Source organism: Priestia sp. SB1 (genome assembly GCF_038898415.1).
In genome coordinates this window covers 1-49245 of the sequence record NZ_JBBJSS010000018.1, presented here as the reverse complement: position 1 = coordinate 49245, position 49245 = coordinate 1, and the positions used below count along the sequence as shown (strand labels likewise).

Below are 49245 nucleotides of genomic sequence, written 5' to 3'. Positions count from 1 at the left end.
GAACACGGAAGTTAAGCTCTTTAGCGCCAATGGTAGTTGGGACTTTGTCCCTGTGAGAGTAGGACGTTGCCAGGCACTTGAAAAAAGACTAGCTATTTTAGCTAGTCTTTTTTTATTATTCACAAAGTATAAGCTATCTACATAAAATGGGGTAAATGAACTGCATAAAGAAGTTACATCTTGTCGATACTTATTTAGTGGAGGTGGAGAGTAATGGAAAAACAAATTAAAACATGTTCCGTTTGTCATGAACAGCATACAAAGGGTATTGAAGTGTTTTCCAGCTTTATATGCCAACACTGCGAGGTAGAGATTGTAGAGGTGGATTCATCTCATTTTCGTTATCAATTGTTAGTAAATCAATTAAAGAGAATATCAGGAGCGTTTTCTTACTAAAAGCCCTTTTTTATAAGGGCTTCTTTATATGGCTCAAAAAAATCATCTAAGTTTGTTATAATGAAAGAAAAATGAATTTTGATAGGAAAAATGCTTACATATTCTTTTATCAAGTTAACAATGTTATATTTACAAAAAGTAAGGAATGGATGTATGGATACATATTTACCTTTATATAACCGTTTAGTAAGGCATAGCGAAAAGAGGTCACTCTCTTACCACGTGCCCGGCCATAAAAATGGTCAAATTCTACCTTCACATATTCAGTCTTCTTACGCAGATTTTTTGCAATACGATCTAACGGAAATTAGCGGATTAGATGATTTACATGAAGCAGAATCTGTTATTAAAGAAGCACAAGAGTTAACGGCAAAGTTGTATGGAGTAGATGAAAGCTTTTTTTTAGTTAATGGTTCTACTGTAGGCAACCTCTCAGCAATTTTATCTCTTTGTCAAGAAGGAGATAAAATTGCTGTTCAAAGAGATTCTCATAAATCTATTTTTAATGCTATTACTTTATCAAAGGCATCACCTATTTTTTTAGCTCCTGAAATAGATTCAAAAACACATCTTAGTACAGGTGTATCCATTAAAACAATTAAAGCGGCTTTAGAGCGTTCTGAGGATATAAAAGCATTTGTATTAACAAATCCTACTTACTACGGGGTAGCACGAGATTTAAAGGAGACCATTGACTTTATTCATAGCTACAATATTCCTATAGTTATTGATGAAGCTCATGGAGCCCATTTTATTTTAGGCAATCCTTTTCCGTCGTCAGCTGTTACGTATGGAGCTGACCTTGTCGTTCAGTCAGCACATAAAACGCTACCAGCTATGACAATGGGTTCTTATTTACATATGCAGGGAACATTAGTGAATAAGCAAGCGGTGCGCCATTACCTACAAGTACTTCAGTCAAGCAGTCCTTCATACCCTATTATGGCTTCTCTCGATTTGGCACGGTATTATCTGCAGCAGTTTACACAGCATGATATCGATAGAATGACTGACAATATTCATTCGTTTGTTGAAAAGATTAATAAGATTGATACACTTTCAACTATTAATGTGGAAACAGATCAAACTGCTACCGACCTTTTGAAAATGACATTGACTTGTTCGGCGGCAACAGGATATGATTTGCAAAAGGAACTGGAAAAACAAGATATTTATACAGAACTAGCTGACGTTAACTATGTATTGTTTGTTCTACCGTTAAGCAGCAGTTGGGACTTTAATGATACAATTAAGCGGGTTAGACAAGCAGTAGCAAATATACAGCGTAAGTCGTATGAAAAACCACTAATCAAACCATTTCGTTTTTCAAGGGCAACGGTTCTCCTGTCTATGGAAGAAAGAAAATTAAGGACAAAGCATATGTGTTCGTTTGAAGAAGCGATTGGGTGTGTAAGCGCACAATCTATTATTCCATATCCTCCTGGAATTCCTATTTTAATGGAGGGAGAAACGATTACGAGCAATCATATTGACTATATTTTGCATATTCAAAGGTTAAATGGTCATATTCAAGGCGGCTCTTGTATGGAAGAAGGAAAGATAGAAGTATTTAAATAGAGAAAGGAATTTATACATGTCAGGAACGTTTATTACATTCGAAGGGCCAGAGGGTGCTGGTAAGACGACCATCATCCATATGGTTCAACAAAAATTAATACAAGATGGCTATAACATTGTATTAACAAGAGAGCCTGGAGGCATACGAATTGCTGAACAAATTCGTGAAATCATCTTAAATCCATCTAACACGGAAATGGATGCCAGAACAGAAGCACTTCTTTACGCTGCGGCTAGGAGACAACATCTTGTAGAAAAAGTGATTCCTGAGCTAAATAAAGGGAATATAGTATTATGTGACCGTTTTATTGATAGCTCACTTGCTTATCAAGGAAATGCGCGGGGGATAGGTGTAGAAGATATTTTTGCTATCAATCAATTTGCTATTGAGCAAACGATGCCACAGGCCACTTTATATTTTGATATTGAGCCTGAGGTAGGATTAGAAAGAATTAATAAAGGTCGAAAAGATGAGATTAATCGATTAGATTTAGAATCCTTAGACTTTCATTACAAAGTACGAGATGGATATCTATCTCTTTTGAGTCAATTTCCAGAGCGTATTCGCCGAATTGATGCAAATCAATCCATTGAAAAGGTCTGTGAAGAAGCTTATAAACAGATACAATTGATTTTAAAATAAATACAGATGATTGTTATTCTTGCTATACTATTCTTAACAATAAAGTAAAATGAGGTGTTATTCATGAAATTAGTAATGGCCGTTATTCAAGATTCAGATAGCTCAAAGCTTTTAAATGCACTTGTAGAAAGAGGATTTCGTTCAACCAAATTATCAAGTACGGGCGGATTTTTAAAATCAGGGAATACAACAATTATGATTGGTACAGATGATCATAAAGTAGATGAAGTACTTGATATTATTAAGGGCCAATGTGAAAACCGCAGACAGATGATTTCTCCTGTGGCACCGATGGGTGGTAATGCAGATTCATACATTCCGTATCCTGTTGAAGTTGAAGTGGGCGGAGCTACAGTATTCGTACTACCAGTAGATCAATTTCATCAATTTTAAGAGAGAAGATTTTAAATAGAAAGTGATGATTGAATGGGAAATACATGGGAACAGCTTGAAGCTCTTCAGCCGAACGTATTAAAGATTTTGCAAAACAGCTTACTTAAAGAGCGAGTTGCTCATGCTTATTTATTTGAAGGAAGCAAAGGAACAGGTAAAAAACAAATTAGTTTTTTGTTTGCTAAAGCACTGTTTTGCCAAAATCCAGTTAATCATAGGCCATGCCATGAGTGCAGTAACTGCCGGCGAATTGATTCAGGTAATCATCCAGATATTCACTTGATTGAGCCAGCTGGTTTATCGATTAAAAAAGAGCAAATTCAATTCTTGCAATCAGAATTCACAAAAACCGGTGTTGAATCTAATAAAAAGTTATATATTGTGAATCATGTTGATAAAATGACAGTAAGCGCAGCAAATAGTTTACTGAAATTTTTAGAAGAGCCTGGCAACGGAACTTATGCAATTTTATTAACAGAAAATATACAGCGCTTATTAGATACGATTATCTCACGTTGCCAAGTAATATCATTTCGATCTCTTACACCAGAACAGTTAGCTGAAAAACTAGTAGAAAATGGCCTTTCCGCAGTAGATGCGTCCATCTTGTCTAATTTAACAAACAGCATTGATGAAGCAATTGAATTAAGTAAAGATGAATGGTTTGGACTTGCAATAAAGTTAGTGATACAATTATATGAAGTGTTAACAACGAGACCTCAACAAGCTCTGCTTTTTATTCATGAAAAGTGGGTAACACATTTTAAAGAAAAAGAACAAGCTCATATTGGTTTAACTTTATTGATGCTTCTTTACCGTGATTTGTTGACGCTGCAAGTTGGACAAGAGTCTAAAATCGTCTATCGTCATAAAATAGAAGAATTAAAACAGCAAGCTCTTCAGACAACGCAGGAAAAAGCGATTTATCGCTTAGAGGTTATCTTGAAGGCCAAAAATAAATTAAATTCAAATATGAATCTACAGTTATTAATGGAACAGCTGGTGTTGGATTTGCAGGAGGGATAAAAGCTTGTATGATGTAGTAGGCGTTCGCTTTAAAAAAGCGGGAAAAATATATTATTTTGACCCTGGAGAACTTACAATTCCAGATGGTGAGTTTGTTATTGTAGAAACAGTTCGTGGTGTTGAATTTGGCAGAGTGGTTATTAACAAAAAGCAAGTAAGTGAACATGATGTCGTGCTTCCTTTGAAAAAAGTAATCCGCATTGCTGAACAAAAAGACAGGCTGATTGTGGATGAAAATAAACAAGCTGCTAGAGAAGCGTATGACGTATGCGTGCAAAAAATTCAATCACACGATTTAGATATGAAGTTAGTAGATGTAGAATATACGTTTGATCGTAATAAAGTCATTTTTTATTTTACAGCAGACGGCCGTATTGATTTTAGAGAGCTAGTTAAAGATTTAGCTGCTATTTTCCGTACGCGAATTGAGCTTCGTCAAATTGGTGTACGAGACGAGGCAAAACTGTTGGGTGGGATAGGTCCTTGTGGACGTATGCTATGTTGCTCAACGTTTTTAGGTGATTTTGAGCCGGTTTCTATTAAGATGGCCAAAGACCAAAACCTATCGCTTAATCCAACGAAAATTTCTGGTTTATGCGGACGTTTGATGTGTTGTTTAAAATATGAAAATGATGAGTATGAAACGGCAAAAGAACAGCTTCCTGATATAGGCTCAACAATTAAAACTTCAGATGGTTCAGGACGTGTAGTAGGTTTGAATATTTTGGAAAGAATTATTCAAGTGGAACTGTCAGATCACGAACAAATTTTAGAGTATACTCTGGATGAGATCAATAATGAAGGTGCTGTTTCGTTTCAAGCCACAGATTAACGAGGTGGGCAAAGGTGGATAAAAAAGAGATTTTTGATTCGGTGACAAACATGGAGGAACAAATTGGTCATTTATATAAGCAGTTAGGTGAGTTGAAAGAGCATCTTGCTGAGCTAATTGAAGAAAATCATCATCTGCAAATAGAAAATGATCATTTGCGCCGTCGCCTTGACCAGACAAACTTCGAAACGAAGCTGAAAAATAGACATTCAAAAGCAAGCGCTCAAACAAAAGAGCAAAAACAAATTGATATCGGAGAAGGATATGACAATTTGGCTCGCCTTTACCAAGAGGGTTTTCATATTTGTAACATTCATTATGGAAGTGTGCGTAAAGATGGAGACTGTTTGTTTTGCTTGTCATTTTTAAATAAAAAGTAACAACACCTCTCCCTTTTGGAGAGGTTCTTTTTATGAGTAAAAGATGTAAATAATAGATGTACAAGGAGAAGAACGATTATGGTTGAGTTATATGGAGATGAACGTTTAGATTATCTATTAGCCGATGAGGAAATGCGCATTATTCAAAGTCCATCTGTCTTTTCCTTTTCATTGGATGCTGTGCTTTTATCTCACTTTGCTTATGTCCCAATTCGTAAAGGCAACTTGGTTGATTTATGTTCAGGAAACGGTGTAATCCCACTGTTTTTATCTAAACGAACAAAGGGAAAAATCATTGGTGTAGAAATTCAAGAGCGGCTACATAGTATGGCACAAAGAAGTATTGCGTATAATCAGCTGGAGGGGCAGATTAAAATGATACATGGTGATTTAAAAAATGCACCTCAAGAACTGGGTTATGGAAAATATGATGTTGTAACATGTAATCCTCCTTATTTCACCACATCCAATAAAGAAGAAATAAATGAAAACGAACACTTTGCAATCGCTCGCCACGAAATTCATTGTTCGTTGGAAGATGTGATTAGAGCCAGTAGTCAACTAGTTAAGCAAGGCGGAAAAGTAGCATTGGTTCACCGTCCAGGGAGACTATTAGATATCGTTACGTTAATGAGGCAATACCGTTTAGAGCCAAAGAGACTTCAGTTTGTCTATCCTAAAGATGGGAAAGAAGCAAATACACTTTTAATTGAAGGTACGAAGGATGGAAGTCCAGATTTAAAGATTCTTCCTCCGCTGGTGGTCTACCAAGATAATGATGAATACACGGACGAATTAAAAAGGATTTTATATGGAACAGAATAATCATTATTTTTATGTAGTTGAATGCAAGGACTGTACGTATTACGCTGGTTACACGAATAATTTGCAAAAACGTATTTCTGTCCATAATGAAGGGAAAGGGGCAAAATATACGAGAGCAAGAAGGCCTGTTTCATTAATTTGGCATGAGGTGTTTACTTCTAAAACAGAAGCTATGCAAAAAGAGTATTGGTTCAAACAGTTAAGCAGAGTGCAAAAACAGGCTTACATTCGAAGGGAGCAAGAAAAGCAGAATGAAATCACAAAAAAGTTATGATGTATCGAATGAACGAGGCGTTTTATATTTAGTTCCCACGCCTATTGGAAACTTAGAGGATATGACATTTCGTGCGATTCGAATTTTAAAAGAAGTTGATTATATTGCCGCAGAAGATACGAGACAAACGAAAAAACTATGTAACCACTTTGAAATCGATACGCCTATTACAAGTTATCATGAACATAATAAACATACAAAAAGTGAACAGCTGTTAAGCGACTTGGACAGTGAAAAAAATATTGCTTTAGTAAGCGACGCGGGTATGCCCTGTATTTCAGATCCTGGTTATGAGTTAGTGGTAGCTGCCGTTAAAGAAGGATATACGGTTGTTCCGCTGCCGGGGCCTAACGCAGCATTAACGGCTTTAATTGCTTCTGGTCTACCTACAGGGCAGTTTTATTTCTATGGATTTTTAAACAGAAATAAAAAACAGCGTAAAGAACAGCTTCAAGAGCTTCAGTATATTAAAGAAAGCATGATATTTTATGAAGCCCCTCATCGGTTAAAAGAAACGCTAAAGAGTATAGAAGAAATTTTAGGGAACCGATCTATTGTGTTATGTAGAGAGTTAACCAAACGCTATGAAGAATTTTTAAGAGGAAGCGTATTAGAAGCAATTGAATGGACAAATGCCACAGATATTAGAGGGGAATTCTGCTTAATTCTTGAAGGGACAAATGAAGAAGCGCCAGATGAAAGTAATCTATGGTGGGAACAGCTCACCATTATCGAGCACGTTGATCACTATGTAGAAGAAGGACTTTCAAACAAAGAAGCGATTAAGCAAGTGGCAAAAGACCGAGATGTATCAAAACGAGACATTTATAGTGAATATCACGTACATTAAAAAAAGCTGTCTATCATAGACAGCTTTTCGTTTTATTTAGAAGCTTGTAAAGAATCTTGAAGTTCTTTCATGATTTGTTCTGCACCTTCACGGCTTAGAATTAATTTGCCGCTAGCAAGTTGAATGTTATCATCAGATACTTCACCTGTTACTTGGCAAGTCATGTTTGGTTTATATTTTTTTAAGATGATGCGCTCTTCATCTACATAGATTTCTAGAGCATCTTTCTCTGCAATTCCTAATGTACGACGTAATTCAATTGGAATTACTACGCGTCCTAATTCATCAACTTTACGAACAATACCTGTAGATTTCATGTTAATCGTTCTCCTCTCAATGATCATTTTTCTATGTTATTACTTTCGTCATTATTCGACAATTTCAACGTACTTTCATAATACCAGCGTTTCCAAAACTAGTCAATCATTTTATATGTAAAAAAATGTAGCTGGGAAAAAATTTTTTCCCCGACTCGTTTAGAAGCTAATTGTGACCGTCAGTCAAGGAATGACAAGGGGTTTCATTGGAAAAAAGATTAATCGCCTAAATAGCTTGATATTAACTATTTTGAAGATAGGGTAAATATAATTCGACATAAAACGACAAAATTAGACCTATTTGTCGTTTTTATCAAAGTGACTTTTTGAATGGGGGTATATTTTTTATAAAAATAGGGCGAAGCTGATACAATTAACAGGATTATTTTTTGGGAAAATAACGATTATTTAAAAATGAAGTGAATCCGTCATATTCCCGTGTATATAGGAAGAGAATGTTTTGAAATTATCATGTAAAATAGTATGATAGATAGTAGAATAAGAAGACAGGGTTTATATGATTACATCCATATAAATCAAAATGTTGAAATGGAATGTTGGAGGTTATGAACATGGCAGATGGAAATAATACATTTTACATTACTACGCCGATTTATTATCCGAGTGGTAAATTACATATAGGGCACGCATACACGACGGTAGCGGGAGATGCAATGGCTCGTTATAAACGTTTGAGAGGGTTTGACGTACGTTATTTAACAGGTACGGATGAACATGGTCAAAAAATTCAGCGAAAAGCAGAAGAGAAAAACGTGACACCTCAGCAATACGTAGATGATATTGTCTCTGGAATCAAAGAGCTGTGGGATAAGATGGATATTTCGTATGACGATTTTATCCGTACAACAGAACCAAGACATAAAGAAATCGTGGAAAAGATTTTCGCGCGCCTTTTAGAACAAGGTGATATTTATCTTGATGAGTATGAAGGTTGGTATTCAGTTCCCGATGAGACGTACTATACAGAGCATCAACTAGTAGATCCAATCGTTGAAAATGGAAAAGTTGTAGGTGGGAAAAGCCCGGATAGCGGACACCCTGTAGAGCTCGTTCGAGAAGAGTCCTATTTCTTTAAAATGGGGAAATACGTAGATCGTTTACTAGCTTTTTATGAAGAGAACCCTTCATTTATTCAACCGGAGTCTCGTAAAAACGAAATGATCAATAATTTTATTAAGCCGGGTCTTGAAGACTTAGCTGTTTCTCGTACGACGTTTGATTGGGGGGTAAAAGTTCCAGGTAACCCAAAACACGTTATTTACGTATGGATTGATGCGCTTTCTAACTATATCACCTCTCTTGGGTATGATACTGAGAATGATGAAAACTATCGAAAATACTGGCCGGCTAACGTACATTTAGTAGGAAAAGAAATCGTACGTTTCCATACCATTTATTGGCCAATCATGTTGATGGCACTTGATTTGCCACTTCCTAAGAAAGTATTTGCTCACGGCTGGTTATTAATGAAAGATGGAAAGATGTCGAAGTCAAAAGGGAATGTAGTAGACCCAGTGACATTGATTGACCGCTATGGGTTAGATGCCCTTCGTTACTACTTGCTTCGTGAAGTTCCATTCGGTTCAGACGGTGTATTCACACCAGAAGCGTTTGTTGAACGTATTAACTTTGACTTAGCAAATGATCTTGGCAACCTAGTTAACCGTACAGTGGCGATGATTAATAAGTATTTTGATGGTGTTATTCCGACTTATGAAGGAAATGTAACAGAGTTTGATGCACTTATCGTACAAGCTCAAAAAGATACAGTGAATAAATATGAAGAAGCGATGGAGGATATGGAATTTTCAGTGGCTCTTGCTTCTATCTGGCAATATGTAAGCCGCACGAATAAATACATTGATGAAACGCAGCCTTGGGCGTTAGCAAAAGATGAGAATAAGCGTGCAGAACTTGCTTCCGTTATGACACATCTAGCTGAATCAATTCGTCACATTGCGGTATTACTACAGCCATTCTTAACACGTACACCTGAGAAAATTTTTGCTCAGATCGGTGTAAAAGAAGATGTGTTAAAAACGTGGGAAAGCACGACGCGCTTTAATATGCTTAAAGAAGGCACAAAAGTAGAAAAAGGTGAGCCAATGTTCCCTCGTCTAGATCGAGAAGAAGAGGTAGCGTTTATTAAAGAGCAGATGCAAGGAAGTGCTCCGAAGGAAGAAAAACCTGTTGTGAAGGAAGAGCCTTCTGAAGAGATTACGATTGATGATTTCATGAAAGTAGAGCTTCGTGTAGCGCAAGTTACGCAAGTAGAACCAGTTAAGAAGGCAGATAAACTATTAAAGCTGCAGCTTGATCTTGGCTATGAAAAACGCCAAGTTGTATCAGGTATTGCCAAGTTTTATAAGCCTGAAGAATTAGTAGGTCGCAAAGTAATTTGTGTAACCAACTTAAAACCTGTAAAATTGCGCGGCGAACTATCACAAGGAATGATTTTAGCCGGTGAAGATGAGAATGGTCTTTCACTAGCAAGCGTAGATCAAAACTTAGCAAACGGCACGAAGATAAAATAAGTATAGGTAAAAGGGGTGTTTCACGTGTAACATGCGAGGACCCCCTTTTATTCATGGAAAGGATCGATTAGATGTTATTTGATACACATGTTCATTTAAACGCAGAACAGTATGAAGACGATTTGCAAGAAGTAATTAATCGCGCGTTAGAAAAAGGTGTTCAAAACATGGTGGTTGTTGGATTTGATGAACCTACCATTAAAAAAGCTATTCAAATAGCTGAAACGTACGACTTTATCTATGCTAGTGTAGGCTGGCATCCAGTAGATGCAATTGATATGACGGATGAGCATTTAGCTTGGATTGAAGAGTTAGCTCAGCATCCGAAAGTTGTGGCTTTAGGAGAGATGGGATTAGACTATCATTGGGATAAATCACCTAAAGAGGTTCAAAAGGACGTATTTCGCCGTCAAATTCGCTTAGCGCGCAAAGTGAATTTACCTATCATTATTCATAATCGTGATGCAACAGAAGACGTGGTAACCATTTTAAAAGAAGAGCACGTAGAGGAAGTAGGCGGGATTATGCATTGCTTCACGGGCAGTATTGAAGTAGCAAAGCAGTGTATGGATATGAATATGTATATTTCTTTTGGTGGACCTGTTACTTTTAAAAATGCAAAAAAACCAAAAGAAGTTGCTGCAGAACTTCCTTTAGATAAACTATTAATTGAAACAGACTGTCCTTATCTAACTCCTCATCCATTCCGCGGCAAGCGCAATGAACCTGGTTATGTGTCATACGTAGCGGAGCAAATTGCAGAGTTAAAAGGCATAACGTATGAAGAGTTGGCTGATATTACAACAGCTAACGCTAAAAAGCTATTTGGCATTAATGATTAAAACTTTTTCTCATATAACAATCATTTTCGTGTTAAAGTAAAGATAGGCGCAGAGGAGAATGTTATCCTCTGCCTTTTTCAGTTAAAATAACAGATAGATGCTTTTTAATTTAGTTGATAATAAGATAAAACGTTGATTTCATAGAAGAAAAATGATGTGAGTAACGAGCATTTCATTTTTACTGAAAAGCAAATGAACAAAACTGAATGTTTTGGAGGAAGAAATGAAGATTAAAGAAATTATTGTAGTAGAAGGTCGGGACGATACCGTAGCGATTAAACGTGCAGTGGATGCGGATACTATCGAGACAAATGGATCAGCTGTAAATGAAGAAACCATTGAAAAAGTAAAATTAGCTCAAAAAACAAGAGGCGTAATTATTTTTACAGATCCAGATTATCCAGGACAGCGAATTCGAAATATTGTTTCAGAACGTGTTCCAGGATGTAAACATGCATTTTTAGATAAAGAAGAGGCTCGCCCTAAAAACGGAAAAGGTATTGGAGTTGAACATGCTTCTATTGCGTCTATTCAAAAAGCACTAAAAGATGTAAAGCAAGAGTGGGTAGAAGCAGATATGGAGATTTCTCAAGAGGATTTAATCGTAGCTCGTTTGGTAGGAGATAGTAAAGCCAAGTCTCGACGTGAAAGAATAGGAAAGTTATTAAAAATAGGCTATGCCAATGGAAAGCAGCTTCATAAACGATTACAGATGTTCCAAATTTCAAAAGAGGAGTTTATCAAAGCTGTTGAGCAGATAAATAAGGAGGAAAAGGAATCGTGTTAAAAGATATTGCAACGCCTAATCGAACCAAGGAAATTTTAAAGAAATACGGTTTTACATTTAAAAAGAGTTTGGGACAAAATTTTTTAATTGATACGAACATTTTACATCGCATTGTTGATCATGCAGAAATAACAGAAGAAACGGGAGCAATTGAAATTGGACCCGGTATCGGAGCGTTAACTGAACAGCTAGCAAAGCGCGCAAAAAAAGTACTGGCATTTGAAATCGACCAGCGTCTGCTTCCGATTTTAGCCGACACTCTTTCTCCTTACCCAAATGCAAAAGTTATTCATCAAGATGTGTTAAAAGCAGATTTAAAAGAGACGCTCGAACAAGAATTCGAAAACATAGAAGATTTAATGGTCGTTGCGAATTTACCGTATTACGTGACGACACCCATTTTGATGAAATTATTAGAAGAGCAAATTCCGGTACGGGGAATCGTTGTTATGCTTCAAAAAGAAGTTGCCGACCGTATAGCAGCTAAACCGGGAACAAAGGAGTACGGTTCACTTTCTATTGCGATTCAATACTATACAGAGGCTGAGACGGTTATGATTGTGCCTAAAACAGTATTTAATCCGCAGCCTAATGTAGATTCAGCTGTTATTCGGCTGCTGAGAAGACCGAAGCCAGCGGTAGAAGTACAAGATGAAGCATTCTTCTTCCAAGTTGTACGAGCAAGTTTTGGACAGCGCCGAAAAACCATTTTAAACAATCTAGTGAACAACTTGCCAAATGGGAAACAGAAAAAAGCGGACATTGAGCAAGCACTTGCAACTGCTGAAATTGATCCGAAACGAAGAGGCGAAACGTTATCTATTCAAGAATTCGGATCGTTAAGTGACCAACTTTTAAAATCATTTCGCTAAATCATCACATTTTTATCATGAAGTCATAGGCTATGAAGAGAATTTATTTTTGAAGTAGCAAAGACGGAGTGAAGCATATGAACATCAAAATTGGTGATATAGTTACACGACCTTCTTATCAAAGAGATTTGCTTTTTCGTGTTATAGCTATTAATGACAGCGAAGCGGGGAAATATGCGACTTTAATAGGAGAAGACGTTCGGTTGATTGCCGACGCTCCTTGTACAGATTTAGAGGTTGTGGATGCTAAAGAACAGGATCAAAGAAAAAAACAAGAAGAAGAACTTTTAGAAAGATCCTTGGAGCTTATTCAACAGGATTATCGGCTCGTTCGAGAGAAAACTGAATATAGCATGACTAATGGATACAGCCATTCACATCGCTTGTTTCAAATTCCTGGAAAGGTCCTGCACGTAGACGGAGACCCTAATTATTTACGTAAATGTTTGTTGGTTTACGAAAAAATTGGTGTTCCTGTTTATGGTGTTCATTGCGTAGAGTCAGAGATGCCGGAGAAAGTTGGAAAGTTAATTGAGGATGTAAGGCCTGATATTCTGGTGCTGACAGGGCATGATGCTTATTCCAAAGGAAAAGGAAATAAGGATGATCTTCTTGCTTATAGACATTCCAAACACTATATTCGAACAGTCCAAGAAGCAAGAAAAAGAGTTGGTAATTTAGATCAGCTGGTGATTTTTGCAGGTGCCTGTCAATCGCATTTTGAATTATTGATTCAAGCTGGAGCAAACTTTGCTAGTTCACCTTCGCGTGTAAATATTCATGCGCTTGACCCCGTGTATGTAGTAGCAAAACTAAGTTTTACTCCTTTCACGGATCGTATTAATGTATGGGACGTCTTACGTAATACATTAACGGGTGCTAAAGGTTTAGGAGGAGTAGAAACAAAAGGGCTGCTTCGCACGGGCATGCCTTATGAAAGCGATGAGTAGAAAAAAAAACAACTGGTTACAGCATGTACACGCATGATGTGCAACCAGTTGTTTTTTTGTATGAAGCCAAAGTATACGCTGAATTTCACAAAATCATTTTCAATATTTGCTAAAGATATACATATTTCGTTAAAAAACGAGCATACTAACAGCGAAATGTAGATTCATGTTGAAAATTATTTATTGACACAATTAGAGATAGATTGTTATAATTTTATGTTTTTGACTATTTTTCTAACATGTGTTACACTATACATAGTGAGGTGGACCAATATGGCGAAAACTTTGTCTGATATTAAGCAAGCGCTGGATTTGCACCTAGGCCAACGATTAACTTTAAAAGCAAACGGTGGTCGTAGAAAAACAGTAGAACGTTCAGGTGTATTAACAGAAACGTACCCATCTGTTTTTATCGTTGAATTAGATCAAGAGGAAAACTCTTTGGAGCGCGTTTCGTATAGTTACGCAGATGTGTTAACGGAAACAGTGCAACTAAAATTTTTCTAAGAATGACATAGGCAATATAGTAAGTGGTGATGAGCAGTGGACATTGGTTTACTGCTTTTTTATTGGTCTTTTTTTCAAATTATATATACATTATTTTTTATACATACTATACATATCGTCCTCGCATTTTCATGTATAAAGAGCGAGGAGGTTCAGGTTGAAATTTCATTTTATACGTAAAGGAGCCATGTGCAATGTCAAGGCGTAGAGGGATTATGTCATCGAAGCTGAAAGAAGAACTGGCTAAAGAACTTGGTTTTTACGATACTGTACAAGCAGAAGGTTGGGGCGCTATTCGGGCAAAAGACGCAGGCAATATGGTGAAGCGAGCAGTGGAGCTTGCACAGCAGCAGCTAAGGCAATAGTGAAAATCAATGCTTATGCGATTATTTAAAGTGAAATGAGGAAAACCGAAGTGTATAACCGCTTCGGTTTTTTTGTCCCAAAATGAAAGATAAAACAGAGGATTAAACAAAGATGTTTAAATGAACAGCTATATCTTGTTCATTTTATGATAAAATAGCGTTAAACTCGATAAGATGAAGTAGGTGAAGTAAGTTGAAATTAATGGTGAAAGCACCGGCTAAAATAAATTTGTCACTTGATGTGTTACATAAACGCCCAGATGGTTACCATGAAGTTAAGATGATTATGACAACAATTGATTTAGCGGACAGAATTGAACTTTCTGATCGTGAAGATGGACGAATTGTTATTTATTCTCATAATCGCTTTGTTCCAGATGACCAGCGAAATCTCGCTTATCAGGCAGCGCAGATTTTGAAGCGACGTTATAACATTTCAAAAGGTGTAAATATATTAATTGATAAACATATTCCAGTAGCTGCTGGATTAGCTGGAGGCAGCAGTGACGCGGCTGCTACATTACGCGGTTTAAATACGTTATGGGAATTAGGGTTATCATTAGACACACTTGCAGAAATAGGGGCTGAGATTGGCTCTGACGTATCTTTTTGCGTGTACGGAGGGACAGCTCTTGCTACAGGGCGCGGAGAGATTGTAGAGCATATTGAGGCACCTCCAAGCTGCTGGGTGATTTTGGCTAAGCCTGAAATAGGTGTTTCTACAGCAGATGTATATCGAAACTTAAAAATTGAGGAAATGGATCATCCTAAAGTAGATGAGATGGTTCACGCCATACAATCAGGAAATTATGATCAAATGTGTAGCCTTGTCGGAAATGTATTGGAAGCAGTAACGCTGAAAATGCATCCGGAAGTAGCTCTCATTAAAGAACAAATAAAGCGTTTTGGCGCCGATGCTGTACTCATGAGTGGCAGTGGGCCAACTGTATTTGGACTTGTACAGCATGATTCACGTATGCATCGCATTTATAATGGATTACGTGGCTTTTGTGATAAAGTTTATGCAGTTAGGTTACTAGGTGAACGAATAACGCTTGAATAAATCCGTATGTTAATGTTATATTTACATTACAATATTCGGATTTTCAGGAGGATGTTATGAAGTTTCGACGTAGTGGACGATTAATTGATATGACCAACTATTTCATTCAAAACCCTCAGCGCCTTATCCCTCTTACGTATTTTGCAGATAAATATGATTCCGCAAAATCATCTATTAGCGAAGATATGGCGATTATTAAACAAACTTTTGAACAGCAGGGTATCGGAACTTTGGTTACGCTACCAGGGGCTGCCGGCGGAGTTAAATTCATTCCAAAGATGACGAATGAAGAAGCCGGTCAGCTTGTTCAAGAATTATGTGGGTTGATTGAAAAACCTGAGCGTTTATTGCCAGGTGGATATTTATATTTAACTGATATTTTAGGGAACCCCCGCGTTGTGAATAAAATCGGTCGCTTGTATGCATCGCTTTTTGCTAACCGCAAAATCGATGTGGTGATGACTGTAGCAACAAAAGGTATTCCTATTGCGTATGCGGTTGCTCAGTATTTAGACGTGCCCGTTGTTATTGTGCGCAGAGACAGTAAAGTAACTGAAGGATCGACCGTTAGTATTAACTACGTGTCAGGTTCATCTAAGCGCATTCAAACGATGCTGTTAGCTAAGAGAAGTTTAGCGGTGGGGTCAAATGTACTCATCATTGATGACTTCATGAAAGCCGGCGGTACGGTAAATGGAATGGTTAGTTTGCTTGAAGAGTTTGATGCAACTGTTGCTGGTATTGGAGTTTTAGTAGAATCAGAAGATATTGAAGAACGTTTAGTGGATGAGTATGTGTCTCTTGTACAATTAACAGATGTAAATATTAAAGATAAACAAATTCGTGTACAGGAAGGCAATTACTTAAAATATATTTGATCAAGTAAGGGAGAGGAACATATGTTACAGGTTCAAACAAAAAATGCACCGCAAGCTATTGGTCCATATTCACAGGGAATTGTTGTGAATAACTTGTTTTACAGTTCAGGTCAAATTCCACTTCGTCCAGATGGTACGTTGGTCGAAGGCGATGTTCAAGTACAAGCTACTCAAGTATTTGAAAATCTAAAAGCAGTTCTTGAAGAAGCAGGAGCTTCTCTAAATACAGTTGTAAAGGCAACCGTGTTCATTAAAGATATGAACGACTTCGCAGCATTAAATGAAGTCTATGGTGACTACTTCGGCGACCATAAGCCGGCACGTTCATGTGTAGAAGTAGCGAGACTACCTAAAGATGTACTTGTTGAAATTGAAGTTATTGCGCTTGTTAAAGGGTAATTAAATTAACAAATTTCTAACAAAAAGCAAGTAACTTCCAATTGTTCACTTTTTTTGCGAAAATTTTCTAAAAATTTTTTCTGAATAGCAGGAAAACACAAAATTCTGTGGAATTAAGTATGTAAAGCTTCGCATAGAAAAAGGTGGTGAACAAGATGGAAGTAACTGACGTAAGATTACGCCGCGTGAACACTGAAGGACGTATGAGAGCGATTGCTTCAATCACATTAGATGGTGAATTTGTTGTTCATGATATTCGTGTGATTGATGGTAATAATGGCTTATTTGTAGCCATGCCAAGTAAACGTACACCGGATGGTGAGTTCCGTGATATTGCACATCCAATCAATTCAAATACTCGCGGAAAGATTCAAGATGCTGTTTTAGCAGAATATCATCGTTTAGGTGAGGTAGAAGTTGAATTCGAAGAAGCGGGTGCTTCGTAAACATATGATACATTAAGAGTCTACTGAAAAGTAGGCTCTTTTCTTTTTGATTACCGCTTATATAATTTCACACCTTTGTAAAACTTTAGCATTACCAAAAAATAAAATTCATGACTTATAAATGATTCCTTGAAATGCTGTCATTTTTGATATAATATTCTTAATGGATAAAAAGGTAAAATTGGAGGCCTGTTATGTCAAAAAGATATGCAGTCATATTGGCAGCTGGTCAGGGTACACGTATGAAGTCATCTTTATATAAAGTGTTACACCCTGTGTGTGGCAAACCGATGGTGCAACACGTAATTGATCAGTTATCACGCTTAGATTTAACAAATTTAATTACAGTTGTAGGTCACGGTGCCGAAAAAGTGAAATCACATGTTGGAGATAAAAGCTTATTTGCTTTACAAGAAGAGCAGTTAGGAACAGCTCATGCAGTAATGCAAGCAGAATCTTTACTTGCACATGAAAAAGGTACGACAATTGTTGTATGTGGAGATACTCCGCTTATTACAGCTGAAACAATTGAATCTTTATTAAAGCATCATGAAGCAACAAATGCAATGGCAACTATTTTAACGGCTCATGCAGAAGATCCAACAGGATATGGACGCATCATTCGAAATGAACAAGGCTCTGTTGAAAAGATTGTTGAGCATAAAGATGCCACAGAACAAGAGCGTCTTGTACAGGAAATTAATACTGGTACGTACTGTTTTGATAATGAGAAATTATTTGAGACACTTTCAAAAGTTTCAAATGATAATGTACAGGGAGAGTACTATTTACCTGATGTTATCGAAATTCTAAAAAATGAAGGTCAAATTATTTCTGCATATCAAACATCCGATTTTGCTGAAACATTGGGCGTTAATGATCGATTTGCTCTGTCTCAAGCAGAAGAAACAATGAAAAAGCGTATCAACAAGCAGCATATGTTAAATGGAGTGACGATTGTGGATCCTTCTAACACGTACATTTCAGCAGATGCTGTCATTGGCAGAGATACGGTTATTTATCCTGGTACGGTTATTCAAGGAACAGTTGTAATTGGAGAGAACTGTGAAGTAGGACCTAACAGTGAAATTAAAGACTGCAAAATAGGTAATAATACTTCTATTCGCCATTCTGTTGCTCACGATAGTGAAATTGGTCACGAAGTCACAATTGGCCCATTTGCACATATTCGTCCTCAATCATTAATTGGAGATGAAGTGCGCGTAGGAAACTTTGTAGAAATTAAAAAAGCATCTTTTGGCAAAGGTAGCAAAGCTTCTCATTTAAGTTATATTGGAGACGCAGAGGTCGGAAAAGGTGTAAACTTAGGGTGCGGATCTATTACAGTTAACTACGATGGGAAAAATAAATTTTTAACAAAGATTGAAGATGGGGCATTCGTAGGATGTAACTCAAACTTAATTGCACCTGTAACAATTGGTGAAGGCGCCTATGTTGCAGCTGGTTCAACCGTAACGGATGATGTGCCAGGAAAAGCATTATCAATTGCTCGTGCGAAACAAGTAAATAAAGAAAACTATGCTGAAAAGCTTGATATTAATAAAAAATCCTGACGGAGGTTTCACAATAAAATGTCAAATGTATATGCTGATGAAAATTTAAAGTTATTTACGCTAAATTCAAACAAGGCTTTAGCTGAAGAGATCGCAAAAGTAATTGGTGTGGAATTAGGTAAATGTTCGGTTGATCGTTTCAGTGACGGTGAAATTCAAATTAACATTGAAGAAAGTATCCGTGGTTGTGATGTATTTATCATTCAATCAACAAGTGCTCCAGTTAACGAACACTTAATGGAATTATTAATTATGATTGATGCATTAAAACGTGCATCAGCTAAAACAATTAACATCGTTATGCCTTACTATGGCTATGCTCGTCAGGATCGTAAAGCTCGTGCACGTGAACCAATCACTGCCAAATTAGCAGCAAATATCATTGAAAAAGCGGGAGCTACTCGTATTATCACATTAGATTTACATGCTCCTCAAATTCAAGGTTTCTTCGATATTCCAATTGACCATTTAGTAGGTGTTCCAATTTTAGGTGAATACTTCAAGAGTAAAAACCTTGATGACGTTGTTGTTGTATCTCCGGACCACGGTGGCGTAACGCGTGCTCGCCGTTTAGCGGAACGTCTAAAAGCGCCGATCGCTATCATTGACAAACGTCGCCCACGTCCAAACGTAGCAGAAGTTATGAACATTGTTGGACAAGTGGAAGGGAAAACAGCAATCTTGATTGATGACATGATTGATACAGCTGGTACAATTACAATTGGTGCAAGTGCATTAATTGAAGCAGGTGCAAAAGAAGTATATGCTTGTTGTACACACCCAGTTCTTTCAGGCCCTGCGATTGAGCGTATTCAAAACTCTACAATCAAAGAGCTAGCTGTAACAAACTCTATTGCTTTAACAGAAGATAAGAAAATTGGTAAAGTAACAGAACTTTCAGTAGCTCCGTTAATTGGTGAAGCGATTATTCGTGTTCACGAAGAGCAATCAGTTAGTACGTTATTTGATTGATAAACAGAACCTCTTTCCATTTGGAAAGAGGTTTTTTTGAAAAAAATTAAATGGGCTAATCCTTGGTTTTAAAGGGATTTGAACGGGATGAGCAAAGATATATTGCTGATTGAAACGAGTTTTATGTTTAGCAGCCTTCTAAAAAGGGTACATTTTAAGTAGAAAACATACTGGAAGGTGAATAAAATGAGTATTTCAATTCAAGCAAATAAAAGAACGGATTTCAAAAATTCTACAAATAGAAAAATTCGCGACGAAGGAAACTTCCCAGCGGTTGTTTACGGAAATAAAACAGAATCCACGCCTATTTACTTAAACAGTGCTGATTTTATTAAGACTATTCGTGAAGCAGGACGCAATGGAGTGTTAACATTACAAGTGGACAAGCAAAAATATTCCGTAATGTTACATGATATTCAAACCGATCCATTAAAAAACGAAATTGTCCACGCCGATTTCCAAGTGGTCGACATGAAGAAAGAAATTGATACTGAAGTTTCTTTATCTCTAGTAGGAGAAGCAAAAGGAACAAAAGAAGGCGGCGTATTACAGCAGTCTCTATATGAAATTTCATTAAAAGGCTTGCCGCAAGATATCCCATCATCTATTGATGTAGATGTATCAGATTTGGGAATTAACGATACAATTACAGTAGGGGATATTAAGGTAGATAAAAAGCTAGAAATTACGCATGATGCAGAAGATACAGTTGCTTCTGTACTACCTCCTCAACAGGAAGAAGAGCCGGATAGCGGCGAAGTTCAGGATGCTGAAGGCGACGTTGAAGCAACAAAAGAAAAAGATAGCGAAGAATAATATAAAAAGACGTAACCAAAAGGTTACGTCTTTTTGTGTGAATTGATTATAATAAAAGTGATACTATATAGTAATGTAAAACATTAAAGACATTTACCTATTATGTACAACTTACATAGAGTGGAAAGGAGTATCTATTTTGAAATTAATCGTTGGTTTAGGGAATCCTGGAAAAGAATATGACCGTACTCGTCATAACATAGGATTTATGGCAATTGATAAAATTGCCGAACAGTTTATGATTTCATTAGATAAAACAAAGTTTAACGGAATATATGGAACAGGTATAATAAGAGGAGAAAAAGTCATATTATTAAAGCCTCTAACATATATGAATTTATCAGGAGAAAGTATTCGCCCGTTAATGGACTATTTTGATATAGACGTCGAAGACTTGCTTGTTATTTACGATGACTTAGATTTACCGTGCGGAAAAGTAAGATTGCGTACAAAAGGAAGTCCAGGCGGCCATAACGGAATAAAATCAATTATTCAGCATTTAAAAACCCAAGAGTTTAACCGAATTCGTATTGGGATTGATCGTCCGAAAAACGGTATGAAAGTAGTTGACTATGTACTAGGGCGCTTTACAGAAGATGAAATGGTTCATATGGAAGAAGCGATGAAAACGTCTGTGCACGCGAGTGAAGACTTTTTAGGTCAAACGTTCTTAGAAGTAATGAATCGCTATAATTAAGCAGAATAAAATTTCTCTCAATCGTCCATACTAACACTAAAAGATTTGGGAGGATTTGTATGTCTATTCATTATTTCTGTAGACATTGTGGCGCAAAAGTCGGTATGATAGAAAAGACAGCTCACAATACAGAAGCACTCGGTTTTAATCACCTGACCGCAGATGAACGAAAAGACTTTATTCACTACCATAATAGTGGAGACATCGTGGTTAAAATTATTTGTGAAGACTGTCAAGAAGCGCTAGAACGAAATCCAGACTATCATCAGTACGAAACATTTATACAATAAAAAGCTTTGGTCTCAAACCAAAGCGTTTTTCTGTTTAGTTTAGACATATCATGGGAGGAGGGAATTCCTTTGCGAGGGATTAGACAGCAATTTGAAGAAAATAAAGAAATTGGAGCTGTTGTCAGCAGTTTAGAAGAAGGTTTGAAAGAACAGTTAGTAACGGGAATTTCCGGTTCAGCTCGATCTGTATTAATGGCACTCTTAAATGAGGATAAAAAATACCCCTTATTAGTAGTGACTCATAATTTATATCAAGCCCAAAAAGTGTATGAAGACCTTTTGCACCTTTTACCGGAAAAAGACGTTTTCTTATACCCTGTTAACGATTTAGTTGCTACAGAAGTGGGGATTGCAAGTCCAGAATTAAAGGCTCAGCGAATTGAAGTACTCAATTATTGGAGTCAACATACAGGTGGAGTAGTTGTAACCCCGCTTGCAGGAATTCGAAAGCTGCTGCCTCCTAAAGCAAGATGGGAGCAAACGCAGCTGCCGTTTCAAATGGGAATTGACATCGACGTTGATCATTATTTAAAAAGGTTAGTTGAGTTGGGTTATGAGCGGGCATCGATGGTTTCAGCTCCGGGTGAGTTTAGTGTGCGCGGAGGAATCATTGATATTTATCCGTTAACAGAAGAGCTACCTGTCCGAATTGAACTATTTGATACCGAGATCGATTCCATTCGTACTTTTACAATTGAGGATCAACGCTCTCAAGAACAGTTAAAAGAAATTTCAATCGGCCCTGCTACGGAAATCCTTGTGAACCAAAATGAAGTGGCCCAAGGAATTGAAGAACTAGAAGCACAGCTGGCTTCGACGCTGCAGCAAGTGAAAAACGCAGCGCTAAAAGCTACCTTAACAGAAAATATTAAAGGTGAAATTGAACAGCTGCGTCAAGGTCAACTTCTTGAAAATATGTTCAAGTATTTATCATTCTTTTACGAATCGCCTGCTAGTTTACTAGATTATTTACCAGAAGGTGGCCTTGTTATCTTTGATGAAACAACTCGAATTCAAGAGACGTCTGATCAGCTTGAAACAGAGGAAGCTGAATGGATAACAGAATTATTAGGACAGGGGCAAATTGTTCGAGATGTTCAATTATCTCATAAGCTCCCATCTCTTATTCAGCGAGCAAAACATCAGTTTTTATACTTATCGTTATTTTTGAAGCACGTATCGTATACGAGTCCGCAAAATATTATTAATATTTCATGTAAGCAGATGCAGCAGTTTTACGGGCAAATGAACTTATTAAAAAGTGAAATTGAACGTTGGAAAAATGCTAATTATACGGTAGTCCTCTTAGGAGCAGATAAAGAGCGCGTGAAAAAACTCGAAGGTGTGCTAGCAGATTATGATATTGATTCATCTATTTTAGATGGAAATGGTCAGCTTGTGCCAGGTCTTGTTCAAATTATTGAAGGCGATTTACAAATGGGCTTTGAACTGCCGATGCAAAAATTAGCAGTTTTAACCGAGGAAGAATTGTTTAAAAAGCGGATCAAGAAATCAAAGCGTCGTCAAAAGCTTTCCAATGCAGAGCGTATTAAAAGCTATTCAGAGTTAAACGTAGGTGACTATGTCGTTCACGTGAACCACGGTATTGGCCGTTATTTAGGAATGGAAACGTTAGAGATTAACGGTAATCATAAAGATTATATCCATATCAAATATGAAGGCTCTGACAAGCTGTATGTTCCTGTTGAACAGATTGATCAAGTACAAAAATATGTAGGCTCTGAAGGGAAAGAGCCGAAAGTATATAAACTTGGCGGAAATGACTGGAAGAAAGTGAAACGAAAAGTTGAGTCTTCTGTTCAAGACATCGCTGATGACTTAATTAAACTGTATGCAGAGCGCGAAGCAAGTAAAGGTTATGCATTTTCCCCGGATGGCGATTTACAGAGAGAATTTGAAACAGCTTTCCCTTATCAAGAAACCGAAGATCAGCTTCGTTCTGTACAAGAAATTAAAAAGGATATGGAACATGAAAGACCAATGGATCGTCTGCTTTGTGGAGACGTTGGATACGGAAAAACAGAAGTAGCCATTCGTGCTGCGTTTAAAGCTGTGACAGATGGAAAACAAGTGGCTATTTTAGTACCAACCACTATTTTAGCTCAGCAGCATTATGAAACCATCCGTGAGCGTTTTCAAGACTACCCAATTAATATTGGGCTATTGAGCCGCTTTCGCAGCCGTAAACAGCAGCAGGAAACAATTAAAGGGCTAAAAAACGGGACCGTAGATGTAGTGATTGGTACACATCGTTTACTATCTAAAGATGTGATTTATAAGGATTTAGGGTTGTTAGTTATCGATGAAGAGCAACGTTTTGGTGTAACGCACAAGGAAAAAATCAAGCAAATGAAAGCAAACGTTGATGTCCTTACACTTACAGCAACACCTATTCCACGAACATTACATATGTCTATGTTGGGCGTAAGGGATTTGTCTGTTATTGAAACGCCGCCTGAAAATCGTTTTCCGGTTCAAACATATGTAGTGGAGTATAATCCGGTTCTAGTTCGTGAAGCGATTGAGCGTGAGTTAGCGCGTGATGGCCAAGTTTACTTTTTATATAATCGCGTAGAAGATATTGAACGAAAAGCAGAAGAAATTTCGATGCTCGTGCCTGATGCTAGGGTAACGTATGCCCACGGAAAAATGAATGAAACAGAACTCGAAGCGGTTATCTTAAGCTTTTTAGAAGGCGAATATGACGTGATTGTGAGTACAACTATTATCGAAACAGGAGTAGATATTCCAAATGTAAATACGCTCATTGTCAACAATGCTGATAAGATGGGATTATCACAACTGTATCAATTAAGAGGACGCGTAGGTCGTTCAAATCGCGTGGCATATGCGTACTTTACGTATCATAAAGACAAAGTACTGACAGAAGTAGCTGAAAAGCGTCTGCAAGCTATTAAAGAATTCACCGAATTAGGTTCTGGTTTTAAAATTGCTATGCGTGATCTTTCAATACGTGGCGCCGGAAACCTACTGGGTGCTCAGCAGCATGGATTTATCGATTCTGTCGGTTTCGATCTCTACTCACAAATGCTTAAAGAAGCGATAGAAGAAAGACGCGGGTCTGACGGAGAAAGTGTGAAATTTAATGTGGAAATGAATCTGGACTTAGACGCGTATATCCCTGATCAGTACATTACAGACGGCCGCTTGAAAATTGAGATGTATAAGCGCTTTAGAGGAATTGAAGCACTAGAGGATATTCAAGAATTGCAAGATGAAATGATTGATCGTTTTGGGGAGTATCCGGCTGAGGTTGAGTATTTGTTTAAAGTAGCTGAAACAAAAGTATATGCAACGCAGAACTTAGTAGAATCTATTCTTCAGTCAAAACAAGAAATTTCTATTCTGCTTTCTGAAGAAGCGAGCTCAACGATAGACGGCCAAAAATTATTCATGCTAGGTGATCAATTTGGCAGAATGGTCAGCTTAGGTATGGAAGGCAAGAAAGTAAAATTAGTGGTTAACGTAAAAGGACTTGCTCAAAAAGAATGGCTCAATATTGTGTATCAGTTAGTAAAAGGAGTAGCCACTGTTAAAAAAGAACAAGTTACGAATTAAAAAGAAGGCTCATTTTTGAGCCTTCTTTTTATATAGCCGAAATAAAAATGTCCAAATCCCCATGTTTTGACGGTTTTTTGGACATTTTTTTAATAAAAGCACACTTTTTAACAAAAAAAGAGATGGTTGGTGAATAGAAGTTGTAGAGTGAAGAATACTAACCTCAACAAAGGTGAACCTTTTATCATATAGCCATCAGTGATATTCACCAACTATTTTAATCATCATATGAAAGAGAGGCTTCAATGAATGAAAGCAACAGGTATTGTTCGTCGTATTGATGATTTGGGTCGCGTTGTGATTCCAAAAGAAATTAGAAGAACACTTCGCATCCGAGAGGGAGACCCGCTAGAGATTTTCGTCGATCGCGATGGAGAAGTTATTTTAAAGAAATATTCGCCAATTAGTGAATTAGGAGATTTTGCAAAAGAGTATGGCGAAGCGCTATACGATAGCTTAGGTCATCCTGTACTTATTTGTGACCGCGATGTATTTATTGCGGTAGCAGGAAGCTCTAAAAAAGAATACTTAAATAAAAACATTAGTTCTTTAGTAGAATCTGTTATGGAAAGCCGCAGTTCTTCTTTAGTAACTGATGGGAAAAACCTTGAATTTGTCGATGGATACGAAGAAAATATTTCTTCTTACACAATCGGTCCGATTATTGCAAATGGAGATCCGATTGGAGCTGTTGTCATCTTCTCAAAAGAGAAGTCTCTTGGTGAAGTAGAGCATAAAGCAGCCGAAACGGCAGCTAGCTTCTTATCTCGTCAAATGGAGCAGTAAGCGTAATTATCTTTATTTTACATTATTTACTGAAAAGGTAGCAGTTTCTGCTACCTTTTTTCATGCTGTCTTACCTTAGAAATAAAGAGAACATGATATAATGGTACGGTATTTTATTTATTGGAAAGTGCAGGATGTTTTATAAGAACAAAGCGCTATTCTTCTACAGTTAGCGGCTCATAAAAAGCGTTGTTCACATAATTACAAGCTGCAGGTGAAAGGTGTAGGAATGCAGAAACAATCAAAGCTCTATTCTATTTTTAACGGCGCGATTATTTTAACGCTCGCAGGTTTATTTACGAAAATCTTAAGTGCTACTTACCGTATTCCATATCACCATATTGCGGGAGATATAGGGTTTTATATCTATCAGCAAGTTTATCCGCTATATGGAATTGCGCTACAGCTAGGTACATACGGTTTCCCTGTAATTATTTCAAAGTTAGTAGCCGATTATGTGGCAACAAATCGGAGAAAGGAAATCCGAGGAATACTTCAAGTTTCATTTGCTTTTTTGTTTGTAGTAGGCTGCATAATGTTTTCCCTCCAATATATCTTTGCAGAAACGATTGCCGAGTGGATGGGAGATCGTCAGTTAACGCTTCTCATTCAAATTATTTCATTTTCGTTTTTACTTATTCCGTTTATTGCTGTCATTCGTGGTTATTATCAAGGATTATATAATATGTTTCCTACTGCGTTGTCTCAAATCGCAGAACAAATTGTGCGAGTAGGGACTATTTTGTGCCTATCTATTTTCTTTATCCACCATGGGTATGGTCCTTATACTGCAGGAGCAGGAGCTATTTTTGGTTCCATAACAGGCGGTATAACATCTCTTATTATTTTATGTTTATTTGTTTTTAGAACAAAGACAAATTCTAAGGGAGTATTTCAACGCATAAAAAAAGCAGACATCAAAAAAGTAGTGAAAATCCTTATTATTCAAGGTTTATTAATTTGTATCAGCGCTATGGGTCTGCTGTTTATTCAGCTTATTGATTCCTTTACATTATATTCCGGTCTGACGGCGCATGGAATGGCTGAACAGGCAGCAAAAGTTTCAAAAGGTATTTATGACCGTGGACTTCCGTTGATTCAATTAGGTACAGTAGTAGGTACAGCTTTTTCACTTTCACTTGTACCCATTATTTCTTCAGCCATTGCGAAAAAAAACTTGTCATTTGTGCTTGAAAAAGTTCAGCTGTCTCTCCGACTATCGCTTGTAGTCGGAGTTGGAGCAGCCTTTGGCTTGATTGCGCTGATGAAACCCATTAATATGCTTTTATATAGTAACTCCGACGGAACGGACGTTTTACAAATTTTGAGCTTGTTAGTTATATTTACAACCGTAGCAGCAACTGCTGGAGCTGTGCTTCAGGGGATGGGAGCTGTTTTCGCACCTGTAATAGCCGTCATCGCTGGCATGACGGTTAAACTGATATTGAATCTTTGGCTAATACCAGATTTTCAAACCATAGGAGCAGCCATTGCTTCCTCAGCTGGATTCGCTATTGTTGCAGCAATCAATCTATTTTGTCTGTATAAAAAGCTAGCTGTATCGCTCGTTCCGAAAAAGGCGAGTGGAGGTATTTTTATAACGGGCATAGCAATGGTCATTCTTTTGCAAAGCTATTTATTTTGTTTACATCACTTTGTATGGTCTAATGGTTTAGATACAAGCAAACAAGTGGTTGAAACAGGATCTGGTGTTTTAATAGGCGGTTTGTTTTATTTGTTTATCATTATGAAACAACATATTTTTACCGAAGAGGAATTACGTTTACTTCCAATGGGAAGTGTTTTAGCTAAATACGTATTAAAAAATAAATAAGAAGGTGAAGCAATGACAGGTAAAGTAACAGTTATTGGTTTAGGAGCAGGCGATCTAGAGCAGCTACCCGTAGGCATCTATCGCTTGCTGCAGCAGGAAAAGCATATTTATATGCGCACAAAAGAACATCCTGTAATCAAAGAATTAGAAAGTGAAGGCTTGACGTACGTATCCTATGATGACGTATACGAATCTTATGATGGATTTGAAGAGGTATATGAACATATATCAAATGATTTAATAGATAAAGCTTCAGTAGAAGAAGTGGTGTATGCCGTTCCCGGGCATCCTTTAGTGGCAGAACGTACGGTTCAATTACTTTTACAAAAAGGAAAAGAACGCAGCATTCCTGTTGAAATTAAAGGGGGACAAAGCTTCTTAGATCCAATTTTTGGCGCACTAAAGATCGATCCTATTGAAGGATTTCAGCTGCTAGACGGAACAGACTTAAAGCGAAGCGAAATAGAGTTAACGGGTCATGTTCTAATTGCTCAAGTGTACGATCAGTTCGTTGCTTCAGAGGTAAAACTAACGCTGATGGAACACGTTCCTGATGATTACCTCGTTTACATTGTAACGGCAGCGGGAAGCAGTGAAGAAAAAATCCAGCCGGTCAAGCTGTATGAATTAGATAGAGAAATGTCGCTCAATAACTTAACGACTATTTATGTCCCTCCAGTAGCGGACGAAACGGTTTTATACCATCAATTTGACTCATTCAGAAGGATTATTGCCACGCTCAGAGGGCCAAACGGATGTCCTTGGGATCAAAAACAAACGCATGAATCGCTCAAGCGCTATTTGCTAGAAGAGTCTTATGAGTTATTAGATGCAATTGACCGTCAAGATGACGATAATATGATTGAAGAGCTCGGTGATGTATTGCTGCAGGTATTGCTTCATGCACAAATCGGTGAAGATGAAGGAATGTTTTCAATTGATGACGTCATTCGCAGTGTTTCAGAGAAAATGGTAAGACGCCATCCGCATGTATTTGGGGAAGTGAGCGTGAATGATGCAGATGAGGTCTTAAAAAATTGGGATGAAATCAAAAAAGAAGAAAAAGGAGAGGAGCCTTCTTCTCTGTTAGCTTCTGTACCTGGGGCTATGCCTTCTTTAATGAAAGCGCACGGATACCAAAAACAAGCTGCAAAAGTTGGTTTCGATTGGTCAGAAGTTGAACCTATGTGGGAAAAAGTACAGGAAGAACTTGCTGAATTCCAAGATGAAGTACAGCATGCTGATAAAGAAAAAATGAGCGATGAATTTGGAGATATTTTATTTGCTTTAGTGAATATTGCAAGATTTTATAAAATCGACTCTGAAGCTGCATTAGCTAAAACGAATACAAAATTTTTAAATCGATTTCAATATATTGAAGAAAAAGTGAGAGCTTCTGAAAAACCATTTGAATCTTTTTCGTTAAAAGAGTTAGATGAATTTTGGGAAGAAGCCAAAAAAACAGGTTTGTAAAACAGAAAGGTGAGGGAATTATGAGGTTAGATAAATTTTTAAAAGTATCACGTTTAATTAAGCGCCGTACATTGGCAAAAGAAGTATCAGACAAGGGCCGTATTACGATTAATGGTATCGTTGCAAAAGCAAGCACAAATGTGAAAGTAGGAGATGAATTAGCCATCACATTTGGCACGAAGAAAATTACCGTTAAAATAGAGGCTCTTCAAGAAGCAGCTAAAAAAGAAGAAGCAGCTAATTTGTACTCAATTGTCAAAGAAGAGCTTATTTCATCTGAAGTATAACTGATGAAGGCTTGTTCTAAATCACCTTTCTCATTCATATGTTTTAAACAACAGATAACAAGAGCGAATGCTCTTAATGAATGAGGTGGGGATGAAGATATGAGCCAATTTTATGAAACAAGCAATTCAAACAAAGACCATACTCCAAATCATGATTTAGTGATGAAGGGTCGGCGTCTCTTAGATATCACGGGTGTGAAGCAGGTAGAGAGTTTTGACAATGAGGAATTTTTACTTGAAACAGTGATGGGTTTCTTGTCAGTTAGAGGGCAAAATCTGCAAATGAAAAATTTAGACGTTGATCAAGGAATTGTATCGATAAAAGGAAAAATCTTTGATATAGTTTACTTAGATGAGAACCAATCGGAGAAGGCTAAAGGATTCTTTAGTAAGTTGTTTCGATGAGTTTAAACATTCAGCTCTATACAATGCTTGCGATGGTATCGATGGGAAGCGGTTTAGGTGCTTCTCTCGATACTTATCGTTACTTTGTTAATCGCTCTAAATCACGCCCATGGTTTGTATTTGTAAATGACGTATTGTTTTGGATGGTGCAAGCTCTTCTCATTTTTTATGTGTTGTTTTTAGTGAATGAAGGAGAACTGCGTTTGTATGCGTTTCTTGCTTTGTTTTGCGGCTTTGCCGCGTATCAAAGCTTATTTCAATCACTGTATTTAAAAGTATTAACATTTACTGTCTCGAGCGTATTAAGTTTATATCGAGGTGTTTTAACGCTTAGTAATATTTTTTTGGTCAAGCCTATCCGCTTCTTTATTCATATTCTACTTGTAGTCGCTTTAGGGATTTACCGAGCTGTTCATAAGCTGCTCGTATTCTGTCTAAAGCTTATTTACTTACCGACTAGGTGGGTTCTTTTCGTATTTTGGAGAATGATGCCTAAACCTGTAAAACGATTTTTACATATGGGTTTTCGGTATATAGAAGGAATTTACAATCGTGCAAAGAATATGATAATGAGAGTCGTTGCATGGGTGAACACTTTAAAAAACAAGGGGGACGACTAATTCAATGAGTGCGGTACGAAAAAAAAAGGTCGCGAAGTTAAATACTGATTATAGCCATAAACAAGAACAAATTAAACAAAATACAGATCGAAAGCGTATCGGTTTAATTAGGCGTTTGACTGTTTTCGGAGTGTTGGCCTTAATCATTGGTGGATTGATGGTATCAGCTTTAATTACGCAAACCTCAGCTATTGAGAACAAAAAAGCTGAGAAGGTAAAATTAGAACAGCAGCTGACAAAATTACAAAGCAAGCAAAAACAGTTAAAAGGTGAAATCGTCAAGTTAAATGACGATGATTATATTAAAAAGATTGCCCGCAGAGATTATTTTTTATCAGAAGACGGGGAAATTATCTTTAATGTAAAAAAAGACTAAACGTATGGTTCGTTGACAGTGTATTTTTGCTTTTTGTATAATATAATAAATTGATTTCTTTTATCATTTAAGGAGGAGCATTTTTTTTATGTCAATCGAAGTAGGCAGCAAGTTACAGGGAAAGGTAACAGGTATTACGAACTTTGGAGCTTTTGTTGAGTTACCAGGAGGTTCAACAGGCTTGGTTCATATCAGTGAAGTAGCTGATAATTACGTAAAGGACATTAACGACCATTTAAAAGTGGGCGACGAAGTTGAAGTCAAAGTAATTAACGTTGAGAAAGATGGTAAAATTGGTCTTTCAATTAAGAAAGCGGTAGACAAACCAGAACGTCCAGAAAGACCAGAGCGTCCTGCAAGAGCGCCACGCTCAGACCGTCCACGTGATTCACGCCCACAACGTAATAACAATCGTGGTGGCGGTAATGATTTCCGTACAAAAGAAACATTCGAACAAAAAATGAATCGTTTCTTAAAAGACAGTGAAGAACGTTTATCTTCCCTAAAACGCCATACCGAATCAAAACGCGGTGGACGCGGTGCAAAACGCGGTTAACTTGCTGCTTATATCAAATAGATAGCGAGTTTTTGGAAAGTACCTTTTATCTAAAAGGTGCTTTTTTTATATGTAAAAAAGAGTAGAAAAAAAGCATGTACTTGTTGTACATGCTTTTTGATGACCCGTACGGGATTCGAACCCGTGTTACCGCCGTGAAAGGGCGGTGTCTTAACCGCTTGACCAACGGGCCGTTATTCGAGTAGCGGCGGAGGGGATCGAACCCCCGACCTCACGGGTATGAACCGTACGCTCTAGCCAGCTGAGCTACACCGCCATTATACGTTCTCTAAAAGACATTTATAATAATATAAAAAAGCAGGGTTATTGTCAATAACTTTTTTGTTATTTTTATAGACTTTTATTTGCTTTTAAAAAAGAATGATGAGCATAGGCTTTCTCTGGGGCGAACAGTATCTCTCATATTTTTTAAATCTCCATGTAAGATTGTACATCTTTTTGTATAGTTTTCAATATAATACTAGAAAATAGTCGAACGATTATAGGTATTTTGCTAGTCCGTTTGACAAAATTTCACCTTTCGCCGCGATATAATAACGAATAAGTATAATTAGCGGGTGGTGGGAGAATGCAAAAGACGGAAAGAGATTTTGCAAGTCCAACAACAGAGGCGGTATTTAACCGAACTAGATTAGAAATGTCCCGTGTATTTACAAAGGCGGGTATGAAAACGGAAAAGGTGTTATTTCAATGGGGATTATTGCTGCTAGTCGTAGGTTTCTTATTAGGACGAGCGTTAATTTTAATGAAAATCATGCCATTTGCTTTGCCATTCTTTGCAGCCGTAATGGCTATAAAGAAAGAAAAAGCACCGTTAGCAAGTTTAGCCGTATTGGCAGGGGCATTTAGTGTTTCCATTCAAAATGGAGGTACCGTATTTGCTACACTATTTGTTTTCTTACTAATTCATCGATTTAGCGGCATACTGACAATGGATCCGTTAAAGAAACTGCCGTTCACTGTATTTAGCGCGATGTTACTTACAAAACTAACTATTTTTTATGTGTTTACCAAGGAATTCACCATGTATGATTTTACATTTGTGGCAGTAGAAGCAGGGTTGAGCTTTATCTTAACAATGATTTTCCTACAAAGCGTGCCTTTAATTTCATATCGAAAGCGAAAACAATCATTAAAAACAGAAGAAGTGATTTCTCTTATTATTTTGTTGGCATCTGTTATGACAGGGACAATAGGGTGGATGATTTACGGCCTTTCGGCTGAACATATATTATCTCGTTACTTAGTATTAGTTTTTGCGTTTGTATCTGGCCCTACGATAGGAGCTACGGTCGGGGTCGTAACCGGTTTAATTTTAAGTTTCGCGAATGTTTCTAGTTTGTACGAAATGAGTTTACTCGCTTTTTCTGGCTTGCTTGGAGGACTTTTAAAAGACGGTAAAAAGCTAGGGGCAGCTCTAGGGCTGGTTGTTGGTTCATTGCTAATTGGCCTATATGCTCAGGCAGATCAAGGATTGACGACTAATTTGTATGAATCACTGACGGCCGTCGTCCTATTTTTATTAACCCCATCTTTTGTTTTGAAAAACTTAAGTAAACTAGTACCAGGGACATCTGAAAATATGCTTGAACAACAGCAGTACGTGCGTAAGATCCGAGATGTAACAGCAAATCGCGTAGAACAGTTTTCAAATGTTTTTCAAGCACTTTCCAAAAGCTTTACGCAAAATGGATTTTACGATGAAAAGCCAAGCGCTGATAAAGAAGTTGATTATTTCTTAAGCAGCGTTACCGAAAGGACGTGCCAATTTTGTTTTAAAAAAGAACAATGCTGGGCACAGCAGTTTGATACAACCTATGAATATATGAAGGAAATTATGCTTGAAGTTGATAATGGCACTCTTGAACAAAATCCAAGGCTAATTCGAGAAATGGACAAACATTGCGTGAAATCGAAAAAAGTCATCGATGTGATTGAGCATGAACTTACGTATTTTAAAGCCAATCAGCACTTAAAAGCACAAATTCAAGAAAGTAGAAGGATTGTAGCAGAACAGCTTCACGGTGTCTCTGAAGTCATGGGGAATTTTGCAAAAGAAATTAAGCGAGAGCGCGAAAATTTAAATGTACAAGAAGAACAGATTTTAGAAGCTCTTCGTAACTTTGGGATGGAAATCAATCAAATTGAAATTTATAGCTTAGAACCTGGAAATGTAGATATTGAAATGTGGGTGCCATATTGTCACGGAAGAGGAGAATGCGAGAAAATTATTGCGCCAATGCTTACGGATATTTTAGGTGAAAGTATTGTAGTAAAGAACGAAGAATGTGCTAAATATCCTCAAGGCTATTGCCACGTTTCGTTTGGCTGTACAAAAGCATACGTTGTTGATACAGGCGTAGCACATGCTGCTAAAGGCGGAGGGTTTGTATCCGGTGACAGCTATTCCATGATTGAGCTAAACGCCGGTAAATATGCACTAGCTATTAGTGATGGCATGGGAAATGGAGAGCGTGCCCACTATGAAAGCAGCGAAACGCTTCAGCTGTTAAAACAAATTTTACAAACAGGAATAGAAGAGACAATTGCAATTAAATCGATTAACTCTATTTTATCCCTGCGTACAAACGATGAGATCTTTTCGACCTTAGATTTAGCGATGATTGATTTACAAGATGCCAATGTAAACTTCTTGAAAATCGGTTCTACGCCAAGCTTCATCAAACGCGGAGATAAGGTTATTAAAATACAGGCAAGCAATTTGCCAATGGGCATTATTGAAGAATTTGAAGTGGATGTTGTGAATGAACAAATGAAGGCGGAAGACTTGTTAATTATGATGAGTGACGGTGTATTTGAAGGACCGAAACACGTTGAGAACTACGAAATGTGGATGAAGCGAAAAATTGGCGAGCTTCAAACAAACGATCCACAAGAAATTGCAGACTTAATTATGGAAGAAGTTATTCGAACAAAATCAGGTTTAATTGAAGATGATATGACGGTAGTTGTGGCAAAACTTCAGCACAATACCCCGAAATGGTCATCGATTCCTTCTTACGCTTATCGTAAAAAAGCACAATAGTTAGATAGAAGTATATTTTATCTCCTCCTCGTCTATCATGTTAATACTGATAATGAGGAGGGGATTTTTTTATGAAAAAAGGTACATTGAAACAGATGTTGGTCATTACGGACGGTGGTTCGAATACAGGTGAAGATCCGGTAGCAATGGCTGCACTAGCTAAAGAACAAGGAATTAGTGTAAACGTTATTGGTGTGATGGAAGAGGATACAATTGATGAGCAAAGCACGAATGAAATAGAAGGCATTGCCATGTCAGGCGGTGGCGTGAGTCAAATTGTTTACGTAAAACAGCTGTCTCAAACTGTTCAAATGGTTACAAGGCAGGCAATGACGCAAACACTTCAAGGCGTTGTAAATAAAGAACTTCAGCAAATTCTAGGTTCCTCTAATTCAAGATTAGAAGAGTTATCTCCTGAGAAGCGAGGAGAAATCATGGAAGTGGTTGATGAACTTGGGGAAACGGTTGACTTAGAGATTCTTATTTTAGTTGACATGAGCGGAAGTATGAAAAATAAGCTCCCTACTGTAAAGGAGTCGCTGTTAGATTTATCGTTAAGCTTGAATGCTCGCATGGGGCACAATCAATTTTCAATCTTTTTATTTCCTGGGAAAAAGAAAGATGTAGAGAAGCTAATGGACTGGAATCCAAGATTAGAGTCGCTTTCAACGATTTTCCCAAAACTAACAGCAGGAGGTATTACGCCTACTGGACCGGCTATCAAAGAGGCTACTCATTATTTCACCAAAAAGCGCTCATTGAGAGGGTTGTTAAAAAATAATGAACAATACATTGAAGAATCAGGTATGTAACCTATCTCCGGGAACAGAAATTCAAGGGAAATGGCATCACGTCCATTATAAAATTCTTGAGAAATTAGGCGTGGGAGCAACTGGAGTTGTCTACTTAGTCCAATTAGTAAACGGAACGCTAGCGGCGTTAAAAATAAGCTTTTCCAACATGTCCGTTACAGCAGAAGTGAATGTATTAAAAAAGTTGTCTCAAGTCAAAGACAAAGTGCTAGGACCGCGTTTACTTGATGTAGATGATTGGAGCTATGGTTCTCACCCTCTTTCTTTCTATGTAATGGAGTATGTGAAAGGGCAGCCTCTCCTTTCTTTTATCTCAACAAGAGGGACAGAATGGTTGCAAGTGTTTGCAAGTCAGCTCTTAACAGACTTAGAAAACCTTCATGAAGAAGGGTGGGTATTTGGCGATTTAAAACCCGAAAACCTGGTCGTAACATCTAACCCTGTAAAAGTTCGATGGATCGACGTGGGAGGAACAACTCTGCAAGGGCGGTCAATAAAAGAATTTACCGACTTTTATGATCGAGCGCACTGGGGGCTTGGCTCCCGAAAAGCAGAACCGACCTATGATTTGTTTGCCTTATCTATGGTTTTGATTCACGCGGCTTATGGCAAGCGAATTAATAAAACAGACAAACCGGCTGAACAATTAAAACAATTTATATTAACAACAAAGCAGTTGGAGCCTTTCGGAGACGTTTTGTATCAAGCGGTTACGGGAAAGTATAAGTCAGCTAAAGAAATGAAAACAGAGGTGTTATCGGTCGAAAAAAGAAGAGGGGCAAAAAGTAGAGGAACAAAGCCTCAAAACGTTCGTCAACCGTCTGCCCCTCGTGTTAAAGTAAAGAAGAAGCGTTCTCACGTGTTAGAGACGCTACTACTTTGTACGTCTGTAATGTTGATTTATATTTTGTATCTATTTATTCAAGTGCTATAAAGTTTGGAGAAATTGTGAAACTTTCCTTATAGTCATTCGTATAAAGTAAATTAATGATACATTATTGCGTGTACATTATAAGGATGAGTCATTCCTATGGAAAAGCAAGTGAACAATTTTATGACAAAACATCAGTTATTATCCGCAGGCTCTACGGTGGTTGTAGGTATTTCTGGTGGTCCTGATTCTTTAGCGCTGCTGCATTTCTTATGGAGTCTGAAAGAGCAAAAATCTCTTACGATTATTGCTGCTCATGTTGATCATATGTTCCGGGGCCAAGAGTCACAGCAAGACATGGAATATGTGCAGAACTACTGCAAACAATTGAATATTAAATGTGAGGCGAAGCAGATTGATGTTACTGCCTATCAGAAGGAAAGAAAGCTATCTTCTCAAGTAGCTGCCAGAGAATGCCGCTATGCATTTTTTACTCATGTTATGAAGAAGCACAAAGCAAACCTTCTTGCATTAGGACATCACGGAGATGATCAGATTGAAACGATGTTAATGCGAATGGTTCGAGGTAGTACGATGAATGGATACGCAGGGATGCAGCCCAAGCGGCCATATGGGCATGGATTTATTATTAGGCCTTTCCTAGCTGTAACGAAAGAAGAAATCAATCGCTACTGTAAGCTACATGGGCTTACACCTCGAATTGATCCGAGTAATGAGAAAGACTCGTACACGAGAAATCGGTTTCGTCATTACGTTTTGCCATTTTTAAAGCAAGAAAACGTCGCTGTACATGAAAAATTTCAACAATTTAGCGAGAACTTGCATGAAGATCAAGCATACTTAGAGGAATTAACGACCGATGTGATGAATAAAGTAATGAGAAAGAAATTGCAAAATGAAATTCTCATTGATAGAGATTGTTTTCTAAGGATACGCAAGCCTTTACAAAGGCGTGGTATTCAACTAATATTAAACTATCTCTATAAAGAAATTCCTCCAACCCTTTCCTCAGCGCATGTTGACACGTTAGTAGGATTTTGTGAAAGTGAAAAACCGTCTGGGACGCTTGACTTTCCAAATGGTTTACGCATTATCCGATCTTACAACGACTGTCTTTTCACCTTTAATGAGGGGAACATCGAGCCATATGAATTTATTGTTCCGATTCCAGGGGTCGTTGAGCTTCCAAATGGTCACCAGCTTATTTGTGAAATACATAATAAAGTCGAAGATATAAAAGGAAACGATGTTTTTCTTTTAGATGAAGCTCACGATTTACAATCATTAAAGGTAAGGACACGAAAAAATGGCGATAAAATGCGAGTAAAGGGCATGAAGGGACATAAAAAAGTAAAGGATATTTTTATCGATGAAAAAATCCCTTTACACTTCAGAGATCATTGGCCGGTAGTGGAAGATAGCCAAGGAACTATTTTGTGGCTACCTGGTTTGAAAAAATCTGCTTATGAACTGCATACACATAAGTCCAGATATGTTATTTTATACTATAAGTAGCGAAAACTTCTAGGAGGCAAGTAAGGAATGAAGCAGGATATTCAAGAAATTTTGATTTCAGAAGAAGAAATACAACAGAAAGTAAAAGAATTGGGTAAGCTATTATCTGAGGAATACGCTGACCGTTTTCCTTTGGTAATCGGTGTACTAAAAGGCGCTATGCCTTTTATGTCTGATCTAATTAAGCGTGTTGATACATATTTAGAAATGGATTTTATGGATGTATCAAGTTATGGCAATGCGATGGTTTCTTCTGGTGAAGTAAAAATCCTAAAAGATTTAGATACATCAGTTGAAGGTCGAGACATTCTTATCTTAGAGGATATTATCGACAGCGGCTTAACACTTAGCTATCTTGTAGAGTTATTCAAGTACCGTAAAGCTAAGTCAATTAAGATTGTCACACTCTTAGACAAACCAACAGGTCGTAAAGCAGCTATTAAAGCAGATTACGTTGGATTTGAAGTACCTGATGCGTTCGTAGTAGGGTATGGATTGGATTATCAAGAAAAATATCGTAACCTGCCGTATATTGGGGTTCTTAAACCGCAAGTATACAGCAATTAAGAAGCACATATCCAAGTGCAATTTATTGGATAGGATAAATGTTCTATGTTAGTATTGAATACAGTATTTGTTTATCGTGGGAGGAGGTAAGAAATGAATCGGATCTTCCGTAATACCATCTTTTATTTACTTATATTTTTAGTCATTATTGGCGTGGTAAGCTTCTTTAGTGGCTCTAATCAAAAAGCAGAACCAATGAGATACGATACATTTGTTCAACACTTAGACAAAGGTGATGTGAAATCACTCTCTATGAAGCCTGAAAGAGGCGTGTATGTTGTGCAAGGAAAGTTAGATTCTTATAAAAAGGATCAAACGTTCCAAACTTACATCGTAGATGGTGACAAAGCACTTGATCGTATTGACGCTGCTTCAGAAAATAATCAAGTAGAAGTTGATTTTAAACCTGCTGATGAAACAAGCGGCTGGGTAACGTTCTTTACGTCAATCATTCCGTTTGTTATTATTTTCATCCTATTCTTCTTCTTACTGAACCAAGCTCAGGGTGGCGGAAGTCGTGTTATGAACTTCGGTAAGAGTAAGGCTAAGCTTTACAGCGAAGAAAAGAAAAAGGTTAAATTTAAAGACGTAGCTGGTGCAGACGAAGAAAAGCAAGAACTTGTGGAAGTTGTTGAGTTCTTAAAAGATCCTCGTAAATTCGCAGAGCTAGGTGCAAGAATTCCGAAGGGTGTCTTACTTGTGGGACCTCCTGGTACTGGTAAAACATTATTAGCAAGAGCTGTTGCTGGTGAAGCAGGCGTTCCTTTCTTCTCTATCAGTGGTTCGGACTTTGTTGAAATGTTTGTTGGGGTCGGTGCTTCTCGTGTTCGTGATTTATTCGAAAATGCGAAGAAGAATGCTCCATGTATTATCTTTATTGATGAAATCGATGCTGTAGGTCGTCAACGTGGCGCAGGTCTTGGTGGTGGACACGATGAGCGTGAACAAACATTGAACCAGTTGCTTGTTGAGATGGATGGTTTTGGTGCTAACGAAGGTATCATTATTATTGCAGCAACAAACCGCCCGGATATTTTAGATCCAGCGTTATTACGTCCAGGCCGCTTCGACCGTCAAATTACGGTAGATCGTCCAGATGTAAATGGCCGTGAAGCAGTGCTTAAAGTACATGCTCGCAATAAGCCTTTAGATGAATCAGTAAACTTAAAAGCAATTGCTATGCGTACGCCAGGTTTCTCAGGTGCAGATTTAGAAAACTTGTTAAACGAAGCTGCCTTAGTAGCTGCTAGACAGGACAAAAAGAAAATTGAAATGGTCGATATTGACGAAGCAACAGACCGCGTAATTGCAGGTCCAGCTAAGAAAAGTCGAGTTATTTCTAAAAAAGAACGCAATATTGTTGCTTATCATGAAGCAGGACATACAATTATCGGTGTCGTATTAGACGAAGCTGATATGGTACATAAAGTAACCATTGTTCCACGTGGGCAAGCTGGTGGATATGCTGTTATGTTACCAAAAGAAGATCGCTACTTTATGACGAAGCCAGAGCTGCTGGATAAAATTGTTGGATTGCTTGGTGGTCGCGTAGCTGAGGAAATTATTTTCGGCGAAGTGAGTACAGGTGCTCACAATGACTTCCAGCGTGCAACAAGCATCGCTCGTAAAATGGTAACAGAATACGGTATGAGTGAAAAGTTAGGACCAATGCAATTCGGTCAATCACAACAAGGCCAAGTATTCTTAGGTCGTGATTTACACAGTGAACAAAACTATAGTGATGCGATTGCTCATGAAATTGATAATGAAATCCAACGTTTCATTAAAGAAAGCTATGAGCGTGCGAAGCAGATCTTAACGGAAAACCGTGACAAGTTAGAGCTTGTAGCTCAAACATTGTTAGAAGTAGAAACGTTAGACGCTGAGCAGATCAATCACTTAGTAGATCATGGAACTCTTCCAGACCGTTCTAGTCACGTAACAGATGAAGATGTTAAAGTAAACATCCAAACAAAGACAGACGATGAAGAGCCAAAAGCATAAGATCAAAAAAGATCAGTGGAGACAATCTCCACTGATCTTTTTTATTGGGTAGAAGTTAGATTTGGCAAAAAGTTTTTCATATATAGTGGATAAGTAGGATATCTACTAGAGAATTGTGTCATTATATTCCTATTTTATCTAGAATATACACGTCTATTTACCAGTTATGGTATGATGGTTTCAGTGTGAATACTGAATTTAAATAAAGTGGTGATTGAAATGATTTTTGTATTAGATGTTGGAAATACCAATACGGTATTAGGTGTATACGATGGAGATGAATTAAGGTACCATTGGCGTGTAGAAACAAGCCGTAATAAAACAGAAGACGAGTATGGCATGACAATCAAAGCCTTGCTTGAGCACGTTAGTTTATCTTTTAAAGATATTCATGGTATTATTATTTCCTCTGTTGTTCCTCCTATTATGTTTGCATTGGAGAGAATGTGTCAAAAGTATTTTCATTTAAAGCCGCTTGTTGTTGGTCCTGGAATTAAGACGGGTTTAAATATTAAATATGAAAATCCACGTGAAGTGGGAGCAGACCGTATTGTCAATGCTGTTGCTGGAATTCAGCTGTACGGAAGCCCTTTAATTATCGTTGATTTTGGTACCGCAACCACATATTGCTACATTGATGAAAATAAGCAATATATGGGTGGTGCAATTGCCCCTGGTATTAATATTTCGACAGAAGCTCTTTATTCAAGAGCATCTAAGCTTCCGCGTATTGAAATTGCGCGACCAAATAGCATTGTTGGGAAAAATACAGTATCTGCGATGCAAGCAGGTATTTTATATGGATACGTTGGACAAGTAGAAGGAATTGTAGCAAGAATGAAAGAGCAAGCAACAGTAAATCCTAAAGTTATTGCTACTGGAGGACTCGCAACATTGATTGCTAAAGAGTCGGATATTATTGATATTGTGGATCCATTTTTGACTTTAAAAGGATTACAAATAATCTATACAAAAAATATGGAGTAAGAGGTGTATATTATGGGCGACTATTTAGTAAAAGCACTAGCTTACAATAGTCAAGTTCGCGCTTATGCGGTAAAAACAACGGATACAGTTGGAGAAGCGCAGCGCCGTCACTATACATGGCCTACAGCCTCTGCAGCATTGGGACGTTCAATGACTGCGGGAGTTATGATGGGGGCTATGCTAAAAGGTGAGCAAAAGCTAACAATTAAAATTGAAGGCCGCGGCCCAATTGGTGTTATCTTAGTAGACAGCAATGCCAAGGGTGAAGTGCGTGGATATGTAACGAACCCGCAAACGCACTTCGATTTAAATCAGCATGGAAAATTAGATGTAGCACGTGCTGTAGGTACAGATGGTACGCTGAGTGTTGTAAAAGATATCGGGATGCGTGATCAATTTAATGGACAAGTACCTATCGTATCGGGAGAATTAGGAGAGGATTTCACGTATTATTTCGTGACATCTGAGCAAGTTCCATCTTCAGTAGGTGTAGGTGTACTTGTTAACCCTGATAACACAATCTTAGCTGCGGGTGGATTTATCATTCAGCTTATGCCAGGAACAGATGATCAAACGATTACAGCTATTGAACAACGTTTACAAACGATTGAACCCATTTCAAAACTGATTCAAAAAGGTCTTTCTCCTGAGGAAATCTTAGAAGAAGTTCTTGGAAAAGAAAACGTAAAGTTTCTAGAGACAATGCCTGTAGAGTTCAAATGTCAGTGCTCAGAAGAAAGAATTGCTAATGCCATTATCAGCTTAGGAAAAGAAGAGATTCAATCGATGATTGAGGAAGACGGCCAAGCTGAAGCCCAGTGTCATTTTTGTAATGAAACCTATCGTTTTGATAAAAAGCAGCTAGAAGAAATGAAAGAACAAGCAATTTAAATGAAATAAAAGATTCTTTAAAGGCGTCATTTTATAAATGAACGCCTTTTTTTATAAGTGTTAAGTCCTATTTATGTATATATTGATCTAAAAATATAACAAAAATAGGTAAATGGAAAGACAAAATGATTGACAATTTAGAAAACATCTGATAAATTGTATACAAAATCAATAAAATTAGTTGGTATTAGGAGTGGTCATATGGCACGTATTGCAAATTCAATTACAGAGTTAATTGGTCAAACACCAATCGTAAAACTAAACCGTCTAGTTGAAGAAGATATGGCGGATGTATATTTAAAATTAGAATTTATGAACCCAGGAAGCAGCGTAAAAGATCGTATCGCATTAGCAATGATCGAAGATGCTGAAGCAAAAGGTGTATTAAAGCCTGGAGACACCATCATTGAACCAACAAGCGGTAACACAGGAATTGGCTTAGCAATGGTAGCTGCAGCAAAAGGATACCGTGCTATTTTAACAATGCCTGAAACGATGAGTATTGAGCGTCGTAATCTGCTTCGTGCGTACGGTGCAGAGTTAGTGTTAACACCAGGTCCAGAAGGAATGAAAGGTGCGGTTAATAAAGCAACTGAGCTTGCAAAAGAGCACGGCTACTTTATTCCTCAGCAGTTCCAAAATGAAGCTAACCCAGAAGTGCACCGTCAAACAACGGCTAAAGAGATCATCGAGCAGTTTGGCGATCAGCTAGATGGATTTGTGGCAGGTATCGGTACTGGCGGTACTATTACAGGTGCTGGCGAAGTATTAAAAGAAAAGTATCCAAACATCAAAATTTATGCGGTAGAGCCAGCTGATTCTCCGATCTTAAGTGGTGGTCAACCAGGACCTCATAAAATTCAAGGAATCGGTGCAAACTTTGTTCCGGATACGCTTAACACGGAAGTATATGACGAAGTTGTCGCTGTTCAAAACGACCAAGCTTTTGAATATGCACGTAAAGTAGCAAAAACAGAAGGCGTACTAGTAGGTATCTCTTCTGGGGCTGCGATTTATGCTGCGTTAAAAGCTGCAAAACAGCTAGGAAAAGGTAAAAAAGTGTTAGCGATTATTCCAAGTAACGGTGAGCGTTACTTAAGTACTCCATTGTTCCAATTCGAGGAACAAACACAAGCATAAAAACCATAAAAGAACAGCTTCTATATGAAGCTGTTTTTTTTCATCTGAGAATCATGTAAAATGAAAGCAGGTGATTTATTTTTAGGAGAGTGAACAAATGCAGCAAAGAATGACTTGGGGCGAATCTATTTCTATCTCTAAAAACCAATGGTTCAAAAAATATCAAGAGTTGTCAAAAGAGGAACCGAATCATATCCTGCTTGAAAGCGGTCGAGGCGGAAAGTTTCAAATGATGGGATTAAAACCTGTAGCCATTTTGCGAGGCGAACAAGACGAGCTTCATATCAAAACGGATGGCCAAGCTACTGTTCAAAAAGGTAATCCGCTTCATCTTATGCGAGACTGGATGAAGAAGTTTGAAGCAGAGGTGAATCCAGATCTTCCTCCTTTTCAAGGTGGAGCAATTGGCTTTATTAGCTATGATTATATCCGCTATGTAGAAACCATACCTGATCTTGCTGAAGATTCATTGAAAACGCCGGACGTTTATTTCCTTATTTTCGATGACGTATTTGTATATGATCAAGAAAAGGAAAAGCTCTGGATTATCGTTAACGATGAAGCAGATTGTAAAGAGCAGGCACATAAGCGTATTGATCAATACAAAAAGGACTGGATGGAGGCAAGTGCTGAAGGGCTCTCATATGAGCGTATTCATCGTGTTGCCGAAAAGAGTGAGGTTTCAATGTCTGAAGCTGCTTTTTCAGATGCCACAACTCGCGTACATGAGTACATCGGGCAAGGCGATGTGTTTCAAGTGAACTTATCTGTTCGACAGTCTCAACAGCTTCAAACTCATCCTATGCATATCTACGAACAGGTACGAAAAATCAACCCGTCTCCTTATATGTCTTATATGCAGACAGAAGAATTTCACATTGTGAGCTGTTCACCAGAACTATTAGTGAAAAAAGCCGGTGACGAAATCAGTACGAGACCAATTGCGGGAACGCGCTCTCGCGGTAAGGATGATCAAGAAGACCAACAGTTAGCGGATGAGCTTATTCATAACGAAAAAGAGCGTGCAGAGCATGTGATGCTTGTTGATTTGGAGCGTAATGACCTTGGTAGAGTAAGCGACTATGGTACCGTTCATGTTGACGAGTTTATGGTTATTGAAAAGTATTCACATGTGATGCATATTGTGTCTAATGTAAAAGGCAAGCTCGCGCGCAATAAAGATTTTGTAGATATTGTAGATGCGGTTTTTCCTGGAGGAACGATTACTGGAGCGCCTAAAGTTCGTACAATGGAAATCATTGAAGAACTTGAACCTGTAAGGCGAGGAATTTATACAGGATCGATTGGTTGGATTGGGTTTAATGGAGATATGGAATTAAATATTGCGATTCGCACTATGATTATTCAAGACGGCCAAGCTTATGTGCAGGCTGGTGCGGGTGTTGTAATTGATTCAAATCCGAAACACGAATACAAAGAATCACTGAAAAAAGCAATTGCACTATGGAAAGCAAAAGAGCAGAGCGAAAATGAGCTGAGTGAGGGTGAGTAAAGATGATATTAATGATTGATAATTATGATTCTTTTACGTTTAATTTAGTACAGTATTTAGGTGAGCTAGGGCATGAGCTTCTTGTAAAAAGAAATGATGAAATTACACTTTCTGAAATTGAAGTGCTAAATCCAGATTTCTTGATGATTTCCCCGGGACCTTGTAGTCCTAACGAAGCGGGAATCAGTTTAGAAGCCATCGAGTATTTTGCAGGTAAGATTCCAATATTCGGCGTATGCTTAGGGCATCAGTCGATTGGGCAAGCTTTTGGAGGGAATGTGATTCGTGCGGATAAATTAATGCACGGTAAAACATCTGAAATGCATCATGATGGCCGTACTATCTTTAAAGGTCTTGATAATCCGTTCACGGCAACTCGATATCATTCTTTGATTGTAGAAAAAAGTTCACTGCCGGATTGCTTTGAGATTTCAGCGTGGACAGCAGAAGATGAAATTATGGCGATTCGCCATAAATCATTACCTATTGAAGGGGTACAGTTCCACCCTGAATCTATCATGACTTCTTACGGTAAAGAAATGCTGAAGAATTTTATTGAAACTTACGAAAAAAAGCGAGTGTAATGATATGTATATATACGTAAATGGTGAAGTAAAGCCTGCGTCTGAAGCCACTATTTCTCCGTTTGATCACGGATATATGTATGGTCTAGGGCTATTTGAAACGCTACGAGTTTATGATGGTCATCCATTTTTAGTGGAAGACCATCTGGATCGACTGCGTAGCAGCTTACGTGAATTAAATATTGTATGGGACTACTCCACACAGGACGTGTTGGCAATTATTAATAGTCTGTTAATGAAAAACAATGAGAGAAATGCGTATGTTCGATTAAATGTTTCAGCAGGAAATGGCGGAATTGGACTGCAAGTGGAAGAATACGACAAGCCATCTACAATTGTATACATGAAATCAATGCCTCATCCATCGAGCCCCCTTGTAAAAGAGGGGCTTATTCTTGAGACAAAGCGAAATACGCCCGAAGGAACCGTGAGGTTGAAGTCTCATCATTATTTAAACAATGTACTGGCTAAGCGAGAAGTTGGTTCAGACTTAAATAAAGAGGGTATTTTTTTAACAAAAGAAGGGTTCTTAGCCGAAGGTATTGTGTCCAATTTATTTTTTGTAAAAGATGATTGTGTATATACACCGTCTCTTGAAACAGGTATCTTAAATGGAATTACGAGACAGTTTATCTTTACGCTTTTAAAAAAGAAAAACATAGAAGTTGTAGAAGGTTTATTTACGGCGGAACAGCTCTTGGAGAGTGATGAAGCTTTCGTTACAAATTCCATTCAAGAAATCGTACCTCTTCGAAGTATAAAGGATAAGAAGTTTTCAGTCGGAGACCATACGTTAACAGCTAAGTTGCAAAAAGAGTATCGCTCTTACACGATGTCGCTAATGAGTCGACGCGAGCTACATGTATAAAAGCGAAAGGAGAGGCTAAAGATGGATAAAATTTATGTGAATGATATGCGTTTCTATGGATATCATGGTGTATTTCCAGAAGAAAATAAATTAGGACAGCGTTTTCACGTGGATTTAACTGTAGAACTAGATTTAAAACAAGCTGGTACTACGGACAATTTAGAATACTCGGTGAGCTATGCAGATTTATACCAAACATGCCAGGAAGTTGTAGAGAAGCGCACGTTCAAGTTAGTTGAAACGGTGGCCGAAACGATTGCATCTGAATTGCTTGCTAATTACGAACTCGTGCAGGCTTGTACAGTAAAGGTATATAAGCCTGATCCGCCAATTCCCGGTTATTATCAATCGGTAGCTATTGAAATTAAAAGGAGCCGTTGAATGACAACAGAAGCATATATTGCATTAGGATCAAATATTGAAAATCGAATGGAACATTTGAAGTCGGGAGTTACTGGCTTGATGAAACATTCTGAGGTTAAGGTAGTGGCTGTTTCATCTGTTTATGAAACGGCCCCGGTCGGGTATACGAATCAAGCAAGCTTTTTAAACATGGTAGTAAAAATACAAACAACGTATTCGTCAGAGCAACTTTTAGATTGTTTGCAAGCCATTGAACAAGCGGCAGGTCGAAAAAGAGAGATTGTATGGGGACCTAGAACCCTTGATTTGGATATCTTACTTTATAGTAATGAAATCATTCATACGGATAGGCTGAACGTCCCTCATCCCCGAATGTTTGAACGGGCGTTTGTGATGGTTCCTCTAAACGAACTAGCTCCATCTCTTATTCTCCCTGTAGCAGAAGAAAAAGTTGAAACCATCACAAAACGGTTATCGGATTTAAAAGATGTAAAATTATTTCGAGAGCAAACAACTGATATACTAGATATGTTCGAAAATAATAGGAATGATTTACATAAGTAAAAATGAATCTTATTAGTTGATTCATTTTTATATTGGCGTAAAGTAGAGTTCACAGTGAAAACTTTAAGGTTTGGGTTCGCAGGTTGTTGGTTTATTCGGTAGCTTGTTAGAGAAATCGAAGAAAAAGAGAAGCGAAGCAAGAATAAAGCGATTTGACATAGAGAAACGACTGAACCTATAATAATTTTAAAGAAACGTAGTAGTTGCCAGTAAACATGCTGGCCTTTTTTCTGTTTCGGAAAACTTAATTATACGATGGAGATGAGTAAACGATGAGTCATGAAGAATTAAATGATCAATTTCTCGTTCGTCGCGAAAAAATGAGCAACCTACGAGATCAGGGTATTGATCCGTTTGGTCAACGTTTTGAACGTACACATACATCACAGCAATTAATTAGTGAGTATGACGAGTTAACAAAAGAACAGTTAGAAGAAAATGAAGTGCCCGTGTCACTAGCTGGTCGTATTATGACAAAGCGTGGAAAAGGAAAAGCAGGTTTCGCTCACGTTCAAGATTTAACAGGACAAATTCAGCTTTATGTACGTAAAGATGCAATTGGCGAAGAACAGTACGAAATCTTCAGCAGCGTAGATATCGGTGACTTGGTAGGGGTTGAAGGTGTTTTATTCAAAACAAAAGTTGGCGAACTTTCTATTAAAGTAAAAGATTTCACGTTACTAACAAAAGCGCTTCGTCCACTTCCAGATAAATATCATGGTTTAAAAGATATTGAACAGCGCTACCGTCAACGTTACTTAGATTTAATTACAAACCCAGAAAGTAAACAAACATTTATCTCAAGAAGCCGCATTATTCAATCGATGCGCCGTTACTTAGATAATCATGGATACTTAGAAGTTGAAACACCGATGATGCATTCAATCGCAGGTGGAGCAGCAGCTCGTCCGTTTGTGACACACCACAATGCGCTTGATATGGAACTTTATATGCGTATTGCGATTGAACTTCATTTAAAACGTTTAATCGTAGGTGGATTAGAAAAAGTATATGAAATTGGCCGTGTATTCCGTAATGAAGGTGTATCTACACGTCACAATCCTGAATTTACAATGATCGAATTGTACGAAGCGTATGCGGACTACAAAGATATCATGGCTTTAACAGAGAACTTAATTGCACACATTGCGCAAGAAGTACTTGGCACAACAAAGATTCAGTATGGTGATCAAGAGGTAGACCTAACGCCAGAATGGACAAGACTTCATATGGTCGATGCTATTAAACAATATACGGGCGTAGACTTCTGGGGAGAAACATCTGTTGAAGAAGCTCGTGCTTTAGCAAAAGAACACGGGGTAGAAATTACTGAACATATGCAATATGGACATATTGTAAATGAATTCTTTGAACAAAAAGTAGAAGAGCAGTTAATTCAACCGACGTTCATTTACGGACATCCTGTAGAAATCTCTCCACTTGCTAAGAAAAATGCGGAAGATCCGCGTTTTACTGACCGTTTTGAGCTGTTTATCGTTGCGCGTGAACACGCGAACGCATTTACAGAGCTAAATGATCCAATTGACCAACGTGAGCGCTTTGAAGCTCAGTTGAAAGAGAAAGAACAAGGAAACGATGAAGCACATGAGATGGATGATGACTTCATTGAGGCATTAGAATACGGTATGCCACCTACAGGTGGTCTAGGAATCGGTATTGACCGCCTTGTTATGTTACTAACAAATGCACCGTCAATCCGTGATGTACTATTATTCCCACATATGCGTCAACGCTAAAAAAAGAGATGGCTACGGCCATCTTTTTTTAGGTATTAATATTAGAAAATTTAAACTTTTAATTTACCTCTTGTTTTTATGAAATTGATTTGGTATATTTATATCTGTTGCTAACGCAGACAAGCGAAAACAACAAAAAGAAATAAAAAAGTTGTTGACATTACGTTGATAACTTGATAAGATAGTAAAGTCGCTTAAGAGCGGCGGTTGAACTTTGAAAACTGAACAAAGCGACAAACGTCAACGTTAATTTTTAT

51 protein-coding genes and 2 tRNA genes are annotated in these 49245 nt (G+C 37.7%); 50 read left to right on the top strand and 3 right to left on the bottom strand.

Annotation, left to right across the window (positions count from 1 at the left end; translation table 11 throughout):
- The first annotated feature begins 213 nt into the window (after positions 1-213).
- The 10 genes from WKH56_RS33875 (at position 214) to rsmI (ending at position 7197) form a co-directional block, all read left to right on the top strand.
- Complete coding sequence (locus WKH56_RS33875; protein ID WP_013081329.1) at positions 214-396, top strand: sigma factor G inhibitor Gin; 183 nt, start codon at positions 214-216, stop codon at positions 394-396.
- A 153-nt stretch (positions 397-549) separates the two neighbouring features.
- Positions 550-1974, top strand: a complete 1425-nt coding sequence (locus WKH56_RS33870; RefSeq protein WP_028412631.1) for an aminotransferase class I/II-fold pyridoxal phosphate-dependent enzyme — start codon at positions 550-552, stop codon at positions 1972-1974.
- 16 nt (positions 1975-1990) lie between these two features.
- Positions 1991-2617, top strand: coding sequence for a dTMP kinase (tmk, locus tag WKH56_RS33865; protein WP_028412632.1), 627 nt, complete (start codon positions 1991-1993; stop codon positions 2615-2617).
- A gap of 63 nt (positions 2618-2680) precedes the next feature.
- Positions 2681-3010 (top strand): cyclic-di-AMP receptor, encoded by a 330-nt coding sequence (locus WKH56_RS33860; RefSeq protein ID WP_013054845.1) that lies wholly within the window; start codon positions 2681-2683, stop codon positions 3008-3010.
- A 33-nt stretch (positions 3011-3043) separates the two neighbouring features.
- Complete coding sequence (gene holB, locus WKH56_RS33855) at positions 3044-4036, top strand: DNA polymerase III subunit delta' (protein ID WP_013054846.1); 993 nt, start codon at positions 3044-3046, stop codon at positions 4034-4036.
- Between the two features lie 4 nt (positions 4037-4040).
- On the top strand, positions 4041-4868 hold the full coding sequence (locus tag WKH56_RS33850) for a PSP1 domain-containing protein (RefSeq protein WP_013054847.1): 828 nt from the start codon (positions 4041-4043) through the stop codon (positions 4866-4868).
- Positions 4869-4882: 14 nt separating this feature from the next.
- Positions 4883-5248 (top strand): DNA replication initiation control protein YabA, encoded by a 366-nt coding sequence (yabA, locus tag WKH56_RS33845; RefSeq protein WP_013054848.1) that lies wholly within the window; start codon positions 4883-4885, stop codon positions 5246-5248.
- A 78-nt stretch (positions 5249-5326) separates the two neighbouring features.
- Positions 5327-6073 (top strand): tRNA1(Val) (adenine(37)-N6)-methyltransferase, encoded by a 747-nt coding sequence (locus tag WKH56_RS33840; RefSeq protein ID WP_310884146.1) that lies wholly within the window; start codon positions 5327-5329, stop codon positions 6071-6073.
- Entirely contained in the window at positions 6060-6347 is a 288-nt protein-coding gene (locus tag WKH56_RS33835; RefSeq protein ID WP_013054850.1) for a GIY-YIG nuclease family protein, read from the top strand. Before WKH56_RS33840 ends, WKH56_RS33835 begins: the two co-directional genes overlap by 14 nt.
- Positions 6325-7197: a 16S rRNA (cytidine(1402)-2'-O)-methyltransferase gene (gene rsmI / locus WKH56_RS33830; RefSeq protein WP_016762698.1), complete on the top strand. Its 873-nt coding sequence runs from the start codon at positions 6325-6327 to the stop codon at positions 7195-7197. Before WKH56_RS33835 ends, rsmI begins: the two co-directional genes overlap by 23 nt.
- 32 nt (positions 7198-7229) lie before the next feature.
- Here the strand turns inward: rsmI and WKH56_RS33825 are convergent, their stop codons facing one another.
- Positions 7230-7520 (bottom strand): AbrB/MazE/SpoVT family DNA-binding domain-containing protein, encoded by a 291-nt coding sequence (locus WKH56_RS33825; protein ID WP_170836841.1) that lies wholly within the window; start codon positions 7518-7520, stop codon positions 7230-7232.
- Positions 7521-8086: 566 nt separating this feature from the next.
- On the opposite strand from WKH56_RS33825, the gene metG reads away from it, so the two are divergent.
- The 25 genes from metG to WKH56_RS33700 all read left to right on the top strand — a co-directional run bounded on the left by metG (position 8087) and on the right by WKH56_RS33700 (position 31464).
- Positions 8087-10069: a methionine--tRNA ligase gene (gene metG / locus WKH56_RS33820; protein WP_028412634.1), complete on the top strand. Its 1983-nt coding sequence runs from the start codon at positions 8087-8089 to the stop codon at positions 10067-10069.
- A gap of 71 nt (positions 10070-10140) precedes the next feature.
- Positions 10141-10911, top strand: coding sequence for a TatD family hydrolase (locus WKH56_RS33815; RefSeq protein ID WP_028412635.1), 771 nt, complete (start codon positions 10141-10143; stop codon positions 10909-10911).
- Between the two features lie 223 nt (positions 10912-11134).
- Positions 11135-11698, top strand: a complete 564-nt coding sequence (rnmV, locus tag WKH56_RS33810) for a ribonuclease M5 (protein ID WP_028412636.1) — start codon at positions 11135-11137, stop codon at positions 11696-11698.
- Positions 11692-12570: a 16S rRNA (adenine(1518)-N(6)/adenine(1519)-N(6))-dimethyltransferase RsmA gene (gene rsmA, locus WKH56_RS33805; protein ID WP_048021893.1), complete on the top strand. Its 879-nt coding sequence runs from the start codon at positions 11692-11694 to the stop codon at positions 12568-12570. Before rnmV ends, rsmA begins: the two co-directional genes overlap by 7 nt.
- Positions 12571-12647: 77 nt before the next feature.
- A complete protein-coding gene (gene yabG / locus WKH56_RS33800; protein WP_028412638.1) occupies positions 12648-13520 on the top strand; it encodes a sporulation peptidase YabG in 873 nt (290 codons plus the stop codon).
- A 273-nt stretch (positions 13521-13793) separates the two neighbouring features.
- Entirely contained in the window at positions 13794-14027 is a 234-nt protein-coding gene (gene veg / locus WKH56_RS33795) for a biofilm formation stimulator Veg (protein WP_013054859.1), read from the top strand.
- Positions 14028-14221: 194 nt separating this feature from the next.
- The gene (locus tag WKH56_RS33790) at positions 14222-14392 is read left to right on the top strand and encodes a small, acid-soluble spore protein, alpha/beta type (RefSeq protein ID WP_016762700.1); all 171 of its coding nucleotides are present in this window, start codon (positions 14222-14224) and stop codon (positions 14390-14392) included.
- 193 nt (positions 14393-14585) lie between these two features.
- Entirely contained in the window at positions 14586-15455 is an 870-nt protein-coding gene (gene ispE, locus WKH56_RS33785; RefSeq protein ID WP_013054861.1) for a 4-(cytidine 5'-diphospho)-2-C-methyl-D-erythritol kinase, read from the top strand.
- Positions 15456-15511: 56 nt separating this feature from the next.
- Positions 15512-16333, top strand: a complete 822-nt coding sequence (gene purR / locus WKH56_RS33780; protein WP_013054862.1) for a pur operon repressor — start codon at positions 15512-15514, stop codon at positions 16331-16333.
- A gap of 21 nt (positions 16334-16354) precedes the next feature.
- Entirely contained in the window at positions 16355-16732 is a 378-nt protein-coding gene (locus tag WKH56_RS33775; protein WP_013054863.1) for a RidA family protein, read from the top strand.
- 155 nt (positions 16733-16887) lie between these two features.
- Positions 16888-17178, top strand: a complete 291-nt coding sequence (gene spoVG / locus WKH56_RS33770) for a septation regulator SpoVG (RefSeq protein WP_013054864.1) — start codon at positions 16888-16890, stop codon at positions 17176-17178.
- A 194-nt stretch (positions 17179-17372) separates the two neighbouring features.
- Entirely contained in the window at positions 17373-18752 is a 1380-nt protein-coding gene (glmU, locus tag WKH56_RS33765) for a bifunctional UDP-N-acetylglucosamine diphosphorylase/glucosamine-1-phosphate N-acetyltransferase GlmU (RefSeq protein ID WP_014462060.1), read from the top strand.
- Positions 18753-18770: 18 nt separating this feature from the next.
- On the top strand, positions 18771-19724 hold the full coding sequence (locus WKH56_RS33760) for a ribose-phosphate diphosphokinase (protein WP_014462059.1): 954 nt from the start codon (positions 18771-18773) through the stop codon (positions 19722-19724).
- A 186-nt stretch (positions 19725-19910) separates the two neighbouring features.
- On the top strand, positions 19911-20540 hold the full coding sequence (locus tag WKH56_RS33755) for a 50S ribosomal protein L25/general stress protein Ctc (RefSeq protein ID WP_028412640.1): 630 nt from the start codon (positions 19911-19913) through the stop codon (positions 20538-20540).
- A 139-nt stretch (positions 20541-20679) separates the two neighbouring features.
- Entirely contained in the window at positions 20680-21237 is a 558-nt protein-coding gene (pth, locus tag WKH56_RS33750) for an aminoacyl-tRNA hydrolase (RefSeq protein ID WP_028412641.1), read from the top strand.
- Positions 21238-21296: 59 nt separating this feature from the next.
- Positions 21297-21527, top strand: coding sequence for an anti-sigma-F factor Fin (gene fin / locus WKH56_RS33745; protein WP_013054869.1), 231 nt, complete (start codon positions 21297-21299; stop codon positions 21525-21527).
- A gap of 69 nt (positions 21528-21596) precedes the next feature.
- Positions 21597-25127, top strand: coding sequence for a transcription-repair coupling factor (mfd, locus tag WKH56_RS33740; RefSeq protein WP_342837706.1), 3531 nt, complete (start codon positions 21597-21599; stop codon positions 25125-25127).
- A 249-nt stretch (positions 25128-25376) separates the two neighbouring features.
- Positions 25377-25913: a stage V sporulation protein T gene (gene spoVT / locus WKH56_RS33735; protein ID WP_028412643.1), complete on the top strand. Its 537-nt coding sequence runs from the start codon at positions 25377-25379 to the stop codon at positions 25911-25913.
- Positions 25914-26142: 229 nt separating this feature from the next.
- Positions 26143-27747 (top strand): putative polysaccharide biosynthesis protein, encoded by a 1605-nt coding sequence (locus tag WKH56_RS33730; protein ID WP_310884147.1) that lies wholly within the window; start codon positions 26143-26145, stop codon positions 27745-27747.
- A gap of 12 nt (positions 27748-27759) precedes the next feature.
- A complete protein-coding gene (gene yabN / locus WKH56_RS33725) occupies positions 27760-29220 on the top strand; it encodes a bifunctional methyltransferase/pyrophosphohydrolase YabN (protein WP_028412645.1) in 1461 nt (486 codons plus the stop codon).
- A gap of 20 nt (positions 29221-29240) precedes the next feature.
- Complete coding sequence (locus WKH56_RS33720; RefSeq protein WP_310884148.1) at positions 29241-29507, top strand: RNA-binding S4 domain-containing protein; 267 nt, start codon at positions 29241-29243, stop codon at positions 29505-29507.
- Positions 29508-29606: 99 nt separating this feature from the next.
- Positions 29607-29912 carry a sporulation protein YabP gene (gene yabP, locus WKH56_RS33715; RefSeq protein WP_013054876.1) on the top strand — a complete coding sequence of 102 codons (306 nt, stop codon included), beginning with the start codon at positions 29607-29609 and terminating at the stop codon, positions 29910-29912.
- On the top strand, positions 29909-30532 hold the full coding sequence (gene yabQ, locus WKH56_RS33710; protein WP_028412646.1) for a spore cortex biosynthesis protein YabQ: 624 nt from the start codon (positions 29909-29911) through the stop codon (positions 30530-30532). The genes yabP and yabQ overlap by 4 nt, the downstream gene beginning before the upstream one ends.
- Before the next feature lie 4 nt (positions 30533-30536).
- The gene (locus tag WKH56_RS33705) at positions 30537-30908 is read left to right on the top strand and encodes an FtsB family cell division protein (RefSeq protein WP_013054878.1); all 372 of its coding nucleotides are present in this window, start codon (positions 30537-30539) and stop codon (positions 30906-30908) included.
- 88 nt (positions 30909-30996) lie between these two features.
- A complete protein-coding gene (locus tag WKH56_RS33700; RefSeq protein WP_013054879.1) occupies positions 30997-31464 on the top strand; it encodes a S1 domain-containing RNA-binding protein in 468 nt (155 codons plus the stop codon).
- A 121-nt stretch (positions 31465-31585) separates the two neighbouring features.
- On the opposite strand, the gene WKH56_RS33695 is transcribed toward WKH56_RS33700, so the two are convergent.
- Both WKH56_RS33695 and WKH56_RS33690 read right to left on the bottom strand, forming a co-directional pair.
- Positions 31586-31657, bottom strand: a tRNA-Glu gene (locus WKH56_RS33695).
- Between the two features lie 10 nt (positions 31658-31667).
- A tRNA-Met gene (locus WKH56_RS33690) sits at positions 31668-31741 on the bottom strand.
- A gap of 312 nt (positions 31742-32053) precedes the next feature.
- On the opposite strand from WKH56_RS33690, the gene spoIIE reads away from it, so the two are divergent.
- The 15 genes from spoIIE (at position 32054) to lysS (ending at position 48988) form a co-directional block, all read left to right on the top strand.
- Positions 32054-34531 carry a stage II sporulation protein E gene (spoIIE, locus tag WKH56_RS33685; RefSeq protein WP_013054880.1) on the top strand — a complete coding sequence of 826 codons (2478 nt, stop codon included), beginning with the start codon at positions 32054-32056 and terminating at the stop codon, positions 34529-34531.
- A gap of 71 nt (positions 34532-34602) precedes the next feature.
- Entirely contained in the window at positions 34603-35343 is a 741-nt protein-coding gene (locus tag WKH56_RS33680; RefSeq protein ID WP_013054881.1) for a VWA domain-containing protein, read from the top strand.
- Positions 35312-36277 (top strand): protein kinase domain-containing protein, encoded by a 966-nt coding sequence (locus tag WKH56_RS33675; protein WP_221833832.1) that lies wholly within the window; start codon positions 35312-35314, stop codon positions 36275-36277. The genes WKH56_RS33680 and WKH56_RS33675 overlap by 32 nt, the downstream gene beginning before the upstream one ends.
- 96 nt (positions 36278-36373) lie before the next feature.
- Positions 36374-37750, top strand: a complete 1377-nt coding sequence (tilS, locus tag WKH56_RS33670; protein WP_028412648.1) for a tRNA lysidine(34) synthetase TilS — start codon at positions 36374-36376, stop codon at positions 37748-37750.
- A 27-nt stretch (positions 37751-37777) separates the two neighbouring features.
- Positions 37778-38317, top strand: coding sequence for a hypoxanthine phosphoribosyltransferase (hpt, locus tag WKH56_RS33665; protein WP_028412649.1), 540 nt, complete (start codon positions 37778-37780; stop codon positions 38315-38317).
- Between the two features lie 93 nt (positions 38318-38410).
- Complete coding sequence (ftsH, locus tag WKH56_RS33660; RefSeq protein WP_013054885.1) at positions 38411-40321, top strand: ATP-dependent zinc metalloprotease FtsH; 1911 nt, start codon at positions 38411-38413, stop codon at positions 40319-40321.
- A 219-nt stretch (positions 40322-40540) separates the two neighbouring features.
- Positions 40541-41308: a type III pantothenate kinase gene (locus tag WKH56_RS33655; protein WP_221833834.1), complete on the top strand. Its 768-nt coding sequence runs from the start codon at positions 40541-40543 to the stop codon at positions 41306-41308.
- 12 nt (positions 41309-41320) lie between these two features.
- Entirely contained in the window at positions 41321-42199 is an 879-nt protein-coding gene (gene hslO, locus WKH56_RS33650; RefSeq protein ID WP_028412650.1) for an Hsp33 family molecular chaperone HslO, read from the top strand.
- A 201-nt stretch (positions 42200-42400) separates the two neighbouring features.
- The gene (cysK, locus tag WKH56_RS33645; RefSeq protein ID WP_013054888.1) at positions 42401-43339 is read left to right on the top strand and encodes a cysteine synthase A; all 939 of its coding nucleotides are present in this window, start codon (positions 42401-42403) and stop codon (positions 43337-43339) included.
- A gap of 97 nt (positions 43340-43436) precedes the next feature.
- Positions 43437-44852 (top strand): aminodeoxychorismate synthase component I, encoded by a 1416-nt coding sequence (gene pabB, locus WKH56_RS33640; protein ID WP_154974717.1) that lies wholly within the window; start codon positions 43437-43439, stop codon positions 44850-44852.
- A gap of 2 nt (positions 44853-44854) precedes the next feature.
- Positions 44855-45436: an aminodeoxychorismate/anthranilate synthase component II gene (gene pabA / locus WKH56_RS33635; RefSeq protein WP_013054890.1), complete on the top strand. Its 582-nt coding sequence runs from the start codon at positions 44855-44857 to the stop codon at positions 45434-45436.
- 4 nt (positions 45437-45440) lie between these two features.
- The gene (gene pabC / locus WKH56_RS33630; protein WP_221833836.1) at positions 45441-46304 is read left to right on the top strand and encodes an aminodeoxychorismate lyase; all 864 of its coding nucleotides are present in this window, start codon (positions 45441-45443) and stop codon (positions 46302-46304) included.
- A 21-nt stretch (positions 46305-46325) separates the two neighbouring features.
- Positions 46326-46685 (top strand): dihydroneopterin aldolase, encoded by a 360-nt coding sequence (gene folB / locus WKH56_RS33625; protein ID WP_028412654.1) that lies wholly within the window; start codon positions 46326-46328, stop codon positions 46683-46685.
- Positions 46686-47231: a 2-amino-4-hydroxy-6-hydroxymethyldihydropteridine diphosphokinase gene (gene folK / locus WKH56_RS33620; protein WP_033580815.1), complete on the top strand. Its 546-nt coding sequence runs from the start codon at positions 46686-46688 to the stop codon at positions 47229-47231. It begins immediately after the preceding gene.
- A 272-nt stretch (positions 47232-47503) separates the two neighbouring features.
- A complete protein-coding gene (lysS, locus tag WKH56_RS33615; protein WP_013054894.1) occupies positions 47504-48988 on the top strand; it encodes a lysine--tRNA ligase in 1485 nt (494 codons plus the stop codon).
- Positions 48989-49245: the final 257 nt, after the last annotated feature.

Excerpts from the sequence above, each read along its gene's own strand:
- WKH56_RS33875 (WP_013081329.1), top strand. The coding sequence starts at position 214 with ATGGAAAAACAAATTAAAACATGTTCCGTTTGTCATGAACAGCATACA.
- WKH56_RS33870 (WP_028412631.1), top strand. The coding sequence starts at position 550 with ATGGATACATATTTACCTTTATATAACCGTTTAGTAAGGCATAGCGAA.
- tmk (WP_028412632.1), top strand. The coding sequence starts at position 1,991 with ATGTCAGGAACGTTTATTACATTCGAAGGGCCAGAGGGTGCTGGTAAG.
- WKH56_RS33860 (WP_013054845.1), top strand. The coding sequence starts at position 2,681 with ATGAAATTAGTAATGGCCGTTATTCAAGATTCAGATAGCTCAAAGCTT.
- holB (WP_013054846.1), top strand. The coding sequence starts at position 3,044 with ATGGGAAATACATGGGAACAGCTTGAAGCTCTTCAGCCGAACGTATTA.
- WKH56_RS33840 (WP_310884146.1), top strand. The coding sequence starts at position 5,327 with ATGGTTGAGTTATATGGAGATGAACGTTTAGATTATCTATTAGCCGAT.
- WKH56_RS33835 (WP_013054850.1), top strand. The coding sequence starts at position 6,060 with ATGGAACAGAATAATCATTATTTTTATGTAGTTGAATGCAAGGACTGT.
- rsmI (WP_016762698.1), top strand. The coding sequence starts at position 6,325 with ATGAAATCACAAAAAAGTTATGATGTATCGAATGAACGAGGCGTTTTA.
- metG (WP_028412634.1), top strand. The coding sequence starts at position 8,087 with ATGGCAGATGGAAATAATACATTTTACATTACTACGCCGATTTATTAT.
- WKH56_RS33815 (WP_028412635.1), top strand. The coding sequence starts at position 10,141 with ATGTTATTTGATACACATGTTCATTTAAACGCAGAACAGTATGAAGAC.
- rnmV (WP_028412636.1), top strand. The coding sequence starts at position 11,135 with ATGAAGATTAAAGAAATTATTGTAGTAGAAGGTCGGGACGATACCGTA.
- yabG (WP_028412638.1), top strand. The coding sequence starts at position 12,648 with ATGAACATCAAAATTGGTGATATAGTTACACGACCTTCTTATCAAAGA.
- veg (WP_013054859.1), top strand. The coding sequence starts at position 13,794 with ATGGCGAAAACTTTGTCTGATATTAAGCAAGCGCTGGATTTGCACCTA.
- WKH56_RS33790 (WP_016762700.1), top strand. The coding sequence starts at position 14,222 with ATGTCAAGGCGTAGAGGGATTATGTCATCGAAGCTGAAAGAAGAACTG.
- purR (WP_013054862.1), top strand. The coding sequence starts at position 15,512 with ATGAAGTTTCGACGTAGTGGACGATTAATTGATATGACCAACTATTTC.
- WKH56_RS33775 (WP_013054863.1), top strand. The coding sequence starts at position 16,355 with ATGTTACAGGTTCAAACAAAAAATGCACCGCAAGCTATTGGTCCATAT.
- spoVG (WP_013054864.1), top strand. The coding sequence starts at position 16,888 with ATGGAAGTAACTGACGTAAGATTACGCCGCGTGAACACTGAAGGACGT.
- glmU (WP_014462060.1), top strand. The coding sequence starts at position 17,373 with ATGTCAAAAAGATATGCAGTCATATTGGCAGCTGGTCAGGGTACACGT.
- WKH56_RS33760 (WP_014462059.1), top strand. The coding sequence starts at position 18,771 with ATGTCAAATGTATATGCTGATGAAAATTTAAAGTTATTTACGCTAAAT.
- WKH56_RS33755 (WP_028412640.1), top strand. The coding sequence starts at position 19,911 with ATGAGTATTTCAATTCAAGCAAATAAAAGAACGGATTTCAAAAATTCT.
- fin (WP_013054869.1), top strand. The coding sequence starts at position 21,297 with ATGTCTATTCATTATTTCTGTAGACATTGTGGCGCAAAAGTCGGTATG.
- spoVT (WP_028412643.1), top strand. The coding sequence starts at position 25,377 with ATGAAAGCAACAGGTATTGTTCGTCGTATTGATGATTTGGGTCGCGTT.
- WKH56_RS33730 (WP_310884147.1), top strand. The coding sequence starts at position 26,143 with ATGCAGAAACAATCAAAGCTCTATTCTATTTTTAACGGCGCGATTATT.
- yabN (WP_028412645.1), top strand. The coding sequence starts at position 27,760 with ATGACAGGTAAAGTAACAGTTATTGGTTTAGGAGCAGGCGATCTAGAG.
- WKH56_RS33720 (WP_310884148.1), top strand. The coding sequence starts at position 29,241 with ATGAGGTTAGATAAATTTTTAAAAGTATCACGTTTAATTAAGCGCCGT.
- yabP (WP_013054876.1), top strand. The coding sequence starts at position 29,607 with ATGAGCCAATTTTATGAAACAAGCAATTCAAACAAAGACCATACTCCA.
- yabQ (WP_028412646.1), top strand. The coding sequence starts at position 29,909 with ATGAGTTTAAACATTCAGCTCTATACAATGCTTGCGATGGTATCGATG.
- WKH56_RS33705 (WP_013054878.1), top strand. The coding sequence starts at position 30,537 with ATGAGTGCGGTACGAAAAAAAAAGGTCGCGAAGTTAAATACTGATTAT.
- WKH56_RS33700 (WP_013054879.1), top strand. The coding sequence starts at position 30,997 with ATGTCAATCGAAGTAGGCAGCAAGTTACAGGGAAAGGTAACAGGTATT.
- spoIIE (WP_013054880.1), top strand. The coding sequence starts at position 32,054 with ATGCAAAAGACGGAAAGAGATTTTGCAAGTCCAACAACAGAGGCGGTA.
- WKH56_RS33680 (WP_013054881.1), top strand. The coding sequence starts at position 34,603 with ATGAAAAAAGGTACATTGAAACAGATGTTGGTCATTACGGACGGTGGT.
- WKH56_RS33675 (WP_221833832.1), top strand. The coding sequence starts at position 35,312 with ATGAACAATACATTGAAGAATCAGGTATGTAACCTATCTCCGGGAACA.
- tilS (WP_028412648.1), top strand. The coding sequence starts at position 36,374 with ATGGAAAAGCAAGTGAACAATTTTATGACAAAACATCAGTTATTATCC.
- hpt (WP_028412649.1), top strand. The coding sequence starts at position 37,778 with ATGAAGCAGGATATTCAAGAAATTTTGATTTCAGAAGAAGAAATACAA.
- ftsH (WP_013054885.1), top strand. The coding sequence starts at position 38,411 with ATGAATCGGATCTTCCGTAATACCATCTTTTATTTACTTATATTTTTA.
- WKH56_RS33655 (WP_221833834.1), top strand. The coding sequence starts at position 40,541 with ATGATTTTTGTATTAGATGTTGGAAATACCAATACGGTATTAGGTGTA.
- hslO (WP_028412650.1), top strand. The coding sequence starts at position 41,321 with ATGGGCGACTATTTAGTAAAAGCACTAGCTTACAATAGTCAAGTTCGC.
- cysK (WP_013054888.1), top strand. The coding sequence starts at position 42,401 with ATGGCACGTATTGCAAATTCAATTACAGAGTTAATTGGTCAAACACCA.
- pabB (WP_154974717.1), top strand. The coding sequence starts at position 43,437 with ATGCAGCAAAGAATGACTTGGGGCGAATCTATTTCTATCTCTAAAAAC.
- pabA (WP_013054890.1), top strand. The coding sequence starts at position 44,855 with ATGATATTAATGATTGATAATTATGATTCTTTTACGTTTAATTTAGTA.
- pabC (WP_221833836.1), top strand. The coding sequence starts at position 45,441 with ATGTATATATACGTAAATGGTGAAGTAAAGCCTGCGTCTGAAGCCACT.
- folB (WP_028412654.1), top strand. The coding sequence starts at position 46,326 with ATGGATAAAATTTATGTGAATGATATGCGTTTCTATGGATATCATGGT.
- folK (WP_033580815.1), top strand. The coding sequence starts at position 46,686 with ATGACAACAGAAGCATATATTGCATTAGGATCAAATATTGAAAATCGA.
- lysS (WP_013054894.1), top strand. The coding sequence starts at position 47,504 with ATGAGTCATGAAGAATTAAATGATCAATTTCTCGTTCGTCGCGAAAAA.